We start from the raw sequence: 57,671 nt of genomic DNA, 5'->3' as shown, positions 1-57,671 counted from the left end.
TCGCTTGCGGCAGGCGCTGGCGCCTGCGCGCCCAAGGTCGTGGATGACGGAGTGGTGATCGCGGACGTCACGCTCGTCTCTCCCGAGCGGCAGGCCCCGCTGCTCCATGCCGACGTGGTCGTTCGCCACGGCCGGATTGCGCAGATCGGCACCGGGCTCGTCGTCGGCCCGCACGCCAGGAAGATCGACGGTCGCGGCCGATTCCTCATCCCGGGCCTGATCGACTCGCACGTACACGTCGGCAACCAGGGCCCGATCGACGACGCCGCGATCGGCTCCCACCCGGAGCTGCTCGCGGCCTATTGCGCGCAGCTTCCGCGCGCCTATCTCGCCTTCGGCTTCACGACGCTGGTGGATCTGGACCTGAAGCCCCAGGCCCGCACGTGGTTCGATTCGGCGCCGCTCCACCCCACGCTCTACCATGCCGGGCGCGGCGTGCGCGTCGCCGGCGGATACGGCGCGCAGCAGGTGCCCGGGGACCCGGCGGCGGCGGACCTCGCGAATCTCGTGTACGAACCGGCGCAGGCCGATCGGTGGCCGGCCACGCTCGACCCGCGCAACTACACTCCCGCGCGCGCCGTCGATCGCGTGGTCGAGTCGGGCGGCATCTGCGTGAAGACGTTCGTCGAGCCGGGATTTGGCGGCGCCTTCCATTGGCCGGTTCCCCGCCCCGAGACGCTCGAGGCGCTGCGCGAAGAGACCAGGCGCCGGGGGCTGGTCTTCGTCGTCCACGCGAACGGCGTCGAAGGCTGGCGCGCCGCGATGAACGCGCACGCCGACGTGATCGCGCACGGCCTCTGGCATTGGCCCGGCAACTCGCTCGACCCGACGCCTCCGGCTGAAGCCCGCGCCGCCATCAAGGCAGCCGCCCGCGCCGGGATTCGCGTCCAGCCGACCTTGCAGGCCGTCTACGGCGACCAGTCGGTCTTCGACTGGTCGCTGCTCGACGATCCCCGGCTCGCCGAGGCGCTGCCGCGCGCGCTCGTCGCCTACCTTCACGGCGAGGAGTCGCTGGCGGCGCGGCGTGCGATTGCCGGCGAATACCGGCGCGCGGTTGCGGGTCTTCTCGGCCCCGGGGCGCCCGACGCCGCGACGGCCATGGCGGTCGCGCCGGCTCGCGCCACCGCGACGCTTCGGATGATGCTGGCCGAGCACGTCGCGATTCTGTTCGGCACCGACACGCCGTCGAACGAAGGGATCGGCAACCCGCCTGGCCTCAACGGGCGGCTGGAACTGCAGCGGTGGTTCGAGGCGGGCGTGCCGCTCGCGCGGATCGTGCGCGCCGCGACGATCGACAATGCGGCAGCCTTCGGCCTCTCGGCCAGTCTCGGCTCGATCGAGATTGGCAAGCGCGCCGACCTCCTGCTGCTCGGCGCCGATCCGCTGAAGACCATGGCCGCGTACGACGCGATCGAGACGATCTTCCTGAACGGCGAACCGATCGCGCGCGGATCGCTCCTGCCGGCGAAATGAACGCGTGCGTCACCGTCTCGGGCGGGTGGGGAGAGAGACCCGGTGACTGGAGCTGCCAAAAGATGGAGGAGGACGTGCTGGCTCGGCACGTGGCAGCAACCGGGTCCGCATAGGACAATAGGCCCCTTCCCCGCCGACGTCTTTCAGTTCTTCCTCGCATTCTGCCGCAGATCTCTCTGAATTTTCCCGCAGCGCCCGCTCCCGGGCGCAGCGCCTCGCGTCAGCCAACGCATGGCCCTACCGGCCAATAAACTGGCCGGTCGCCCCCTCAACCCGGCTTCGCACTTTCCGACGCGATTTCCTGTGCAACGGCGTGGCAATTCCTGCCACCCCGTCCCGCGCCCCGCCGCCAACCCCGAGTGGCCAGCCCGTTGGCCGTACCCCCCAGAACCGGGTCTTCCAGACTGCCCCGGTTCACTTGACAGAAGTCGTTACCCTTCAACAACTTGAGCGCATTCAGCCGCAACCAGCCCAACTGGCACGGCCCGTGCCTTTCAGAAGACCGAGGGGGACCCGCGTGGATCAGATGTTCAGCCCGTCCTCGCGTTCCACGTCCGGACCGAATCCCGGCCGCACGGTGCTGCTCGATCAGGCCGTCGACCTGATGGGCGTGTCGAAGCGGACGTTGTATTACTGGATTCGCGACGGCCGGCTGCAGACGATTCGCACGCGGTGCGGGTCGCAGCGTGTGTACCTCTCGTCGATTCGCGAATTTCTCGAGAACCAGTCGCGCGCCAGCGGCGAACCGGTGCCGGCCGAGATCATGGCGCGGTTGCAGTAGTGAACGAAGAGTGGCATGGGCGTCCCGCCCGTGCGGTTTGCGATGTTGAAGAGTGGCATGGGCGTCCCGCCCGTGCGGTTTTGGAGGACAGCATGTTCCGTCGCCTCCCCATCCTGAAGACGCTGGTCCTGGTCGTCGTCGCCCTCGCGCTCGGCGCGACCGGCCTTTATGCCGACGGCCCCGGCCACCGCGCCCGGTTGTCGCGCGACCTCGTCCAGCACCTCGCCGACCGCACCGCGCCGTCGATTGACGTCATTGTCACCGGCAACCGCGAGTCGATCGAGGCGCTCGCGGCCCGTCACGGCGCCGCCGCCACCCGGTGGCTCGAGCAGGGCGGCGTCCTTCGCGTCAGCCCCGACCAGCTCGACGCGCTGGCCGCCGACGCGGAGATCGACCACGTGTCGGGCGACGTCAAGGTCCACACCAACATGGCCGTCACCGCCCAGGCGATTGCCGCCGACCAGGTGTGGGCGGGGCTCGGGGGCCTTCGCGGCTACACCGGCCAGGGCGTGACCATTGCCGTCATCGACTCGGGCATCGCGCGCGTCCCGGCGCTGGCGCAGAAGATTGTCGCGAGCGTGGACTTCACCACCCGCCGCGGCGGGGCCGTTGACGAGTTCGGCCACGGCACGCACGTCGCCGGCATCATCGCCGCGCAGCCGCAGCAGGGCGAGTACAGCGGTGTCGCGCCCGGTGTCAGCCTCTTGAACCTGCGCGTTCTCGACGCCGAGGGGGCCGGCACCGTCAGCGACGTCATCGAAGCCATCGACTGGGCCGTCGCGCACCGCCGGCAGTTCAACATCCGCATCCTCAACCTGTCGCTCGGCCACCCCGTGATGGAATCGTCCGAGGACGACCCGCTCTGCCAGGCCGTCGCGCGCGCCGTCTCGCACGGCCTGGTCGTCGTCGCGGCGGCGGGGAATGTCGGCAAGACCGACGACGGGCGGATGGTGTTCGGGGCGATCGACTCGCCCGGCAACTCGCCGTATGCGATTACCGTGGGGGCGCTCAACACGAAGCAGACGCCCGTCCGGTCCGACGACGTGATGACCACCTACAGTTCGCGCGGGCCGACGATGTTCGACTACGTGATGAAGCCCGACCTGGTGGCGCCGGGCAACCGGATCGTGTCGCTCGAGGCGCCCGGGACGAGCATCATCGGCCAGTATCCCGACCTCGACGCGGGCGTGGTGGGCGACCAGCGTTACATGCAGATGAGCGGCACCAGCATGTCCACCGCCGTGGTGTCCGGGGCGGCGGCGCTTCTTCTCGAGGCGAACCCGCAGCTCGATCCGGTGAAGGTGAAGGTGGCGCTGCAGATGGGGGCGAGTTTCCTGCCGGCCGAGGGGATTGCGAGTTGCGGGGCGGGGAGTTTGAACGTGCTGACGTCCCTCAACATCGCGATCGGCGGTCCGAAGGCGAACGACGACGTGGTGATTGCCGGCGAGACCGTGTCGCCGAGCGGCCTGACGTTCTGGCGCGAGGACGACGTGACGACGGCGTCGCGGACCGTGTGGGGGAACCGCATCGTGTGGGGCAACCGGATTGTGTGGGGGAACCACATCGTCTGGGGGAACCACATCGTGTGGGGCAATCAGATCGTGTGGGGGAACGACGTGTCGCCGGACCGGATCGTGTGGGGGAACCGGATTGTGTGGGGCAACCGGATCGTGGAGGCCGACCGCATTGTGTGGGGGAACCGGATCGTGTGGGGCGATCGGATCGTGTGGGGGAACCACATTGTGTGGGGCAGCCGGATCGTGTGGGGGAACGAGCAGATCTGGGGCGACCGGATCGTGTGGGGCAATCGGATCGTCTGGGGCAACCACATCGTGTGGGGGTCCGACGCGGTGGACGCGAACCGGATCGTGTGGGGCAACCGCATTGTCTGGGGGAACCGAATTGTGTGGGGCAACCGGATCGTCTGGGGGAACACCGACCCGGTGGACGCCGACCGGATCGTGTGGGGCAACGGAGACGTCGTCGCGCCGGACAGGATCGTGTGGGGCAACCGGATCGTCTGGGGTAGCCGGATCGTTTGGGGCAGTTCGGACTCACCGTCCGCCGACAGAATCGTATGGGGCAGCCGCATCGTGTGGGGTAGCGGCCGTGCCACCACGGCCGACCGCATCGTTTGGGGTAGTCGAATCATCTGGGGAGAGTAGTCGCCAGACAGTGATGCAAATCGGATCCCAACCAGCGGCCGTTCGGCTTGAGCGAACGGCCGTTGCTGCTTTCTGGCACATGCAACGACGGCGGTGCCGCCGAGTCAGCAAATCCTCAGGCTTGGCGGCATCGAGTTGTCGGCCAGCCATTTCCCCCCCTCGTCCCGCGTTGAACGCGCAGTTGACAATTTGTCGAGCCGAGCCGCCGTAGCTTCCCGCGGTGAATTGGACGGCGTGCGGGTTAGCCCTCTGCGCGCGGCCGGGTGTCACCCCGACTCTCTGCGATCGTCATCGTCGAGTTGGAGGCTCGGTGAGAACCTCCCGATTTCACGCGGGATCGGACACGCTACCGCCGAGTCACTATGGGCGACTGTCCATCGGTAGGTGCACAAGTCGCGTACGGCTTGAATTGACCGCGATCCCCTCCTAGTACCAGCTCCGTATCCCGGTCGTTCCATTTGCTTCAACCAGTGGCGGCGGCGGAATCACCGTGGCGGAGACACCGCACTCGGGAGGTCATGCACACCCCTCCGGCCGTGGCACTGTCTGGTTGGGCCAACGTCGGATACAATCTCGGCGGCCGGTTCATTCCGAGCGGCACGAGGTGGCCCAGCATGGCTAGAAGGAAGGGACTGCGGCGTGAAGGCGCGGGCACCGAATCCAAGAGAGCCATTACCGTGATGCAACTCGGACCCGATCCTCGCCCACCGTCGGTTGAACGTGTGCGAAGCCGAACGCGCTTCACCGCTTCGCCGGCGTCCAACCCATGCACCGCTCAACCGGACGACGCAGACGCTTTCTCTCCCGGTCGGAACCGTTCCATTGGGAGTACGACTCGACGGCCGTCTGGCGTTGACCTCGTCACGCTGGCTCTGTACGCGCTCGGTGGCGCGGGAGTGAGGATTGACACTGAGGATGTAGCGAAGCGGGTGAGCGAGCTTGCCCCTGGACGGTTCGCGTGGCGGAGGTACCCCGATCAGATCAACCTCGAACTCGTCCGGGTCTCGCTGTCGGACGCAAAGAAGCCGGCGAATGGAGGAAACGTCATCGGGTCAGGCCACACAGGTTGGATGCTTACGCAGCGGGGGAGGGCCCGAGCCGCCCAGCTCGCCTCCGACGACTCGCCACCTAACGCCACCAGTCGGGTAGGCACGCTCGCGACCAAGCGGGAGCGAGGGGAACGTGCTTGGCTCTTCGGGCATCCCGCTCTGGAGATACTGCGGCGGAGCGGACCGAACGTACTCTCGGCCCGAGATCTCGAATCGCTCTTCCGGGTGGACGAGTACATCGTTGGGTGTGTTCGAGAGCGGCGGATCGCCCGCGTTCTGAACGCTGTTGCCGACGATCGTGGGCTCGTGGCGCTGCTCACCGAGGCCGCCGAGCAGGTCCGGGCGCTGAGAGGGAGGTAGAGTCATGGCTGCAGGGGATACGCCGGAGCTGTTTGTCGTCAGCCACGTCGGCCGCGATCTTCTCCAGAGCGCGGCGTTCTTTCGGAGCGAAGCGCTGGTCATCTGGGAGTACGTATCCAACGGCTTGCAGTACGTGGATCCCGGGAAGATCCCCGAGGTGAGGGTGCAACTCGAGGACCGACGAAGGACGATCCGTGTCTTAGATAACGGGCGGGGTATGGATTGGCTGGGTCTTCAGCACTTCTTCGTGATGCACGGTGAGAACCAGGACCGTCGGCAGGGCCGACCAGGCCGCGGAATGTTCGGAACGGGCAAGTCGGCGGCGTTTGGCATTGGCGAGACGCTGAGGGTGAGAACCGTAAGATGCGGCCGACGATCGGAGGTCGTGCTCCGACGCTGCGACGTCGAGACGATGGCCTCCGGGGATCCAATCCCGGTGCAGACGGTCGAAAAGGAAGTGGAGACCGGCGAGCCCAACGGCACGGAAGTAATCGTGGAAGGCCTTCGCCTAAGCCGCCTCGACCAGGCGAAGGTGGTCCGATACGTAGAACAACACCTCGCGCGCTGGCGGGACCGCGGGGCGCGGGTGTTCGTGAACAATCGGGCATGCGAGGTGATCGAGCCGGAGGTAAATTCGGAACACTCTTTCCGTCCCGAGCCCGCGGTTGCAGGACTGCTGGGCGATGTCGAGCTTCGAGTGCGGGTTGCACGGGCCCCGTTGGAGGAGGAATCGCGCGGCGTTGCCGTGTACTCGAACGGGAACTGGCACGAGAACACGCTCGCCGGAGCCGAAGGGAAAGAGTGCGCACAGTACATCTTCGGTGAGATCGACGTTCCGCGACTCGAGTCCGACTCGGCGCTTCCGCCAGCGTTCGACATGAGTCGGTCCATGCATTTGAACCCGGAGAATCGCGTCGTCCGCGCTCTGTACTCCTTCATTGGCCCCTGTATCGAGGGCGTTCGACGGCAGCTCGTGCGAGCGGACAGGGACCGACAAGCTACCGAAGAAGCAAAGAGACTGGCCCGGCAAGCTGACGAGATCGCGGACCTCCTCAATGAAGACTTCCGGGAGTTCCGGCGTCAGGTGGCAGCCGCCCGCGGCCGCTCCTCACCGGCGCCGGGACCGGACGGTGCCGCGCCCGGTGGTGCAGATGAGTTCCTGACACCCGGAGAATTGACATTTGGCACAGAGGTCAGCATCGAGGGCTCTCCCGGCGTTGACCGCGGACGTGGTGGACAGGGCGGATCGCCCCGTACCCTAGGCTCGGTCTTGGAGCGCGACCCTGCCGGAAGCCTCAGGGGGGATCCGGCCGTGCGGACCCGCGGGAGAGGGACGGGCGGAGGAATCAGAGTCAGGTTCGACGCGGTGGGCAAGAGCGAGCGGCGGGCGAAGTACGTCGAGGCGGAGCGGACTATCGTCGTGAACCTGGACCATCCTCAGATCGCTGCGGCCAAAGGCAGCGGGACGGCCGAACAGACTTCCTTTCGGCATCTGGCGATCGAAGTCGCGCTGACGGAATACGCCGTGGCGTTGGCCCAGTTATTAGCGGCGAGTGACGAACTTGTCGAGCCTAGCGAGGCGCTATTCCACGTCAGAGACACAATCGACCGGCTAAGCCGAAGGGCGGTTGTCTCGTTCAGGGACGCGATTCTCCCCGTCATGTAGTGACTGATGTCAATGGCAAGGTACCCCCGGCCCGGGAGGCGGATCGCGCCAGGCTCGCTCGCGGAGTACCTGACCGAGCCTGTTCCGGCGGCAGTGTTAGGCACAGCCGGTCCCTCTCTGCTGCTGAAGGACCTTGACGGATCGGTTTGGGACACGCTCGGTACTGCGGTCTGCCGACGCGCCGCGCGTGAGGTCGTCGCAGCCGTAAACCGTAGGATCGGGGTAGTTGGGAGCCTGCGGATTGTCGAACTTCCAGACTGGCTGGAATGGGACGACCTCGACCTGGGCGTCCGGGCGTACAACGCGCTCACATCACGTCGAAACCTGGCACGGCCAACGTGTCTTTGCGGTTGGCGGCTGACCGAACTAATGGACACGTGGGCCTTCGGGCCGAAGTCCCTCGTCGACCTTCTGACGGCCCTCGAAGACGCCACCGGGCTTGTGAGCGTCGTGGCACGGGAACAACATAACGGGGCTCCGGTGGGCGGAGAGGCACAGACGACCGACACACCTCAAACCAGTGCCGGCCCAGGCACAGAAGACCACCTGCGAACACGCTTGCCGTTGCGTGACGGCCGACTATGGGGAATTCCCGAGCGGCTTCAGTGGGAAGATCTCGACATCAGCGTCCGAATCGACAATGCACTGGTCATGGGTCGTAGGATGTCTCAGCCGGCGGCGCTGAATGGAATGTCCCTCAACGACCTGATGGGAACGAAGAACTTCGGCAGAACGTCGCTGCGCAATCTATTGGCGGCGCTGGAGACGGCGACCGGCCGGTCTTGCCTCGCAGGTGGGAGTGAACCGCTCCACAACTCGACCGAGGAACGACTCCCTCAGGGGCACGTCGGCCTCACTGTCGATGCGGAGGCCGACCGGCGCGCGAAACGGAGGAGCCTCGACGTGGCAGTCGAGTTCATGAGGCTCGAGCAGGTGCTCGGGCCAGAGGTGATCCGCGCGAGAGATCCCCGCTTCGGTTCATACTTGCGCGCGGCCGCACCCGGATGTTCGGACACGTCGATGTTGCTGGCGCTCGATCCCTCAACACTGGTGATGGAGGCTGGATACGAAGGAAGGCTGAAGGCGTTGAGCGGCCTTCGATCGGTAGTTGAAGGCGCCCGAAGGCTGCCTCTGCTCTCCGAGCTCGAGGCCATCGTCATGTCGTTCTCCACAGCGACTCACGGCAAGATCATCCTGCGGTTCTGGGGATGGGACGGGCGTGGCGGGACGACATTGCAGCAGGTCGCCGATGAGTACGGCATCAGTAGAGAGCGAGTCCGTCAGGTTGCCAGCAGAGCGAGAGGGCGCCTCGGAGCGGGAGGGCGGCTCTTTGCACCAGTCGCAGCCCGTGCTCTCGAGACCGCGCAGGGCATGGCGCCGACGACCGCGTCGACGTTGGCCAGCGCCCTAGCGGGCGAAGCGCTGATCCCATTCGATTCCGAGCTTCAGTTCCTCGGAGAACTGGCGGAGGCCCTCGGTCGGTCGGCTGTGATTCGGTTCGACGTTCCGTCAGGATGCTTCGTTTCGACGAAGGCTGGCGAGGGATCCGTACGCGAGGTGTCTCGGGAGGCTTCCCGCCTCGCCCGCAAGTACGGGACCGCCTGTGTGGAGGACGTGTACGACGCCTTGCGATCGCAACTCCCTGAGCCACCGCACCCTGAAGGCGTTTCCCGGTTTCTCCGCACGAGGTCTGATTTGCTCTGGCTGGACAATGATCATCGCTGGTTCTGCAAACGGGAGATCGATGGAAACCCAGTTCTCCGGCGGGTGCACAAGGTCGTAGCCGTGGCGGGACGCGTGCGGTTGTCCGAGCTCCGTGGCGGTGTGGCTAGAGACTACCGCCTCAGGACAGCCGTGCCGCCGAAGGCGATCCTACTCAAGCTGTGCAGCCTTGATCCATGTCTCAAAATCGAGGCAGAGGTTGTGGCGGGGCGGGAAGGGGCCGTGTTGCATCCCCTCCTGTCCCCCACAGAAAGGAATCTGTGGCGCGTGCTTCTCGACAATGGATCGGTAATGGAGCACGCACAACTCGAGCGCGCGTGGATCAGCAACGGTTTCGGCCGCCCGAGTCTGCAGGCGGCGCTGACGTACTCTCCCGTCGTAGTTCGGTACGCCCCGCAGGTTTATGGACTTCGAGGAGTTCCCATTCCACCAGGCGCGGTTGAGTCAGTTCAGCTACGTCGGAACACTCGGAAATCCCGGTACGTGTTGGATTCTGGCTGGACCGCAAATGGCGTACGGCTGGTATATCGCCTCTCTGAAGCCTCCGTGTCGAACGGGATTGTGGGGATCCCCGCGTCCTTCGCGCGATCTCTCGAGCGCGACTTTCGCCTAACTCGCCTCGGGAATCCAGTCGGCACCCTACGCTGCCGTGGCGCCCAAGGATGGGGCCTCGGCCCCCTGTTTCGGAGAGTGGGGGCCGAGGCCGGGGACACGCTCACGCTCGAGTTCGACCTGCAGAAGTCAGAGGCACAGGCATCTCTGGCGACCGAAGGTCCGGACGGGGGAGAAGGGCTCTTGAGTGCCTCGGCTCCGGTCCCTGGCGGAGACACGCTGTAGCCCTTCGAAGACTCGCGTCCCCGAAACCCCTGGCCGGCGGAACTACGCTCTCGCTCGAAAAGCCTGCTGTTGGCGAGGCTCCGGCCGTTGCGCGGGTCAGTAGGCTCGCACGATACCCTACGAGGTCAGTGAAGGTTCACCGTGGCAGGGCCGGAGGATCGCAACGAACACCCCGCAAGAACGCCCATCGACTCGGGTGGCACCGCGCCGACGGCCGGCGTCGTGCGCCCGGAGTCCGCGAACACCTCCTCGCGCACGGTGGCCGCTCTCGCCTTGTCCGGGTCGGTGGACACCTCCGGCGTGGTGGCCGGTGTTGGCGGCGGCCCCGCGCGTGGTCGGCTCCCGCGCTCCTGCACCGCAACGGCGGCCGCCTCCAGATACAGGCTCACCGTCTCGCGTCGAAGCCCCGTGGTTTCCTCAATTCGCCGAAGCGGCCAGTCCAATCGCCCTGGCGCCAGCACTTGGTGTCGTTTCTCGCGGTCCGATACGTTACTCATCGCCACGTAGGGAACACGCGCTCCCCCGCCGCCGTCAACGTCTCGGTCGTCGATGTGTGGTGGCCGGTTTTGAGGTGTCCATCAGTGGCCGGTTCTGGCTGTGTGCCCAGGCTGAAACCTGCAATGAGAGGTAAGGGAAAGGGTACTGGTGGATTGCGTGTACCTGCTGGAAATACTGTGCCTGAGCAGCCGAGGTACACGGGGGAGCGCCTACGGCGCGAGCCCCTCCGTTCAGTACGTGGTGCGCATTGTAGGTGCAGGCCCTAGATTCCGAGCCCTACGATCTTCGTCGCCTGGCGACTGCACGTTGCCTTGTCGCCCGCGGCTACTTCCCTACTGTCGTCTCCTCGCCCATGATGACCGTAACCTGGTGCCCAAGATCGCGGGCAACATTCAGGATTGGTGGATTGTACCTCGCTCGACGGCGTTCCAGATTCTTTCTCCGAGTGTTCCTTCGTCGAGAGCCTCTGCCAGCTCGGCAGGAGTAAGTACGCGAGGCAGTTCCGGGGCGAGCCAGTACCATCGATCCAGGCTGGGAATGAACTCGACGAAGGGCGTAACAGCCATCGGGACGATCCGGTCGAAGCGCGAGATGTCATAGTTCCGGCCGATGGGCCGTTCGCGGAGCCATCTCGCCTTTTCATCCACGGCGCTGAGCGCCGCATCGACTCTCGTCGTTCTGTATCTGATTGCTTTCGGGTCGCCTCGATCCACTGCCAGCGAGCGCCCGAAAGCTCGGCACTCGGCGATTACCAGTGTGCCGCCCACCGCGAAAGCCGCGTCGATCTGACGTTGCTGCCCGTCTACGGCTTTCAAACGCTTGTGCGTCAGTGGTGCGCCCTCTCTCCGGACAGCCTCTTCAAGCGCATCTCCCTTGAAGTTCTCGTTCGTCAGCGTAATGCCGTAGAACATGGTGTAGAACGTCTCGTACAACCAGGCGTAGTCAAGAAAGAACCGATTCTCCGCGACGGGAAGTATCAGGGCCGGCGGACCGCCAAGGAGGAGGTCAATAGGGGTACGATCCGGCGGAAGGGTTAGCAGTCGCAGGGTCCTCTCAACGTCCGTCTTCTCGACTCCGGTAACGTTCAGCCACTTGAGCCCACTCTGCAAGAATGTGCTCGTTTCCTCAACGATGTACTCCCACGTATATGGTCCCTCGTATGCCCTTTGAATATAGCGAATGACACGTTCCTGGCCCTCGCGCCATAGGTACATGACTCGAAGGAGCAGGGCTGCAATGACGGCCAACGCAGCCATGAGCGGAACGCCGTGCGCCTCTTGGAAGCCCTGCGAATATGGGGCGTGCGCACGGGCGAAAGCACGAACATCGAACGGAGTCCACAGAAAGTTGAAAGTCCCCCCGTCAGCCATGCGAAGCGGTCCTGCGAATGCCCGGGCGAGCCGAAAATACTGGTCACTGGGTACCTCGCGGACGTTGTATGAGGGGACGAGCAGAAACCCGCGAGGTTGGTCGTTGGCTATTACTGTCCCAGTCGCCGACGCCTCCATTCCCCCTGCACGACTGTCGTGGGACTCGAGTAGACGATTAAGTTGGTCGTCGCGACCGTCGTGAAACGCGAGAGCATCACCCGTGACAACAAGCCCCGTGCCTTTTCCTATCGCCCGCAGGGTTGCACCGCACCGCCAGATTTCAAACGCTAGTTTCTCTGCCTCCAGGGCTTCTTGGAGTTCGGCTCGTCCGAAGTCTGTGAGGACGAGCTGCCTGCGCCGTAACGCCCTCGCTATCGGTGTAGCGTACCGGGACTGCCGAATACGGCCTCGCAACACCGCTTCGAGTGGTACCTCCGTCGAAACGGCGATCCGACTGCAGGGCGACAGCTGAGCGTACTTTCGAAACGCGGCCTCAAGTGTGCGGCGAACTCACATGACGGTAGCCGGGGACTGGCCGGGCAAGCGCGGAGCGAGTCGTCGGTACACGTGCAGCCAATACGCAAGGCTCTGCGGCGCAACCATGGCCTTCAGCTCTTCCTCAACGCGGACGGCATATCCCTGAACGAGATCCAGTCCTGCGGTGGTGCCGTAGTGGCCGGGCGGAACGACCAACCAGTAGCTGGAGCGGACCGCGGGGGGCGATCCGTACTCGTACCCGCTCAGTTCGAGTTCAGTGAAGAGGCCATGGAAGACGACGGTGTAGTAATCGAGGGCAAGTCGCGGCGCAGCCTGACGCTTCTTCGTCATCTTGGTCTTGGGGCGTGGCCTGCGGCGACTCTTTGGCGACATAGGATCGGGCTTCTCGGCAGAAGGCGACACTAACATTATTTCGGCTGAGGATTCGGGTCAACACACCGTGGTCGCCCACCCAGTCCCGTCGTTGTGGCTGGATTTGTGGCTCTCGGTGTGGAAGAGGACCGGGAAGGGTGCGGAACCGCGTCGGCGGAGCGTGCCGGCTCGTGTCCAGTCCAGCGTGCCAAATGTGGCCGGTTTAGCCACCTCTGCTAACGAATCTGGCGAGTTTGGACAGGGCGCGAGCTACTGTCGCCCGCCATTCAACTGCACGGCGATTCCGCGCGAAATGATCGATAGCCGACTCTTTGGCTACCGTCGCGGAGCCTTCACCGGCGCAGTGTCCGATTTTCCCGGCGTCATCCGCGCGGCCGCTGGCGGCACGCTGTTCCTCGACGAGATCGGCGAACTCGGCCTCGACGTCCAGCCGAAACTCCTCCGCTTCCTCGAGTCGGGCGAGATCCAGCCGATCGGCGATGCCCGACCGCAGCACGTGGATGTTCGCGTGATCGCCTCCACCAACCGCGACCTCTCGCAGCTCGTCGCGTCGGGCGGCTTCAGGGAGGATCTCTTCTACCGCCTCAACGTCATGACCTTCCACATCCCGCCGCTCCGCGAGCGCCGCGAGGAAATCCCCCAGCTCGCCGAGCACTTCCTCCGTCAGGCGGCCGCCGACTTCGGCAAGGGCAGCCTCCGCCTCGCCCAGGAGACGGTCGAGTGCCTCCTCCTCTACTCCTGGCCCGGCAACGTGCGCCAGGTCGCCAACGAGATGCGCCGCCTCGCCGCGCTCGCCGACCCCGACACGCTGCTCCTGCCCGAACACCTCGACCCGGCCATCACCGCCGGCCCGCGCCCGGTCGTCGCCGCCGCGAAACGCGCGCTCACCCCGGCCGAACTCGTCGTCCGCCTCGACCAGCCCCATGCGGCGGTCATCGACCTCGTCGAGCGCGCCCACATCACCCACGCGCTCTCCGCCTCCGGCAACCGGATCGACGATGCCGCGAAGATGCTGGGCCTGTCGCGCAAGGGCCTCTACCTCAAACGCGAGAGGCTGGGCCTGCTGGAAGCCAGTCGAGCCGAACCCGACGCACGCTGATCCGCCTTCGCGGCGATGTGAATTAGCGCCGCTTCGGCGGGACAAGCCCGCCATTCCGCCTTGCCGCATCTCCGCGTTGCAGTTCGACTCGCCCTCCTCGTCCAGGACGGGTCGTCCCCCCTACCTGCCGACCCGCCGCCGGCAACGATCGAAGTACGTCGGCGGCGCGGCTGCCAGAACCACTCCGACTGGGCTCCTCGGTTTCTCACACATGTGGCTGCACCTGAAGGGCCTGCGCCTGGGCCTCGCGTGGCAGGCCTGGGAAGACCGGGCGCACGCCCCTCGTTCCGCCTCTCGTTCCTTGACAGGGGCGTCCGCGCGAAGATAATCAGCTGGACACCTCGAGCCCTCGAACCCCGTTCGCGAGTTTGCGGCGGTGTGCCGCTCTATTCGACTCGCCACAAGACATCCTGCGAACACGGCCCGTTGAGGTCATCGTCCAGTGAACCCGATGCCGGTCCGTCGACGTTCCCCCGAGGGGGGCGTCGAGGCCGCACCCCTCGACCAGGGAGAACTGCACATGCCGGACGCGGCCGCACCGGAAACCCAGACGCCGCATACCGCCATCCTGGTGGTCGGCGATTGGTTCATCGACGAGACCTGGACGCTCAGCCCGCTGAACCTCCACCACAGCTCGCAGCCGGGCGAGCACCACTACGAGGTCCGTCACGACCGGCCCCTGGTGCGCCAGACGTCGCCCTGCGGAGCGTCGATCGTCTACAGAGCGCTCAGAAACGTGCCAGGCCACACATGCTTTGGCGTCGGCGCGTGGAACCCCGCCGACGAGGAGGTATTTCCGTGCGCGCTCTGCCCCGCGGAGCGGTCCTACTCACGACTATCGCACCTGAACCTCCGCGGCCTCGCTCCGGCGCCGGGGCGAGGCCGCGGGCTGTGCTCCCAGCAAGACGCGACGACGGATGACTGCGAGTGGACGTTCGGGGATACGCTCGCCAACCTGGCGTCGAGTGACACCGTCCCGACCAACCGGATCATCCGGTGCGAGTCCGATTCGGATACCGACCCGGGCCGGGTGCTCTATCGAATCGACTGGGAAAGCGATCTGTCGCAGTCGGGCAAATTCGGCTACGGGAGTCTGACGGAGAAGACGAAGGGGAAGACGATCGCGGCCGTCGTGATCGTGGACCACGGCAAGGGCGTCATGCGGAAGGAGACCATTCGCGCGATCCTCGAGCTCGACGGCGCACCGAAGGCGCGCTGGTTCATCCGGAGCAAGATGGAAGACCCAGCCTGGATGAAGGCCTTGCCGCAGGATCTGGACCTGGAACTCGTCGTGATCGATTTCAAGCTGGCCGACCACTTGAAGCCCGGCCGGGAATGGTGGCACGGCCCGAATCTCGGCCGGGCGGGCCTGGAACTCCTGGGTGAGCTCACTCGGACCTTCTGGTACAGGGAGGATTCCCCGGAGGGTCCCGCGGCCAACCCGACAACTGCTGGACCACAGGCATGCCTTCCCGCCCCGAAGCACGCGGTCGTGCTCTGCGACGACAACAAGCTGTTTGCCCTGGAGCTTGTTGGCGACGGAAACCCTTCTGCTCACATGCGGCGCCGACGGGCGCAAGGACGCGCGAAGCACCGCTGTCACCTGGTGGATTTGGACCGGGCGAAGCAGCGAGCCAACACCGGCAGGACGTCGGTCCTGTTTGCCAGCCTCGTGGCGCAGCGGCTCCAGTCGGGTCCCGACGCGTTTGGCCTGCAGTGTCAGCGGGCGCTCGCGGTAGCCTACGAATGGACCGAGGCGTCCAGTGGCAGCGGCCGCAGGCCGCACGGCATGATTCTGTCCAACGTCTCGCTTCCGGGGAACCACCCACTCCCTGCGCCGCCGCCTCCCAAGAATTACGACGACCTGTGGCGGGCCTGGATTGCCTCCTCGTCGGGGATCGGTACCGTCCGCAATAATAAGCTCCAGCTCTGGCGCGCGGAAGGGAGCCTCAAGAAGTACATCTGCGTCGGCAGCCCCAAGCGCACGGCGATCAACAGGCTGGTCTGGTCCGTGGGCACGTTCAAGCGCGACCCGGATCCGGCCCGGCCGTTGAGCTGTCTGGTGACCGGCGCTCCCGGCTGGGGCAAGACGTTCCTCGCCAAGTGCCTGGCCGATCGTTTCGGCATGGAGTTCGTCGAGTTCTCGATGGCCCAGATGGCGAGCAGCGAAGAGGTGATCGACTGCCTGACGGCGATCGCAGCCATCCTGAGCCGAACGGAGAGGCGGACGCTGGTATTCGTCGACGAAATCAACGCGCCCATCCAGGGATTCGACGCCATACCGCTGTTTCTCGGTCCCCTCTGGGACGGCCACTTCATGAAGGACGGGCACTCACATCGCCTCAAGCGCTGCGCCTGGGTCTTTGCCTCCACCAGCAGCCTGAAGGACATGGTGGGCGGGGACAAGCCGACGACGAAGGGCTCCGACTTCGTATCCCGGCTGAACGGCCCGATTCTCGATCTCACGGAGCTCTCCGGCGGGCCTTCGCGTGACGCGATCGCGGAGGAGCTCGGCAAGGCCGATTTCGGCGAGGACCTTGCCGCGTACAGACTGATCGGCAGGCCGGGGATTCTGGAGCGGCTCGAGAAGGCGGACGCGCCGCTCAGGACCGAGCAGGTGTATTCGATGCTCTCCCTGCTCGACCGGCCGGACCGGCCGATCCGCACGATTCAGCGGGCCGTCCTCCAGCTGTTCCACGACATGGTGCCGGTGAACGGGTTCCGCAGCATGGAGATCCTGGCGGCCCGTTTCGAGGAAGTGCGCGGCGATTGCATCCTCGTCTCGAACGTCCCGCGGTTCGAGGAATCTGCGGAGCTCAGGCGCCACGTGCTCGTTCCGCTCGAGTGGCTGGATCCGGAGGAGCGACGGAAGAAGGGCGAGAAGCGCCGTTTCGTCGTCATCGAGCGCACGCCGCACCCTTGAGGATGGCAACGACCGGTCTCTCGCGGAACCTCGCCTTCCGGAGGGCCGCTCTCCACCGCTGGCGGTCGATCCAAGAACGGCCCATCAATTGGGGAAGCTCACGATCGGCTCGGTTGCTGGCGCCGCTCGCAGGCGCCGCCACTCGCTCGTGCGGCAGCCTCCGTTGGATCACGGCAATGGAACAGCCGCTGGCCACCCCGCCCCGCGCAGGTCATCGCACGTGCGCATGAACGCCGGCGTGACCACACCCGAGGGTGCCGGCCCGCCGCTCGGTCGCTGCTTCCTCGCCGCGCTCTGCCGCCTCCGCCGCCGCCAGGAGGACATCACCACCTACCCGGAGCGCACGACGATGGCCGGCGTGGACGACAAGCTCCGACTGCTCGCCGCGTACCTGCGCCTGGCCGCCGCGCTGTACATCGATTTCTCGCGCGCCCACGTCACAAACGCGCTCTCGGTCTCCGGCAACCGGATGGACGAAGCCGCGAAACTCCTGGGCCTGTCGCGCAAGGGCCTCTACCTCAAACGCGAGAGGCTCGGACTCCTGGAGACAAGTCGCTCCCAGCCCGACGCCGGCTGACACGGCGCCGCCACAACGCGCCATCACGCGACCGCCGCGATGGTCACGCGCGGTTCGGTGATGCCCTCGGCCGCGCCCGGGATGTTGTTCGCCCTGCCCGACCCCGCGACAAGGCAGGTGGCGTCCGATGACCCGCCCCTGGCCGTCGACGCGGACATGAGGCCGACCTGACGCCTGGGCCCAATGACCGGGCGGAGCCGGCAACGACAGCGGGCGAACGGTTGATCCCAACATTGCCGAGTTGGGCCGTGATTTGCAGCCAGCGCGGCGCCGGCTGCGTGCCAGCCGGAAGGAGGGACCTGTGACACCACGATTTTGGCTGTCTGTGTGCATGTGCCTGTTCGCCGCCCGCGCCGGAACCGCCGGGCCACTCTTCTACGTCACCAACGCCGCCGGCACCCCACAGTGGGGGACGTGGGCGCTCACGGATTCCTATGTCCAAGACACGGCATGGGGACACAGCCGGGCCGATTCAGTGGTCGACTTGTCCACCGGCGAGATCAAACTGAAAGTGCAGACAATCTCCTGCGAAATTGAATACCAGGCAGCCGCCACAGGCGAGCCCGACACACCCGAGATAGGCGACCACGGTGCCGCCGCACGTCGCCGCCGCGACCACGCAGGGTGCCGCGCAGTTTTACACGGCTCTCCTGATCCTCTTCTTCATGCAACTGCTCCAGCTCTTGGCCAGACCAATACGGCCCTGATCGTCGACATGGTTCTCAACGAAGGTGTCCTTGCCGAATTGGCCGGTCCGGCTGAGGAACCACAACCGAGAGACCTCTCCCAGCCGCCGATGTCGTTGGCGCCCGTCAGCGGAGAGAACTTGCGCGCGAGCACGTCCTGGGTGAGCACGGTGAATCCCGAGTCCTCCTTCTGCAGGCGCGCGATCTCCTGTCGCGCCGTAACCTCCTGCAACGCCACGCGAGGGCTGAGAACCTCGGAGACGACGCCGGGCTGAACGACGCGGGTGCCACCACGCGCTCCGCGTTGTTCGGCAGGATGGCGTCGTCGGTCGGCATGATCACGATCCCGGCAAACACGTGCATGGCCGCCTTGCCGACGTGGATCGTCAGGGCTGGCGCCGCACGGCTCGCGTCGCTCGTCCCCTTCGGCACGAAGACGAAGTGCACCCCGACACCCACGCCGATGGCGTCGTCTTTCTCCTGGAACCGATACCGGAACACCAGGCCCGTCGAGAGCGACGGCCGCCAGTAACATCGCGCGGGATTTCCGCATTCGACACCTCCAGTCTTCACGCTCACCGCGGAATGGCAGAGCGTGGGGGTCGGCGAACGTGCCGAGCCTTCGCCGGATCCGACGGACACGCCTGGCGGTTTCGCACGAGAACCGTGCGACAGGACGCCCGCGGTCATCAGACCGCGGACAACGCGGACAATCTCTCCAGGAGAGAGTTCTGGACTGGGAGAGGTTTCTGGACCGGTCGCACCGGCGCCGGTCGCACGGGAGGGGTTCGGCCGCGCGGGGACGCCCCTCCCCCGCTACTTGACGACGGGACTCACAGACGCGGCCTTGATCGGGTCGAGGATCCCCCTGTCCACCCAATAGATGTTCCCATCGTCTCCGCAGAAGAACAGGTACTGGCCGTCCGGCGACAGCGAGGGAAACCTCGCCTGGATCTCACTGACCCTCCGGGGAGCCGACCACGTGCCGTCACTCCGCTTGAAGCTGACGTGGATGTGCAGAACTTCCTTGTCGCTGACGAGCGGACGGTTCGAGGCGAACAGCAGGAAGGAACCATCCGGCGACACGTAGGGCGTGTAGTCGATGGCCTTCGGAACGTTGATCGCGCCGTCCAACGGCGTGACGTCCGAGTAGCCGCCGGCCGAGTACCGCGCCTCGAAGATTCCGGTGTTCCAGATCTTCGTGTCCATCGCCGCGGAGAAGTAGGCCCGGCCCGACGTGGTGAACGAAGAACTCCCGTTCGCCATGGGGCCGTCATCGCGGGGGGCGCTCCATCCCGCCTCCGTTCTCTCGACGTACCGGGCAACCCAGCCGTCACCGGTATTGCGACGGAAGTACAGCCTCTTCCCGTCGGGCGAGAACACGGCCCCCTGCGTGTCCCCGTCCCTGGCAAAGGGCGGCGGCTGCGGGTCCGACCATCTCCCGTCGACCTTCCTGACCGACAGGATGTGCGTTGAAAACGCCTTCATGTCGACGGTATTCCAGAACATCTCCCGGAGGTCGGGGGAGATTTCCAGGCGGCTGTGGATGTTTCCCCTGGAGATGATCCCCGGGGCGAACACGGCCGGCGTGGTCCCGGGAGGCCGTTGGCCCAGGTAGGGCCCCGCCTCGGGCGTGGTTTGAGATCGGCCGTTCGAAGCCACGGCCAGCAGGATCAGGAAGAGCAGCGCCGACTTCTTCATTCGATGTTCCTCGCGTGCGGGAACGTCCTCGTGCGTCGATTCGCGGTGACGCCCGGACGTCGCGGCAGGTGGCCTGTTCTGCTGGAAGCGTGCCCTTCCCGCCGCCCGGACGCAACTGGGATGGGACGGGGCCGGGACAAAGCGGGACGAAGGCGGGGTTTCGCGGGTCCGGACCGCGCCGCGGAAGCCCACGCGATTCCGGAGGACGTTCGTCCGCCGCTCCGGCGGCAGGGCCTGCCATCGGCGGATCGTCTCGTCGAACCCGCGCATGCGCGCTCAGCTTCGCCAGGTTGCGCGGCGCCCGCGTTGCCAATCAGGACGGCGTTCAACCCGACCTCCAGCAACGGCCGTCCGATCTCGACGAGGAGCGATGTCGCGTCCATGTCCAGGTCAGCATGACGAAGGTCGGTCCCGGGCGGCGGCGCTCGAAGCCCCCAGATGGTAAGATAAGCGCCTTTCTCAGCCAAGACCCACCATGCAGCACATCCCCACACGCCAGGCCGCCGTTCTCCTCGTCCTTCTGCTCCTCGGTGTCTCCGGCCAGTCGCGGGTCGCGGCCGCCGGGGCCGGTGAGTGGACCAGCGTCGGGCCCCAAGGCGGACGCATCTATGCCCTCGCCATCGACCCGGCCACGCCGACCACGCTCTATGCGGGAACGCTTGCCGGCGGCGTGTTCAAGAGCACGAACGGCGGCGCGACCTGGAGCGCGGTCAACACCGGCCTCACCAAGCTCTCGGTAGCCGCCCTGGCGATCGACCCGGCGACGCCGGCCACGATCTATGCCGGCACGCTGGGCGGCGGCGTGTTCAAGAGCACGAACGGCGGCGGGGCCTGGAACGCGGCCAACACCGGCCTCACCAGTACGACCGATGCCAGCATCCTGTTGATTGACCCGGCAACCCCGACCACCGTCTATGCGGCGACAGGCGGCGGTGTCTACAAGAGCACGAACGGCGGGGGGCAGTGGGGCGCGATCAACACCGGCCTGCCAGTGAATCCCTACGCCTACGCGCTGGCGATCGACCCGGCGACGCCGGCTACGCTCTATGCGGCGACGCTTGGCGGCGGCGTGTTCACGAGCACGAACGGTGGGGGAACGTGGAGCGCGGCCGGCACTGGCCTGGTCGCTACCTCTGTCTCGGCGCTGGCCATCGACTCGGCCACGCCGGCCACGGTCTATGCGGGGACGTCTGCCGGACAGGTGTACAAGACCACGAACGCCGGGGGAACCTGGGCCGCGGCCAGCACCGGCCTGACGCCGTTCTACGCCGTTCAGACCCTGGCGATCGATCCGACGACGCCGGCGACGCTCTACGCGGGAACGCGCGACCGCGGCGTGTTCACGAGCACGAACGGCGGCGGAGCATGGACCGCGGTCAACACCGGCCTGACCGACACCGACGTCCTCTCCCTGGCGATCGATCCGACGACGCCAACCACGCTCTATGCGGGGACGGCCCACGACGGCGTGTTCAAGAGCACGAACGGCGGCGGGACGTGGAGCGCCGTCACCGCCGGCCTGACCGCCAGCGTGGTGTCGGGTGTGTCGATCGATCCATCGACGCCGGGCCTCCTGTATGCGGTGAGGACGGACCCGGCGGGGGGGTGGGGCGCCGTGTTCAAGAGCGCGGACGCCGGAGCGAACTGGAGCGCGCTCAACACGGGCCCGGCCAGTCAGTCGGTCAACGCCCTGGCAATTGACCCGGCGACGCCGGCCACCCTCTATGTCGGGACGACCTTCGACAGCGTGCGCAAGAGCACGGACGGCGGGGCCACGTGGAGCGCCGCCAGAACCGGCCTGCCCAATTCCCAGATCAAGTACCTGGCGATCGATCCGGCGACGCCGGCCACCCTCTATGCGGCCCCGTCGAGCGGCGGCGTGTACAAGACCACGAATGGCGGGGCGAACTGGGGCGCTCTCAATACCGGCCCGACCACCCTCTGGGTGTCCGCCCTCGCGATCGATCCGGTCACGCCGGCCACGATCTACGTGGCGACGAGCGGCAACCTGGTCAAGAGCACGGACGGCGGCGCAACGTGGAACGCCGCCAGCACGGGCATGACCAACACCTCAATTTTCACGCTGGCGATCGACCCGGTCACGCCGGCCACCGTCTATGCGGGGACCAATGGCGGCGTGTTCAAGACCACCAACGGCGGCGGGGCCTGGAGCGCGGTCAACTCCGGCCTGACCAATCTCTTCGTTCGAGCCCTCGCGATCGACCCGCTGGGGCCGACCACCCTCATTGCGGCGGCCTTCAACGGCGGGGTGTTCAAGAGCACGAACGGCGGCGGAACCTGGAGCGCGGCGAACGCCGGCCTGACCAATGCCGATGTTCGTGCCCTGGCGATCGCTCCGGCGACGCCGACCACGCTCTATGCGGGAACATCCGGTAGCGGCGCGTTCGCCCTGGTCCTGCCCCCGAGGCCGACGATCGCCTGGGCGCCGCCCTCGGCGATTGTCTACGGGACGGCGCTCTCGGCGACACAACTGAATGCGACCGCGAGCAGCGGCGGATCCGCCGTGGCCGGCACGTTCGTGTACGCGCCGGCGGCGGGAACGGTGCTCACGGTGGGCACGCACACGCTGCTGACGATGTTCACGCCCACCGACACGGCCAGCTACTCGAGCGCCACCAGGGCCGTGACCATCGTCGTCGCGAACTCGCCGGGCGCCCCGACGTTCACCGACGATCCGCTGACGGCGGGATCGACGACGGTGAAGGGCGCGCACATCGCCGAACTGCGCCAGGCCATCGATGCGCTGCGAGCGCGGGCCCCGCTGGGCGCATTCGCCTGGACCGATGCCGCGCTCGTCGCGGGGGGCACGGCGGTCAAGGCGGCGCACGTGACGGAATTGCGGACGGCATTGAACGCCGTGTACTCGGCGGCGAGTCACCCGCCGCCGACCTACACGCACGCCGCCGTGACGGGCGGCGCCACGGTCGTCACCGCGGTGGACATCGCAGAGCTGCGGGCCGCGGTGCTGGCAGTCTGGTAGCCGGGCGGATCGGCCCGGCGCCCCTCTCCCCTACGACCCGACGGTGAACGCCACGGCCGCCGCGGTCTTCTCCCACGACATCGACAGCGTGCCGCCCTGCGGCGTCATGTCGGTGAAGCCGATGGTGAACTGATCGACGCTCTGCGCGCCGGTCGTCGTCTTCATCGGCACGCGGACGACGTCGAACTTGGGATCGTAGTTCTCCGCTCCCCAGGTCTCGGTCTTGTTGGCGGGGTCGTACTTCCGCTGGAATCCCTGCGTCGAGAGGACGAGCGTCCAGGCGCCCGGTTTCAACTCGACGAACAGGCTGTACTCGCCCGCCGCCACGGTCTTGCCGGCAAGGACGATCGGCACCTCGGTCTTGATGCGCGTCGTCTGGTTCGCGCCCGCACGCCAGACCGGCGCGCCGGCATTCACCTTCTTGCCGTAGTCGGCCGCCGTGCCGAAGATGTCCGCGCGGCCGCGCAGGATCGGCCGGCCGTAGTCCACCACGATCCACTTGCCCTCGCGATACCGCGGCTCGGTGCCGGGCTTCTCGACCACCCACTTGCCGCCGACCTGCGTGGCGGCCGTGCCGCGGGGGCTGGCCGGCATGGGCGCCGGCGCGGGCGCGGGTGCGGCGGCTTGCTGGGCGAGAGCAACCGCCCCCGCGAGGGCGAGCGCCGCCGATGTCGCGAACAGGATCCTCTTCATGAGCACTCCTTCTTCCTGAGCGTGGCGCCAAGGCCGGGCCTCGGCAACCGGGTGGCTGACGTGACGACAGGGTCCATCATAGCGGCCCCGGCCGGCGTCGTGCCAGATCCTGGAGGAATCGACCCGGTCGGAGGCGCCTCCCCGCTCGGGCCGGCCGCCCCGTTCTCAGCCCGCGGACGATGGCCGAAGTGGCATAACCTGCTCTCATCATCTCCCGGCCGTGAGCGGTGCGTGTGCCGCGCCGGGCCGAGTCGGAAACGGACCCCCGGCATCCTCAGGAAGGGAACCACGCGTAGATTCGTCCGAATGTCGCTATCGGGCGTGGGCGTGGGCGTCTTCGTCCTGGCCCCGGGCCTCGCGGCGGCACAGCAGAAGGACGATCCGGCCTGCAAGGGCCACCCGCTCTTCAACCGGATGCCGGGCTACTGGATTCACAGTTGCGCCCAGAAGGAGTTCGACGCCTTTGCCTTCACGGTCGGAAAGGGCAAGACCGAGCGGGTGGAAAGGCGCTTCTGGCGGATCAACTACTATCCGCAGGCGAAGCGTGACTCCACGCCGAGAGAGCTGCAGATCCAGCGCAACTTCGAGGCGGCCGTCACCAAGCTGGGCGGCACGGTGGTGCTCAGCGAGAAGGGCAAGTCCACGCTCCGCCTGACGAGGGACGGGAAGGAATTCTGGATCGAGGTCTCGGCCGAGTTCACCGGCAAGCACGGCGTCGCCGCCGCGCGCGTCAAGGCGTACGGGGTGGGCCCGCTCGCGCCGGTCGCGCCGCCGTCACTTCTTCCCGGCGGTGGTGATCTTGAACGGGAGGTACGCCGGGCAGAAGCCCATCGCACTGGTCACGACGAACACCACGGCGATGAGGCCGAGGATCGCCGCCGCGGTGCCGGAGATCGTGCCCGTGACGTAGAGAATGGCGACGACGATCGCCAGCAGCACTCGGATCACGCGGTCCGCGAGTCCCATGTTCCTGACCATCGAATTGCCTCCCAGTTGGTGAATGCGGTGACGATCCGTGCCCATCACCGCGCCCGGCGGCGTCGCGAGCCGGCGCGGGGAGGGCGCCGATATGAGGATGGTCGAGGGCGGCAGCGCCGCGACCGCGACGACGCGGTCGAGGCGCGCATCGCAGGCATTGTAGCACCGGGCCGCCAAGGCTGGCCGAGCGGCTGGTGCCGGACTACCCCGCTCCTCACACTGAAGGCGCCGAGGGTGCGCGTGAAGGAGCGCGGCCGGGTGATGGTCCAGGTACTCGCGCGGGGCTCCCCTGCTCACGCCCCCGCCGCGTGCGCGGCCGCCGGCCTGATGTTCTGGTTCACCCTGAAGAAGTTCGCCGGGTCGTACTTCGCCTTGATCCGCACCAGGCGGTCGTAGTTCTCGCCATACGACGCGCGCACCCGGTCCTGGTCCTCCTCCATCATGAAGTTCACGTACGCGCCCCCGGCGCCGAACGGATGCGTCGCGTCCCAGTACGCCCTCGCCCACGACACGATCCGATCGCGGTTCGCCGGGCTCGGATCCACGCCGACGATCACCTCCGCCCAGTTCGCGTCGCGGTAGGCGAACGGCGTCGCCGTGCGGCTCACGCGGTGCGCCGCCCCGTCAATCGGATACAGGTGCATCGTCGAGTGCATCGTCGGAAGGTTGGCCCCGTGCTCGACGTGCGCGGCAATCGCCTTGTCGCCGAGTGTCGTGACGAAGTCGGCCTTCCAGTACCACTGGAGCCCCGGCGGATACAGGCCGTCGAACATGCTCTGGACCCTCGGGTACGGCATCTGCCCCAGGAACTCGAACGCCGGCCGCGAGAACGCGCGGACGGGACGCAGCGCGTCCTCCACCTTCGCCGCGGGCCCGGAGTGGCACCAGACGATGGCGCACATCTTCTTCATGTGCAGCTCGGCCGGGAAGGGCGGCGCGGGCGGGACGGTCATCAAGGCGAGGAACCCGTTCAGTTCCTCCGGGGCCTTGACGATGAACTCGCGGTAGAACTGCATCACTTCGGCGGCCTGTTCCATCGGCCAGACCATCGGGCCCGCCGTGACGATCGCGACCTCGTGCAGGCGGAACAGGAACGACGTCACGACGCCGAAGTTGCCGCCCCCGCCGCGGATGGCCCAGTAGAGATCGTCGTTCCTGGCGGCGCTCGCCGTGACGATGCGGCCGTCGGCCAGCACCACGTCGGCCTCGAGCAGGTTGTCGATGGTGAGGCCGCACCGCCTGGTGAGGTGGCCGATGCCGCCGCCGAGCGTGAGGCCCGCCACGCCGGTGGTGGAGATGATCCCGGCCGGAGCGGCCATCCCGAAGGCGTGCGTGGCGTGGTCCACGTCACCCCAGGTGCAGCCGCCGTCCACGCGGACCGTGCGGGCCTCGGGATCGACCCGCACGCCGCGCATCCGTGACAGGTCGATGACGATGCCGCCGTCACACGTGCCAAGGCCGCCGCCGTTGTGCCCGCCGCCCCTGACGGCCACGAGCAGGTCGTGCTCGCGGCCGAAGCGGACGGCTTCTCTGACGTCCGCGACATCCGCGCACCGTGCGACGACCGCGGGATAGCGGTCGATCATGGCGTTGTACACGCGGCGCGCCGCGTCGTATCCCGCCTCGCCGCGGGCGATGACCTCGCCCCGGAGGTGCGATCTGAGGTCGTCGACCTGTGCCTGGTCCAGCATTGTGCCTCCCTCGTCCGGCCGCAGCCGGATCGCGAAGTTCCATCCTGCGTGAAGCGACACGCATCCACGGCCCGGCCCGGCACGCGCGTGCGCGCCGGCGCCAGGCAACCTCTCGTCTTGTCGGGAGAACCCGGATCAGGATAGCGCGGCGTCAAGGGGCGGACAACGGCAAACTCCGCATGAGATGGCCCGTGCCACCGACAGGACCGGGGCTGGCCCTCTTGTCGATCCCGGCGTGCGCCGCCAAGTGGTGACGCCGACGTATACCGAGACCCGGACCGTCAACCTCGACGGCGTGAGTGATCGCGTCGGCGACACCGACGAGCCACCGCGGCACGACGAAGCCGGCTCCGATGACATCGATCTTGTGGGCGCCCAGCTGGCCGCCCGACAGCACCGCGGCAGGTGATCATCGATCGGGCATCGGCTTCAGTTCTGCCCCTCGCCCGTCCACTTTCCCCTTGACGCTAGCTCGACACGGGGCTACGTTCACACCGTACTGTGTAAGTCCGATCGATTCTGCCCCCTCGGCCAATCAACTGCGCATCGTGCGGGTGCTCGGATGTCCATGAGCGCTCTCCCGCCCGGTCGTCCGTCCGCGCTTCGGGGTCACCACCCGTTTCGCTTTCGACATCCCTCCGGCACGCTGCGGGCATCCCTCATTTGTTGCACACGCGGCGTCTCATCCCCAGGTCCATCTCGAGTGACGGAGTTCCCAGCCATGATCCTCAATCCCCTTCGCCACCAGTCGATCCGGGTTCTCGCCGCCGCAGCGATGCTCCTCATGGCCGCCGCCGGCCCATTGGCGGCCGGCCCAGGGGCCAGGGACAACGGATCGATCACCGGCCACGTGACGACCGGCGCGCTGGCGCCGATCGCCAATGTGACGGTGCAGATCATGGACGCGACCGGCAGCCAGGTGGCGAGCCCGGTGACGGACGCGGGCGGCGCCTTCCTCGCCGGCAACCTGGCGCCAGGAACGTACTACGCCCGAACAAGCAACGCTCTCGGCTACGTCGATCAGCTGTATGACGCGATCACCGTCCGCCCGTGGGAATGGAGCCGCGGGGCACCGATCACGGTCACCTCGGCCGGCGTCACGGACATCGTGTTCAGGCTGGCTCCAGGCGGGCAGATCGGCGGCCGGTTCACCGGCGCGACGAGCGGAGTGCCGATCGCGAGCGGCGTCGGGCTCGAGATCTTCGACGCCAGCGGGCAGATGGTCAACGGCAGCGGCGGGGTGGATGTGAACGGGTACTACCTCAGCCCCGCCCTGCCGCCGGGAACCTACTACGTCCGCTCGAACAACCAGCTCGGGTACATCAATCAGCTCTACAACAACGCGCCTTCCTGGGCCAACGTCACCACGGGGCAGCCAGTCGTCGTCTCCGCAGGGGCCACGACGCCGAACATCGACTTCGCCCTGGCCGCCGGCGGCCGCATCAGCGGCCGGTTCACCGACTCGGGCTCGGGGCTGCCGCTGACGAGCAACGTCTGGGTGGATATCATCGACACCAACGGGACATTCCTTGGAAGCAGCAACTGGCCTGACGCGTCGGGCAACTACATCTCATCGTTCGGGTTGCCCCCTGGGACCTACTACGCCCGCAGCAACAGCAACGACACCCACATCAACGAGGTCTACAACAACCTGCCGGCCTGGACGCCGATCACCTCGGGGACGCCCATCGTCGTCGCTGGCACCGCAACGACGACGGGGATCGACTTCGCGCTCGACGCCGGTGGCCGCATCGCGGGCCGCATCACGGACGCCGCCAATGGCAACGGCCTGTCGGTCGGTGTCACGGCATACGACCCGAGCGGGCGCTGGATGGCCGGGATTGGGACGGACCCGGCCGGCTACTACACGCTGTCCGGGCTTCCGGCCGGCAACTACCACGTCATCACGAACAATTCGCTCGGCTACATCAACCAGGCCTACAACAACGTCGTCTGCCTCAACTGCGCGGCGACGACGGGCACGACCGTCGCGGTGACGGTGGGCGCGACGACGGGCGGGATCAACTTCGCGCTGAACGCGGGCGGCCGGATCGCCGGGCGCCTGACCGACGCGGGAACCGGCCTTGCGATCTCCGGCAACGACATCTGGGTCAACGTCCACGACGCGACGGGACGTCACCTCGGCGGCGCAAGCCCCGACGCCTCCGGGAACTACAGCACGTCGTTCGGCTTGCCGTCCGGCACGTACTACGCGGGGACGGACAACCGGCGCCGATACATCAACCAGGTCTACAACGGCCTGTCAGGGCCCCGGAACGTGACGAGCGGCACGCCGATCACGGTCGTGGCAGGGGTTGCGACCAACGGGATCGACTTCGCCCTGGCGGCGGGTGGCGCGATCTCCGGCCGCGCGACCGCGGCCTCTTCTGGCACGCCGCTCTCGGGGCTCGGCGTGAGCTTCTTCGATGCGTCGGGCGCGTACGCGGGCGGCATGTCGACGGACGCCAGCGGCAACTACGTCTCGACCGGGCTGTCGGCGGGCACGTACTACGTCCGGACCGACCCGTTCGGCGCCTACATCCAGACGGCGTACCTGAACCAGATCTGCCTCGGGTGCGCGATCACGACGACGACCCCCGTGATCGTGTCGCAGGGGCAGACCACCGGAGGCATCGACTTCGCACTGGTGGTGGGCGGGCAGATCAGCGGCCGGATGACGAACGCGGCTGATGGCACCGGCGCGCCGGGCGTGAGCGTGGAGATCTGCTCCCCCACGGGGAACTGCTTCGGACGCGTGACCCCGCCCGATTCGACGGGCAACTACATCACGTTCGGCCTGCCGGCGGGCACGTACTTCGTCCGCACGAACGGATCGCACTTCTTCGTCAACAAGCTCTACAACGATCTGCCGTTCGGCACCAACGTCACGAGCGGCACGCCGGTCCCGGTCACGCTCGGCGCGGTGACGGGCGGCATCAACTTCTCGCTGTCGGCGGGAGGGCGCGTTTCCGGCCGGGTGACCGACGCGGGAACGGGCCTGCCAGTGTCGAACGGATCGGTGTCGATCTTCAACACCGCGAACCAGTGGCAGGGCAGTTCCGGGCTGAATGCGAACGGCGAGTACACCTCGCCCACGGTCCCAACCGGCACGTACTACCTCCAGACGGACAACGTCGTGCCCTACATCCGGCAGGTCTACAACAACATCCAGTGCCCGAACTGCAACCCGACGCAGGCGGGGACGGGCGTCGCGGTGATGAACGGCCAGGTCACTCCCAACATCGACTTCGCCCTCGTGCGGGGCGGACAGATCGCGGGGCGCATCGCCGACAACCTGGGGGCGGCCATCCCCGGCGCTTGGGTCACGGTCTTCAACAGCAGCGGCAACGGGCTCGGCTGGAGCACGAACGCTGACGCGACGGGCGCCTACACGGCGTACGGGCTGCCGACCGGGTCGTACTACGTCAGGACGAACACGAACGGCTCGTACGTGGACAAGCTGTACAACAACATCACCTGCCTCAGTTGTTCGGTGACGACGGGGACCCCGGTAGCCGCGACGCAGGGCCTGGCGACGAGCGGCATCGACTTCGCCCTCGATCCGGGCGGGACGATCACCGGCACGGTCAGCTACGCCGCCGGCGGCGCGCCGATTGCCTTCACCAACGTGCGCGTCTTCAACACGACCAACGCCAACGTGAAGACGGTCACGACGAACGCGTCCGGGGTCTACACGGCGACGGGCCTGCCGTCGGGCACGTACTACGTGCGATCGTCGAACCCGCTGGGCCTGGTGGACATCCTCTACAACAACATCCCGTGCACGGGCGGCGCGTGCACCGCGACGACCGGCACCGGGGTCGCGGTGAACGCCCCGCAGACCGTGTCGGGCATCAACCTGGCGCTGCCGGCGGGCGGGTCGATCGGCGGCACGGTGACCGCGGCGGTTGGCGGCGCGCCGATCGCCAGCGCGACCGTGCGCATCTACACCACGTCCAACGCGCAGGTGGCCAGCGTCACCACCAACGCGTCGGGCGTGTACACCGCGGGCGGACTCGCGACCGGCACCTACTACGCGCGCACCGCGAACACGCCGGCGTATGTCGGACAGCTCTACAACAACATCTCGTGCCCCACCGAGAATTGCACGGCGAACACGGGCACGGGCATCGCGGTGACGCAGGGCGTGACGACAGGGGGCATCAACTTCTCCCTGGCGGCGGCGGGCAGCGTGACGGGCACGGTGAGCGCCGCCGCCAACGGCGCGAAGCTGGCCAACGCCATCGTCCGTGCCTTCAACTCGTCCAACGCCCAGATCGGGAATGGAACCACCGACGCCTCCGGCGTGTACACGGTCGTCGGCCTGCCGCCGGGGCAGGTCTACGTGCGGACCCAGAACGGCCTCGGCTACATCGACATGCTCTACAACGGCCTGCCGTGCCCGCTCGGGAATTGCACGACCAACACCGGCACGGCGGTCAACGTGACGGCCGGCGCTCCAACGACGGGGATCGACTTCGCCCTCGCGCTCGGCGGCACCGTGTCCGGCACGATCACCGATGCCGGCACGTCGGCGCCGGTGGCCGGCCTCTCCGTGCGCGTGTTCGACGCCAGCAACAACCAACTGGGCAACACCAATACCAGCCCGTCCGGCGCGTACGCGTTCACGGGCGTGGCGGGAGGCACCTACTACGTCAAGACCGGCACGGCCGCGGGGATGGGATACATCGACCAACTCTACAGCGGCCTGACCTGCCCCGGCGGCACCTGCGCCGCCACGCTGGGCACTCCCGTGAGCGTGACGGTGGGCGCGACATCGACGGTCAATTTCGCGCTGTCGCGCGGCGGGACGATCTCGGGCACGGTCACCGGCAACGCCGCCCCGCTCTCGGGCGTGTCCGTGCAGATCCTCGATGCCAACGGCCAGCCGGTCTGGTCCACCAACACCACGCCGTCCGGCACCTACAGCGTGAGCGGCCTGCCGACAGGCAGCTACTACGCGCAGACAACCTCGGGACCGGCGCAGGGATTCGCCAACCAGATCTACAACGGCCTGACCTGTTATGGCTGCCCGGTGGTGTCCGGGACGCCAATCGTCGTCACGGCCGGACAGACGATGGCCGGCATCGACTTCGCGTTGACGCAGGGCGCCACCATCACTGGCGCGGTCACGGCGGGCGGCAACCCGGTGAACGGCATCGAGATCGACTTGTACTCGACCGGCTCTCGCTTCCTGCTCAGCAGGACGACGGACACGGCGGGCGGGTTCGGCTTCAACGGCCTGCCACCAGGCACGTACTTCGTGCAGACGGCTGCCTCGCCGTCAGGCTACCTCGAACAGACGTACAACGGCGTCAACTGTGGCGGCGTCGGATGCGACACGTCGGCTGGCACGTCCGTAACTGTGGCGGCCGGGCAGACGCTCTCGGGCATCAACTTCTCGCTGTCGCGGGGCGGTGCGATCAGCGGAACGGTCACCAACGGTACGGCGCCCGTTGCGGGCGTGACGGTGACGGCAGTCACGAGGAGCGGGTTCGGGACGTATCCCGGCGTCGTCACCGACGCGCAGGGGATGTACACCATCAACGGCCTGCCCGCCGGCCTGTACGTCGTCAGGGCGACGGGCGTGGCGGCCGACGGCTACGTCACCGAACTCTACAACGGCCTCTCGTGCGCCAGCTGCACCTACCTGTCGGGCACGTCGGTACCCGTGACCCAGGGACAGACGACGCCGGGGATCAACTTCATCCTCGCGCACGGCGTCAGCCTCAGCGGACACGTCACCGACGGGATCAACCCGGTGGCAAACGTGACCGTCACGGTCTACGGCGCGTCCGGTTACACCATCGCCGGCAGCACGACGAACGCGTCCGGCGTGTACTCCGTGGCGGGCCTGACGCCGGGCACCTACTACGCCCGCACGACGAACGCGGCTGGCCCCGGCTTCGTCGAGCAACTATACAGCGGCAAGCCGTGCCCGGGCGGCGCGTGTGTCATTCCGTTGGGCAACGGCATCCAGGTGACGGCCCAGGGTGCGAGCAACGTGGACTTCGCGCTGACACCAGGCGGCCGGATCACGGGTCTGGTGACGACCGGCGGCGTCCCGGCCCGCAACGCGACGGTGCGAGTCTTCAACGCGGCCGGCGTGCAGGTGGCCGCGCCGAAAACGAACGGGTCCGGCTATTACTTCATCAACGGCCTACCAGCCGGCACCTACTTCGCGCGCGCCTCGAACTCCGGCTTCGGCGACATCGTCTACAACGGCGTGGCGTGCCCGGGGGCGTCGTGCAAGGTGACCGACGGGACGCCGATCACCGTAACGGCCGGCGGATCGACCGTGGCCAACTTCAACTTCACGCGCGCCGGCGCGACGATCAGCGGAACGGTCACGGGCGGAGGCTCGCCGCTCTCGGAGGTGACGGTGACGCTGTTCGCGTCGAACGGCGCGACGGTCACGACGGCGTGGACCGGCGGGGCCGGCACGTACAGCTTCGCCGGCCTGCCTGGCGGGACCTACTACCTCACGACGTACAACCAGGCCGGATTCGTCGATCAGATCTTCGGCGGCCCGATCTGCATCATGGGCTACTGCGATCCCACGACGGGCACGGCGGTCGTCGTGTCGGAAGGCGGCTCGAGCACGAACGTGGACTTCCCACTCGTGGCCGGCGCGACGATCACGGGAACCATCAGGAACACCTCGGGCGCTCCGGTTCCGGACGTGCTGCCCTTCGTGATCACCACGCACGGTGACTCCACCGCGTACGGCTGGTCGGACATCTCCGGAGCGTATTCGATCCGCGGGCTGGCGGCGGACACCTACTACGTGGTCACGTCGCGCGCGCCCAATGTGGGATACATGAACCAGCGGTACGACGGCGTCTCGCACCTCTACGGGGACGCTACGGCCGGCACGCCGGTTCCCCTCGCGGCCGGGGTAGTCCGCGGCGGCGTCGACTTCACGCTCGCTGCCGGCGGTACCGTGTCGGGCACCGTCACGGACGCGGCCACGTCTGCGCCACTCGGCGAGGTAATCGTGCGCCTGGCGGACTCGACGGGCAGGCGACTGCTCGTGGCAACCACAGGACCCGATGGCCTGTACGTCCTGAGGGGACTGCCAACCGGGAACTACTACGTCTACACGGACAACATGCTCGGCTACCAGAACCAGGCCTCGAGCGGCGTGGTCTGCCCGTTCTGGCCGTGCCTGGCCAGCGCCTCGACAGTGGCGGTCACGGCGGGCGCGACGACCGGGAACGTCAACTTCGCGCTGCAGCCGGGTTCTCGCGTCGAGGGACGCGTCGTCGACGCCACGAGTCAGGCCGGCGTCGGGGGGATCGAGGTGTTCATCCTCGATCCGAGTGGCGGCGTGGTAGGCAATGCCCGCTCGGACGCCACCGGGCGATACGTGTCGAACCAGGCGGTGACGCCCGGCACGTACTACGCGCGGACCAATCCCATCTCGGGATTCGCGATGCAGCAGTACAGCGGCAAGGCCTGCCCGGGTGGCACGTGCCAGGCCACAAGCGGCGACGCGATCACGGTGCCGTCCGGATCCCGCGCGACGGGCGTGGATTTCTCGCTCGCGCGGTGCGGCACGCTGGCGGTTGGGCCGGCCGCGCTCGGCAACCCCACGCTCGGTGTGCCCTACTCGGCCACCATCGCCGCCAGTGGCGGGGCGCAGCCCTACGGCTTCTCCGCCGCCGAGGTGGACGGTTGGGGACCTGGGACCCCCAATCCCGGATCGGTGACCACCAACGGATTCCGCGTCGCGCGTGGCACGATGCCGCCGGGCCTGAGCCTCGACCCGACGACCGGCGCGCTGACGGGAACCGTCACGCAACTGGGATCCTACTGGTTCGTCGTCGGCGCGGTGGACAGCCAGGGTTGCAGCGCCAGCCGGTTCTACGTCGTGGCGGTCGACACGGCGCCGAACACCATCACGTGGCCGAACCCGTCCTCGATCGCGTACGGCACCCCGATCGGGCCGACGCAGTTGAACGCGACGGCCGGCATCCCGGGAACGTTCACCTACACGCCGGCGTCCGGAACCGTCCTGCCGCCGGGGACCTCGTCGCTGTCCGTCGTGTTCACGCCAACCGACACGGTGAACTACCGGGCGGCGGCCAAGTCGGTGCCGATCGTCGTCACGGCGGGCGCCACGCCGACGATCACGGTCACGTGGCCCAACGGCGGCGAGAACCTGCTCCTGACCAGCAGGGTCGCCATCCGGTGGTCGTCGACCGGCTACGTCGCCAACGTGAGGATCGAGGTGTCGACGAACGGCGGGACGAGCTGGTCGAACATCGTGTCCTCGACGCCGAATACCGGGACGTTCGAGACGTACGTCGGCGGCGCGCCAGGCACACAGTACCTGCTGCGGATCAGCGACGTCTCGAATCCGGCGGTCTTCGACGTGTGCGATGCCGCGTTCACGGTCATCGGAGACACCACCGAGCCGAATGACTCCTCCGCGACGGCTGCCGTGCTGCCGATGGGAACCACCGCCACGCTGCTCTTCGAGAGCGAGACGGCCATCGACTGGTACAAGTTCTACGTTCCGCCGGCCTCCGCGGGGCAGGACCTGCGGGTGAACGTGCGGGTGCTCTCCGATTACCCCACGCCACGGCCGGCCGGCTGGCGCAGCGACATCGACTTCGAGGTGCTGGACGGCAGCCTCAGGCCTCTGACCGTCGCAATAAGTGGCTCGGACAACGAGACGCTCTACCTGCACAATGTGGCATCCGGGTGGTACTACATCAACGTCGGCTACTCGACGACCGACTACGCGGACGGCACCGGAATGGCGCACTATGCCGTGACCCTCGAGACGGGCACCGGGTTCGGCCTGGGGTACGTCAGCGGACGGGTGGCGGACGGAAGCGGGCAGGGCATCGGCGGCGTGTCCGTGCGGATGCAGCCCCTCCCACTGGACTGGAACGTCAGCTTCCCGATCGGGTTGACCAACCCCGACGGAACCTTCTCGATCGCCAGGGCTCCCGGCTCGTACAACCTGTTCTTCACCGGCCGGGACCAGTACAACTCGACCACGTGGACGATCAACGTCGTCGATGAGTACTACCATGACAGGACGCTGGCGGCGGACGCGGACGCTGTGAGCCTGCCCGCTGGCGTCACGCTGAACCTCGGCACGATCACGATGGACGTCGGGGCGATCGTGAGCGGTCGTGTCACGAACCTGTCCGGGGGACCGCTGAACGCTGCGACAATCCAGAGCTACGATCTGGGAGGCAATGCATTCAGCTTCGTGCGCACGGACGCTGCCGGCAACTACACGCTGCAAGGCGTTCCGGTCGGCGGAGCGGTGCTGCGGGCCGCCAAGTCGGTATATGCGACCGAGTTCTACCAGGACAAGCCTTCGGTGGGAACCGCTACCACGCTGCCGACGCAATCCGGCGTGACGCTCAGCGGGATCGATTTCCAATTGGGGAGCGGCGGCACCATCTCGGGCAACGTCCGCGACTTGCGGGGCTTCGGGATCAGCGCGAGCGTCAAGCTGTATTCCGTGCTCGACGGCACCTTCCCTCGGTCTTGGATCACGTCGGCCGCGGGCACCGGAGCCTTCTCCATGACGGGGATCCTCCCTGGCGAGTACGCGCTGTACTTCGGCACGCCAAACACGGCGTACCTGCCGGAGTGGTACTCGGCCAGCGCGACGTTCGCGGCGGCGACGCACTTGCTGGTGACAGCCGGCGGGGCGGTTTCTGGGATCGTGGGGCAGTTGGCCGACGCGGTACCCGTGATCACGCTCGCGCAGGCGGGGACACCGCTGGCCAGTGGCGGGACGCACCCCATTGGGTCGAGAACGGTGAACACGGACACCGACGTCGTGTTCATGATCGGCAACACGGGAGTCGGAGGGCTGATCCTCACCGGACTGCCGCTGAGCACCACCGGGGCCAACGCGGATCAGTTCGCCGTCGTGGCGCAGCCCGTGTCGCCGGTGGCGGAAGCGGGGACGACCACGTTCACCGTGCGGTTCCGGCCGACGTCGGTGGGCGCCAAGTCCGCGCAGATCGCGATAGCAAACAGCGACGCGGACAGGACTCCGTACATCCTCAACCTGACGGGGACGGGCGTCGCGGCACCGAGTTCGGTCACCGTGGCGTCCATCGGGCCGAGCAACGGCAGCACGCTGGGCGGCACGGCGGTGGCGATCGCGGGGACTGGCTTCGTGAACGGAGCGACGGTCACGATCGGGGGCGTGGCGGCGACCAGCGTGACGGTCGTCAACGCCGCGTCGATCACGGCAACGACCGGGCCACACGCCGAAGGGCCGGTGGCCGTCGTCGTGACAAATCCGGACAGCCAGAGCGGTACGCTGCCGAACGGTTTCACCTACACGGCGCCCTCGGCGCGCGTCGTGCGCATCGTCTCGATGACGGGCATGGTGGGAACGACGGTGAACCTGCCGGTCGAGCTCGTATCGCAGGGCGACGAGAATGCCGTCGGGTTCACGCTGACGTTCGATCCGGCGGTGCTCGGCTACCCGTCTCCGAACCCGACGCCAGCGGTGACCCTGGGGACGTGCGCGGCGGGTGCCTCGGTGAACGTCAACGCGACACAAGCCGCCAGTGGCAGGCTGGGGATCGTGTTGGCGCTGTCAGCCGGCCAGACGTTCGCGGCGGGGACGTGCCGGATGCTGACCGTGCCGCTCATCGTAGCGGCCGGAGCGGGCTCGACGGCGACAGCGGTCGGCTTTGGTGATGACCCGGTCGCACGAGAGGTGTCTGGTGCGCTCGCCAACGTGCTGGGCGCGTCGTGGGCCCCTGGCACGGTGACGCCGACTCGCGGGTACGAGGGCGACGTCGCGCCGCGGCCGTCGGGCAGCGGCACGCTGACGGTGACCGACTGGGTCCAGGCGGGCCGTTTCGTGGCCGGACTCGACACGGCGGCGGCGGGGAGCGAGTACCAGCGGGCGGACACCGCGCCGAGGGCGACGTCGGGGGACGGGCGCCTGACAGCCACGGACTGGGTGCAGGCGGGCCGGTACGTGGCCGGGCTCGATCCGCAAACGCCGGCCGGGGGGCCGACGGCGGCAGCGGGCCAGGCGGCGTCTGCCAGACCGACGCCGGAGGCCGCACGTCCGCGTGAAGGGGCGGGCCCGACGGTGATCGCGGTGCCCGCGATGGCCGCGGGGTGGGGACGGTCGGCGGTGGTGCCGGTGATGCTCCAGGCGCAGGGCATCGAGAACGCAGTGGGCTTCAGCGTGACGTTCGACCCCACGCGGCTGACGTTCATCTCTGCGGCCCTCGGGAGCAACGTGGCAACGGCGACGTCGAACGTGAATGCGCTGGCTGCCGGAAGCGGACGGGTGGGAATCGCGCTGGCCCTGTCGTCCGGATTGAGCATGCCGGCGGGGGCGTATCCGCTCGTGCTGCTGACCTTCCAGGCGGCGGCGGGTAGCGGAACGGCGACGACCGCCATCGGCTTCGGCGACGACCCGATCGTCCGGGAGGTGTCCGACACGGTGGCCAACGTCGTAGCCACGACCTACCAGGGGGCCTCGATCACGCTGGGCCCGCTGCCGACGTTCACCGACGACCCGTTGCAGCCCAGGGTCACGCCCGTGAAGACGGGGCACGTCACCGAGCTGCGCCAACAGATCGACGTGCTGCGCGCGCGGTTCGGGCTGAGCACGTTCGTGTGGACGGACGCGACGCTGACCGCCGGCACGACACTCGTGAAAGCGGCACACCTCACCGAGCTCAGAGCGGCGCTGGCGGCGGTGTACACGGCGGCGGGCAGGACGCCACCGACATGGAGCGCGACGACGATCACCGCCCGGACGACGGTGATCACGGCGGCCCAGATCGCGGAGGTGCGGACGGCGTTGCTGGCGATCTGGTGAGGAGCAGGTGCTGACGGTGCTGACCTGGTGGCGGCGAGCCCCCGGGCCCGCGGAGGGACTGGCGCTCGGGGGAAGTCACTCCGGGAGGGGAGTCCTTCCAGCGTGATTCTTCCTGCGTGTCCTCGGTCTTTCGATGCACAAGTACGGCGACGTATGTGTGCCCTCTTGACCTTCTCGAGTTCGTCAGCCAGTTTGTGGTGAGCGATCTTTGTATCGTGGGTGACTTGCGCGCGAAGCCAATGACCATTCGACAGGCCGAAGACGCGGCATGGCCGCGAGTCGGGTGGCCAGCTCGAGCTGGAGGAGCCTGCGGCGAGCCACCCGCGCGATCCCCGCAAACCGTGTGGCCAGCCGTCGCCTGGCGAGGGTTTCCGTGGCGGAATCGCAAAACGAGACGATCACGCCAGGATAGCGACGTGACGCGTGATCAACGTCAAGCGCGGCGACCTGTCGCGAGGACCGGCCACAGTCCGGAGACCCGGCTCCGCTCCGTCCAGGACACACGCCGAGAATCAGTCAGCGCCGTAGGCCGTGAAACGCCAGCGCTTCGTCGAAGAGGGTGAGGATGCTCGTCGCGTAGGTGGTTGCCGTGGCCCAGTTTCCGTTGCCCATCTGATTCCAGGTCGGCGCTTTGCCCTTCGGCGCGATCAGGTCGAAGCGAGGATCGGCGCATGGGTTGGCGAGCGGCGGCGCGCTGCACGCCAGCGCCGTCGGGTCGGCATAGGCACGCAGGTGCTGGATCTGCGCGCGGACGCCGGTGCGCGCGTCAGGGAACGTTGCGGGTTCCGGGTTCGTGTCGGCGGCGCCGATCCCGGCGAAGTTGTTCATCCAGGGCTGAACGGTCCCTCCAAAGCGGAACCATCCGGTCTCAACCACGCTCTGCACGAAGGCAACGTCGCCCGTCACCCCTTCCATCGCCCCCTCTTCGACGAAGAACCGGGCCAGGCTCTCGGCCGGCACGGTGGCAGCGTAGACGCCGGACGGCCGCGGCTGACGCCCATTGAACCACGCCACGATCTGCGCGGCGGCGAGACGGGAGGGCCCCATGATCGGCACGGTCGTCGACGTCGGCGGGGACATCGGCGATGGACCGGTGACGGACCCGCCGCAGGCGCCAGCCGCCACGGCCAGGACGAGAACGATGGTGATCGGCGCCGGGTGTCTCGATCTTGGCGTCAGCACGCTGCGGAGATTCTCGTCGTAAGACGCGCCGCGCGCAAGCGGACGAGACACGCTCTCCCCGCGACGGAGCGACCGTCAATTCCCGCTCGCGTGACGAACCGATACAAAATCTGGCCGCAACCGGCCGCCCATCGGTTCCCCGGTGCAGGATACGGCGGTGGAAGGCACGTTGAACAGCACCCTGCGCAGCAGGCGTCCCACGCCAATTGCGCCAGCCAGCCCGAGCACGAGGCCGATGACGACCGGGCCGAGGCCGCGGGCCAGCACCCAACGCAGGACGTCGCCTCGCGACGCGCCGACCACCAGGCGAAGGGCAATCTCCGGCCGCCGGCGGTTCACCCGGTACGTGTGTGGCCAGCGGTCCCCGTGACCGGCGGGTCGCGGTCCAGCCCGAACGATTCCCGTCCCCGCCGGATGACTCTCTCGGGTCGGCTCCGCCATCGGCGCGAGACTCAGGCCGCGCACGGCCCTGTTGCGACCGGATCAGTGCGACGCCATCTTGCTCAGGTACTTCATCCCGGTGTCGCACATCACGGTCACGATAATCGCGTCAGGTCCCAGCCGTTCGGCCAGTCGCAGCGCGGCGATCACATTGGCGCCGGTGGACGTCCCCGCGAACAGGCCTTCCTCGCGCGCCAGCCGCAGGGCCATGGCCGTGGCCTCCTCGGTGGACACGCACTCGATCCAATCGGCGATGCCCGCCTGCCAGAGCGGCACCACATAGCCCGCGCCGATCCCGTCGATCTTGTGGGCGCCGGCCGGGCCGCCCGACAGCACCGGGGATTCGGCGGGCTCCACGGCGACGAGGCGGATCCGCTCGTTGCGGCGGCGCAGCGCCTCCCCGATCCCGCGCAGCGACGCCGCGGTGCCCACGCTCTGGACGAAGCCGTCGATCCGTCCGCCGGTCTGCGTCCAGATCTCCTTCGCCAGCTCGTGATAGGCCGCCATCTGGTCCCGGTTGTTCATCTGATCGGTCCAGTAGGCGCCGGTCGTGGCCGCAATGACGCCGGCGGCTTCGATCATGTCCCGCGTGAGCTTCTCGGTCATGTGCCCGCTCTCACTGCGCACGATGTGAAGCCTGGCCCCGAGGATCCGCATGTGATCGAGCTTCTCTCGGGAGAAGGCGTCCGAGGTCACGATGTCCAGGGGGTGCCCTTTCACCGCGCACACGAGAGACAGCGATACGCCGGTGCTGCCGCCGGTGTATTCGACGACCGGACCGCCCGGCGCCAGACGCCTGTCGGCCTCGGGCGCTTCAATCATCGCCAGCGCCATCCGGTCCTTCATGCTGCCGGTGGGGTTCTCGCTCTCCAGCTTCAGCAGGATGCGGGCGCCATTGCCGGGCACGATGTGTCGCAGGGCCAGCAGCGAGGTGTTGCCGACGCAATCCAGGATATCCCGCCTCAATTCGTTCATGATGCCTGCCCCCTCTACCTCTTCGCTGCCGAGGGCCCAGAACCGAGCGCCCTCCAGTTGAGAATCGCGTTCCACAGGAGCCGATAGTCCGAGCGGTTCATGTCGCGGTGGATCGGCGTGAAGTTGTAGGCGACCACGCGCCCGCGCCCGAGCGGCAGGTCGAACACCGCCGGATGCCCGTTCAGCGTCTTCTCGCCGCGCATGCCCCCGCTCACGACCATCGCACCGCTGCCTCCCCACCTCGCCACGACGCCTCGGCGATCGACGGGGCCGTCCAGGCACGAGGTGCAGTAGGCCATGTCCAGCCAGCGGCGCGGTGCGTCGTACACGGGCAGGTTGCCGCGGAAGACGGAGGACTCGCTTCGGTAGCCGTAGGCAATCGGGTGATTCGGCTGTTCGAACGTCACCCGGAGTTCGCTGCCCGGCGTGAAGACGTCGGGAGCCGACGCACGGCGCACGCCGGACACGAGACCGCCCTCGAGTGGGAGCATCGAGCCGCTGCCGAGCGTCAGGAGCACACCACCATCAACCACGAAGCGGCGGATGGCCTCGAGACCCACATAGCCGGGCCCGCCGGTGATGTCGTCCGACTCGACGGGCGCGCCGAGGCTCGGCGTCTCGGCGCTGCGCCTGAACGCCATCGGGCCGCTCGTCGCGGGAATGCCGTGAATCTGCGCCGCGAGGTCCAGCTTCACGAACGGGCCGTAGACGACGACGTCCACGCGTTCGCGGAGGCGCCCTGCACGCACGTCCTCGTCGCGCAGGTACGTGTAGGGCACCTTCTCGCGATCGAGCGTGTAGCGGATCCAGCCCATCGCGTCGGTGTCGGCCCAGGGCACCCACAGGCCGATCCTCGGCAGGGCGGCCGCGTGGCGCGGCACGTCCGGCGCCGCCGCCACGGCGACGAAATCGAGCGCCAACTCCCCTGCGACCTCCGCCAGCGCGACGCGAAGCCCGGTCTGCTGCGGCACGATCCATGAGCCCGCCGGGTAGTCCGTGCTGGCGGCGAGGAAGCTCTTCTCCGCGATCTCCACGTCGAACCGCGCGAGGCGGAACCGCGCGGCCAGGAGGGCCTCCTGCCCGGTGTCGCGGAGCAGGAACGCGGCCCCGTCGCCGGCGACCGACCCGCGCGGCGCCACGACGGTCGCCACCGGTTCGGACGGCGCCGACCTGACGCGCTCGTCATCGACGCGCACGGCGGTCACGCCGAAGCCCACCGGAAACGACCACGACACGTCGTCGTAGGGCAGGTTCTCGGCCTCGGCCGGAAAGTGCTGACGCTCGAGCACGTCCACCGCGTAGTTGCGGTAGGGCTGATCCAGCTTCACCACGTAACTGCCGCGAGCGAACCGACCTTCGCTCGTCGTGAGGTCGGCCGTCAGCCGTCCCACCTCGATGTGCTGATCGACCAGCCGATCGACCATGGCGGCCACGGCCAGCCGGTCGTTCTGCTCGGCGGGGATGACATAGGCGCGAGGCAGGTCGGTCGCGCCCTTCTGCCACGAGTTGAAGCCGGTGCGGTAGAAGTTGCGGAGCAGATCGGCGGCGTGGCGGGCGGTCCAGTCGAGAATCGACAGGGCGCCGGTCTCCTGGTAGTTGACGTTGTCACGCATCGACCAGCGGACGGCCGGCGACGCGGGCATCGGCCGGTACCATTCGCGGCTCAATGGACTGTCGCCGATCCAGGCGTCGTCGCCGACCGCGCGGTCCACGGTTTCGGGTGTCGCGTTGCCGAACGTCTCGTACCCTCGTCCGACGGCGTTGTGGTTCATCGCCACCGAGTCGAGGTAGTGCAGGCCGAAGCTCTCGCCGAACTTCCAGGTCCACACGCCCGGCATGCCCATCGCCGTCAGCGACGTCACCTCGTGGAGGCTCATCTCGAGGAACTCGCTGGTGACGATGGGATCGAGGTTCGGGTTGTATGGACCGGTGCCGTTCCAGGTCTGGAGCAGCGCGATTGACTCGTGAAGGTCGTGCACCACGGTCGGGTGGTAGTCGAAGAACATCGTGTGCACGGCGCGCGTCGCCGCGAACGCTTTCTGATGGGCGTCCCGATTGATGTCCACGAAGACGTAGCGATTCCAGTAGGGCGGGGACTGGCGCGGCAGCGTGGCGAACTCGCGCCTGCCTTTCAGGTACGTGTCGAACCACTCGGTCATCTTGTCGTGGCCATCCGGCTCGGCCACCGGGTTGACGAGGACCAGCACCGCCTTCCGGATGTTCTGGATCATCGGATCCTCGGAGACGGCGAGCCGGTAGGCCAGTTCCATCGACATCTCGGCGCTGCCGGTCTCGTCGGCGTGGAGCGCGCAGTTGAAGTAGTAGACCGGCCGCGCACCGGCGATGATCGTCTCCGCTTCGTCCGGGCTCGTGCGCCGGGGATCGGCCAGCCTGGCCGTCGCCTCCTTCAGGCGCGTCAGGCCGCGGATCCCGGCCTCGTCGGCAATGGCCACGAGGAGGATCTCCCGGCCCTCTTCGGTGCGGCCGATCGTCTCGACGCGAACGCGGGGCGACGCCGCGGCGAGCGCGCGCATGTAGGCGTAGATCTTCGCCGTGGGCGTCAGTTCGCCGGCGGCTCCGGCCACGTGCCCGAGAAACCTCGTCGGCGACGGCACGGTGTCGGACGCCGGAACCGAGGCCACCCAGGGCGACAGGAACCTCGTCTCGGTGGTGAACCGGGCGATCGCTTCCGACGCGCCCGCCTCGGGCCGGTCCGCGGTCTTCGGTGCCTGGGCCACGCACACGGCGACGACCGAGGCGGTGATGGCGAACGAAAGGCCCGGAATCCTGGCCACACGCATGGGACGCTCCTCTTCTGACGCGGTCGGTGGTGCGCGCCCATCGTAGCGCAGGTGCACACCTTGGCAGCGCTCGACGTCGCGCAGGCCCCGCAAGGCTCGCTCCACCCGGCGCTGCACCGGCTCGAGAACCGCGGCCTCCTCACCGCGGACTGGAAGCAGTCCGAGACCGGCCGCGAGGCCAGGTTCTATCGCCTGACGGAGGTGGCGCGGAATGACCTGGTGGCAGCGCCTGTGGGGCCGAGCGAGGCTCGAGGCGGAACTCGAGAAGGAGCGGCGCTTCCATCTCGACCAGCAGACGGCCGATCTCGTCGAGGAGGGCCTCTCGCCGGTGCGGCGGGGCAAGCCAGCCTTGCCGCCTCCCCGCCTTGCCGCCTTCTTCTACCTGACCGGGTTCCCCTCGATGTCCAGCACCACGATCGGCGCGATCCTGGTGGCGGCGAGCGGCGCCGCGATCGTCGCGCGATCGCCGACGATCACGATCGACAGGTGATCGAGGTCGATGTACTGCTTCGCGACCCGCACCACGTCGGCCTTCGTCACCGCGCCAATCGCCTTCCCGTACTGCTGGTAGTAGGTGTCGGGCAGGCCCTCGATCCAGATCGTCCTGATCGCCCCGCCGATGCTGCCGACCGACGCGAACATCCCGGGGAGGCTCTGCACGAGCGAACTCTTGGACGTCGCCAACTCCTCGTCGGTCACTGGCCGGCTGCCGCCGATGCCCCGAAGCTCCTTCATGAACTCGGTCAGCGCCACGTCGCTCTTGGCCGAGATGATGTCGCCGCCCGCGCGGAACGGGCCTGGGCCCTTTCCGTACATGAAGAACGAGCTGACACCGTAGCTGAGGCCCTTCTCCTCGCGGATGTTCGCGTTGAGCCGCGACTGGAACATGCCGCCGAGCATCGTGTTCATCACCTCGAGCGCGTAGTAGTCTGGCGTGCTCCGGGGCGGACCCGGGTTGCCGATTGCGAAGGTGGACTGCGCGGCCCCCGGCTTGTCCACGAGGTAGATCGTCGCCGGGTGCTTCTCCGGCAGCGGCGGATAGGTGGGCACGGGCTTGCTGCCGCCGGCCGGCCACGCGGCAAAGGCCTTCTCCACCGTGGCCTTCGCCGAGGCGGGCGTGACGTCACCGACGACGATCACCGCTGCGCGGCCCGGCTGGAAGTAGGCCTTGTGGAACCTGACGATGTCGTCGCGCGTGATGGCCGTGTACGACTGCTCGGTCGTGAGCTGGCCGTATGGGTGCGCGGAGCCGTAGAGCACCTTCGGGAACACGCGCCTCGCGATGGCGCCTGGCTGCGCCCTGGCCGCGTTCAGCGTGACGAGACGCTGGGCGCGGATCCGGTCCAGGGCCGGCGCCGGGAACGTCGAGTTCACGAGCATGTCGGCCATGATGTCGAGCGTGCCGGCGAGGTTCCCGGACGTGGACACGAAGCCCATCGAGCCCGAGTCATTGCCGATGCCGACGGTGACCGACGTGCCGAGAAGCTGCAGCGCATTCGACAGTGCCTCGCCGTCGCGCGTCTTGGTGCCCTCGCTCAGCATCGACGCCGCGATGCCCGCCAGGCCGCGCCGGTCGGCCGGCTCGAACCGATCGGATCCGCCGGCCAGGGTCAGCGTGAACGAGACGAGCGGCAGGTCGTGCTTCTCCGAGACGATCAACTCCGCGCCGTTGGCCAGCGTCGTCTTCGTCCAGGTGGGGACCCGCAGTTCCGGTGTCTTGCCGGGCGGCGGGACTTTCGTGCGATCGAGCGCCTGCTGCGCCGCGAGCGGCAGCGACAGGAGGGCCACGGCCAGGACGATGCCGGACAGCCGTCGGGTCTGGGGCTTCATCGCTTCACCTCCGGTCGGGGCGTATCTTCGGCACCGGTCACCTTCCTGCTTTCGGCGGGCTTCGACGCCTCCCCGGCCTTCCCCGCCGGCACGACGCTCAGCACGATGCGCCCTTTCGTCAAGTACTGGTTGGCGACGCGCTTCACGTCGGCAGCGGTCACCGCCATCGATTTCTGGAAGTCGATCTTGTAGTGGTTCGGGTCGTCGTGGAAGCCGGCGCCGTCGCAGAGCCCCATCGCCTTGCCGAGGTTGAACTCGAGGCCCTCGATGAACTCGAGTTCGAGGCCGGCCGTGGCCCGCTGGATCTCCTCCGCCGTCGGGCCGTCCGCCTTCAGCTTCTCGATGACGGCGTCGGCCGCCGCCTCGAGATCCGTGAGCGTGTGCCCCGGGCGCGGCGTGATCGTCAGGGCGAATTCGCCGACGTCCTCGCGCGATCGCTGGCCCGCCGACACCGACGCGGCCGCCTCCTGGTCGTACACGAGCGCCTTGGTGATACGGGCCGTGCGCGGGCCGGACAGGATGCTGCCGAGCACCTCGAGCGCGTAGTGATCGTCGTGCCGTTCACCGACCGTCGGCCACTGGACGTAGAGGCGTGCCACCTGCACGCGGTCCTCGTACGCGAACCGGCGTTCGGCGGGGACCGTCACGGCGGGGACGTTCGGCCGCACGACCGGCTTGCCGCGTGGGATGTCGCTGAAGTACTTCGCCACCCACGCCTTGGTCTGGGCCGTGTCGACGTCGCCGACGATCGCGAGAAACGCGTTGTTCGGCGCGTAGTAGAGACGGAAGAAGTTCTTGACGTCCTCGGCCGACGCCGCGCCGAGGTCTTCCATGCTGCCGATCACGTCCCACGAATAGGGATTGTCCGCCGGGTACATGGCGCGGGAGACGATCTCGCGCACCTTGCCGTACGGCTGGTTGTCCACGCCCTGTCGCCGCTCGTTCTTCACGATGTCGCGCTGGGCGTCGAGCTTCGCGAGGTCGAGCGTGTCCAGGAGGTACCCCATCCGATCGGCCTCGATCCAGAGCGCCGACTCGAGGTAGTTCGACGGCACCGTCTCGAAGTATGTCGTCCGGTCGTTCGACGTCGTGCCGTTGTTCTCGCCGCCCACGCCCTCGGTGAGCTTGTCGTGCAGGCCGTAGGGCACGTGGCCGGATCCGGTGAACATGATGTGCTCGAACAGGTGCGCGAATCCGGTCCGTCCCGGCACCTCGTTCTTCGACCCGACGTGGTACCACACGTTCACCGTGACGGTGGGCGTGGTGTGATCCGGGGACAGGATCACCGTCAGGCCGTTCGGGAGCGTGTAGCGCTCGAAGGGGATCCGGATGGTGTCGGGTCCGGGCGGAGCGGCCGAGGGCGGCCGGTGGGCGGCGGCCAGCGAGGCCAGCGCGACGAGCGCGATCCAGGCGAGCGTGCGGCTGGGAATGTGCACGGCTTGGTCTTCTCCTTGTAGGGCGAGGTTGCAGCCTTGCCGATGGGCCATCTTACTCCACCCGGCGCGCGCGGGATGCCGGCGCGCATGCCAGTCAACTGCGAGGTGCTTGAAGATCTGGTTATCGGTCGCCTGTGCCACCGACTGCCTGGCACGGATTCAGTCGGGGAGACTTGTCGGTCGCGCGGAACGTGTCGAAACGGAGCGCGGCGAGCGGGTCAGCGACGAGCGGCGCGATTCGCCGGCTCCACGGTGACGGCGGGCTTCAGCCTTGCGAGGTCCACGGTTGACGGTGATCACCGAAGTGGATGTGAAGGAGTTGCGGGCGGCGGTGCTGCCGCTCTGGAGAGAGAGACGGCGGACCCGTTCGACACGGGCCCGCCGTCCGGCGCCGCGAGACTTCTCGTCGGTCTAGAAGCGGATTCCGAACGAGAAGCTGAAGGAGCGCGGCTCCTGGTAATCGCTCGGAGCAGACGGCTGGCCGAATTCCGGGCCATACCGGTAGTTCACGTTCTCGACCGGCGCGGTCGTGAACGGGTTGAAGACCGGCAGGCTTGCCTTCGTGTAGGTGCCCGGCGACGCGTTCGACGACACGGTGGTGTCCAGGCTCATCACGCCCTGCCTGTTGAAGATGTTATAGGCGAGGCCGCGGAAGAACACCTCGAGCGAGCCGTGGAGCTTCTTGGACCAGATGAGCGACAGGTCCGTGCTGGAGATGCCGTCGGTGCGGAGCGGGCCGCGACCCGAGATGTAGTAGGTGACGCTCGTCGGCGCGGTGAGGTAGCCGGGATTCGCGACGTAGGTCGAGGGATCCACCGAGAACGCGATGTCGTACGGCGTGCCCGAGTTCACGCGCTGAATGACGCCAACGGTGAACTGGCCGAGCGCCGGGCTCACGGGCAGCAGCATCGTCGCGTAGACACGCACCTTGTGGCGCTGGTCGTTCCCCATGTAGCCAGTCGGCCAGTTCCACGACTCCTGGCGGTACTCGGGGAAGTCGTTGATGCCGGCCATGACCGGCCCGCTGCCCACGTTCTCGCCGTCGTTGTTGCCCTTCGAGTACGCCAGCGTGTAGTTCCCACCCAGGCCGACCCTGCTCAACCGGTAGTTCGCGGCGACGGTCACCGCGTGATACCAGCGGCGCGCATCGGGAGTGTTCCTGATGCTCTCGGCGTCGTACGTCCGTCCGGTCGGGTCGGTGACCCGGCCCGTCGTCGTGTCGATGAAGCTGCCGTACATGTCCTTGTAGTTGCGGTAGACGTAGTCGATACGGACCGTGCCGCCCCTGCCGACCTCGTGCGCGACGCCGGCCGTGAGTTCGTTGGAGCTCGGCGCAGTCGTGCCGCCGCTGACCTTCGTGGTCACGCCGGGAACCGACGGCGCGTTCCGGTACTTCGTGTTGTTGATGCCGCCATTGCCATCGAACCAGGAAAACACCTGGGGCAGGACGGCCGCGATCTGCTGGCAGTTGGGCGGCGTGCAGGTGGTGTTGATCTTCGGCCCGGCGTACACCCACGAATAGGACGCCGTGCGGCCGCCGGCCGACCCCGAGTCCACGACCGCGCCGTTCACGCCCATGACGTAGCGGGCGTAGCCGGTGTTCACGATCCACTTGCCGTCGCCCTTGAGATCCCAGCTGAGGCCCAGGCGCGGACTCCACTGCGAGTCCTTCAGCACGGGTACGCCGCCCTGGTCCTTCGAGCTGTTGCGGTCGAAGCGGAACCCGATGTTGAACGACAGCCTGTTGTTCAGCCGCCACTGGTCGTTCGCAAACAGCGAATAGGTACGGATGTCGCTGCCGACGCTCGGCGCCACGAGCGGGGTGTACTGGACGTAGCTGCTGCCGTCGATCACCGGGTAGATGGTCTTGTCGGGCGTGGTCGCGATGTACGTCTTGGTGGCGTACACCCGGTACCCGCTGCCGGACTGGTAGTTGTCCACCTGGCGCGATTCCTTGAAGTTGTCGAAGCCCACCACAACCGAGTGCGACCCGGCCTTGTCGGTCGAGAGGAAGTACCCGAGCTTGACGAAGAAGTCCCAGTTATTGCGTTCCTCGTGCCAGCCCTTGCCGCAGACCGCGCAGAAGGTCGGCGAGTTGAAGCGCGCGCTGCCGCGCGACCGGTCGAACATCAGCGTGCCCTTCACGAGGTCGGTGAACTGCGAACCGGTGTTGTCGGTCGCCATCGTCTTTCTCGAGAACTGGCTCTCGAGGAACAGCTTCGAGGAGAGAACGCTCGTGTAGTTCAAGGCGGTCAGCGTGTCGGTCTGGCCGTTGCTGTACAGGCTGTCGAGGTCCATCGGGCTGTTGGACGTGTTGTTCGTCGTCCAGGTCTTCATGTTCGTGTAGGACGCCTTCACCGTGTTCTGGGAGGTCAGCGCGTACGTGCCCTTTCCCTCGTAGCGCTTGTCGCTCTTGGCATACGGGTAGGTCAGATTCGTGTAGGAGAGCGTCCTCTGCTGCTGGGAGTTCGTGTAGCGCCCGTCGGTGAAGAACCAGAGCTTGTCCTTCTTGACGGGGCCGCCGAAGGTGCCCTCGTAGGTCGGGACGATCTTGTCCAGCTTCTCGTCGCCGAGGGGCCGGCGCGACCGCCACGCGTCGTTGCTGAGCGAATCGCGGAACGACCCGCTGAACATGTTGCCGCCCGACTTGGTGACCATGTTGACGACGCCGCCGTTGAAGCGGCCGTACTCGGCTGAGATGTTCCCGCTCGAGACCTTCGTCTCCTGGATCGCGTCTTCGACGAAGAGCGTCCGTGCCTGGCCGCGCAGGTTCTCGTTCACGTTCACGCCGTTGATCAGATACAGCGTCTCGTAGGACAGCGCGCCGGCGATGACGATGGCGTTGCTCGGCCCGTTGTTGTTCACGCCGGGCGCGAGCAGAACGGCGTCGTTCAGGGTCCGGCCGGCCGGCAGCGACTCGATCTTCGTGGCGGTATACGTCTCCGCGATGGTCCCGGTCTTGAGGACCTCGGTGGACGACGTACCGGTGACGGTGACGGTCTCGGTGACCGCCGCGATCGCGAGCTTGATCTGCATCGGCTGCGTTTCCGCCATCGCCACGCCGATCGTGCGCTTCTGCGGCGCGAAGCCCTGGAGTTCGACGGTCACCGTGTACTCGCCCGGCGGCAGGAACGGGATGATGAAGTCACCGTTGCCCGAAGTCACCACGGTGCGCGCGCCCTGCAGGGCAGGGGAAGCGACGGTGACCGTGACGCCGGGCAGCGCCAGGCCGTCCGGGTCGGTCACGGCGCCTCTGATGGCGCCGGTGGGATTGCCCTGAGCCCAGGCGCCGGCGGCCACGGCCAGCGCCAGAAGTAGAACGATGAGTGTTTTGAAGTTCATAAGACCGGTCTCCAGCACGATAGCCGCATTACCAACAGCGGGGGCTCACCTCGCGAGGCTGACAGCGCGCGTTCGATCACCGCGAACCAACTCCCGCACGATGCCAAGGCCGATCTCCGCGCCCTGGACCAGGCAGCGGATGGGCATCGATTCCTGCATGGAGTGCGCATTGTGGGTCCCGATGCCCAGGTTGACGGTCGGGATCCCACGGACGTTGAGGACGTTGGCGTCGCTTCCCCCCGGATACCGGATCGGTTCCGGCTCGCAGCCCGCGGCCCTGATCCCCCGAACCGCCGCGAGCACAACCGGCTCGGTGGGTTTCAGCTCGAATTCCCCGTACTTGCAGGTCCACGCAATCTCAACCTGGCCGCCGCCCTCGAGCGCAGCCTGCTCAAATGCCTCTCGCACGAGGGCCATCTGGGCGTCCAGGGCGGCCGGGTCCGCACTCCGGGTCTCGCCCAGGATCTCCACCTCGTCCGGTACGACGTTGATGGCCGTTCCGCCGCGGATGGTGCCGACATTCAGCATCCCGGTCTCGCCGTGCCGGCCGAGAGGCAGGCGGGCGATCGCGCGGGAAGCAATCTGGATGGCGTGGATGCCCTTTTCGGGCGACACCGCCGCGTGGGCGGCCCGGCCTCGCACCAGGATCCGGAACGCCATCGCGGACGGCGCGCCGACGACGAACCGGCCGCACGCGGCCGAACTGTCGAAGACGAAGCCCATGGAGGCCTCGAACGCGCCCGAGTCCACCGTCTTGGCGCCGTGCATGCCGCATTCCTCGGCGACGGTGAAGAGCACCTCGATGGGGCCGTGATCCAACCTCTCGTCGACGAGCACCTGGAGGATCTCCAGGATGATCGCGGCGCCCGCGCGGTCGTCGGCCCCCAGGATCGTCGTTCCGTCCGACGACACCCGCTCGGCGTCCAGGACGACGTTCAACCCCTGCGTGGGGAGAACGGTGTCCATGTGGGCGCACAAGAGGATCGTCGGCAGGTCCACGCGTCCGGGCAGCCGCCCGACGAGGTTGCCGCAGTTCCCGCCGAACGTCTCGCCGGCGCGATCCAGGCTGCAGGTCAGACCGATGGACTCGAGGCGGGCCTGGATGTGGGCCGCGACGGCGCGCTCCCGGCCGGAGACGCCGTCGATGCGCGCCAGGCTGAGGAAGGCGTCCAGGAGTCGCGTCTGGTGGACCATGGAATTTTCTGACTCAGACCGTCTTTTGCTGGAACATATATTCCGGCGGGCACCAGTCTACACCAATGCCTCAACGTGCAGGGCGCAAAATTTCGGTCCGGGAATTCGGTTCGCCCGCCGCCGCGGCTGAGCCGGGAGCGCGGCGGCGGGCTGCGGATTGATCCGTTGTGGCCGGAAACAACCTGGCCGAAGCGAGTTCGGCGGTTCGAGGCGAAGCGTCGCTAGTTCTTCCTGTCGAGAGGGTACAGGCCTTTCGGAATGTTCTTGTACGGCACGATGCTCAGATCGGCCGGCCCGAGTCCGGGCGCATCCACCTCGAAGACCGCGCCAGCCAGGCCGTCCTCGACGAACCCTCGCCGGAAGTGGACGCGCGACTTGAGGACGATGATGTCCAGCTTCGACAGGTCGATGTGCAGCGCCGGGAAGATCCCCGGATCGGTGACCTGGTCCAGCACGGGCGTCAGGATCACGCGGTTGTTCGATCCGAAGCGGATCACGGCCACGGTGCCGAGGTCCTCGTACTTGTCGAGGTACTCGACCACGCCTTCGAGTGGAACCGGCTTGCCGGCGAACTCGTCGGCGTACCCGCCGACGTTCACCTTCACCGACTCGCCCACCTTCGCCCTGGCCTGGATGTCCTTGATCGCCCTCTCGTCGGCGATCGTGGTGAGGCAGAAGTTCTTGCCGCCCTGCTTGATGAGTTCGGCGAGGATGTGCGTCGAATTGCCCGTGCGGTCCCCCTGATCTGCGACCACCACGGGGCGCTTGCCGGCGCGAACCGCCTCCATCGCCAGCCGCACGCCCTCCTCGGTCTTCGGAATCTTCTTGCCGGCGAACTGCACGCGCTGCTTCCAGATGAAGTCCGACATGTCCTGTGCGATGCGGTCCGCCAGCGCCTGGTTGTTGTTGGCGATCACCATGACCGTGGCGCCGACATCCGGCACGTCCGCGTACGCGAAGCCGAAGGCGACAGACACGTACACGTCGCGCGTTCGCTCCTCCCAGATGCGCGCCCGCTCCATGATCTCCATCGCCGGCGACGTCCCCGTCCCCTGGAACACGCTGGGCGTGATGACGCCCGGCTTGCGCGTGGCCATCGTCGGCTTGTAGGTCCCTCGGACCATCCGAAGCAGCAGCCGCAGCGCGCGATCGCCCTGCAGGGCCGCGTCGTAGTGCGGGTAGCGCTTGATGATCAGCACGCCGTTGGCGACATCGGACAGCTCGTGGTCTTCGTTGGCGTGGAGATCGAGTGTCACCACGATCGGAATCGCACCGACGACCTTGCGCACGCGGCGCACCAGCTCCGCCTCGGGCTTCGGCACGCCGGTCACCGCCATGGCGCCGTGCAGCGAGAGGTAGACCGCGTCGAAGGGGCCCGACTGCTTCAAGTCGCTGGCGATGCCGTTCGAGTACTTGTCGAACGCCTCGGTCGTGAGCCAGCTGCCGGACGAGCCGCCCTTCGAATCACGAGGAGAGTAGATGCCGACCAGGTCGACGTTGTCGTGGTCGCGGGCGGCGTCGACGAAGCCGCGGATGTAGGGCCCCGACTTCAGCACCTCCGGCCCCCGCTGCGGTGGTCCGTAGTACTCCCACTCGGCGATGCCGGTGGGCTCCGGGCAGAACGTGCAGGTCTCGTGCGAGAAGGTGGCGACGCCGATGCGGATGCGTTTGGCCGCCGCGGCCTGGGCGGCCGTCGCCTGCTGGCAGGCGACCAGCGACAGCGCGGACACGAGGATGGCGGACACGGTACGGTCGAGCAGGTTCACATCGTTCTCCATGCCGGGCCGCATCGTCACGCACGCACGGCCGGCCGACGGCTGACATCTGAAATCTGGAAGGGGGGCGACGCAGACGGTACCGCACTCCGGCCACAGGACGCAACCATCCGGGTCACCTGGTGCCTCGTTGGATTCGCCAGGCGGGGTGTGGGATGATGAGTGCCCGTCCCGCCTCCCGCGACACGCGTCGCGCACCCTCACCCAAGGAGTCACAGCATGTTTCGCACGACACGCACACCGCGAAGAATCGGACGCTGGTTGACGCTCAGCGTCCTGCTGCTCACCGCAGCGTGGACGACGGCCGGCCGAGCGCAGGACCAGCCCACGTACCCGGGCGCCACCTGGGAACGCCTAGCGTCTCCGCAGGCGCTCGGGTGGTCTCCCGAGAAGCTGAAGCTGGCGAAGGAGTACGCGGCCACCATCAATACCGAGGCCGTCATGGTCGTCGTCCAGGGCAAGGTCCTGGACGAATGGGGCAGGACCGACGCGAAGTACAACATTCACTCGATTCGCAAGAGCTTCCTGAGCGCGATGTACGGGATCCACGTCCGCCAGAACCGGATCGACCTCGCCAAGACCCTGGAGCAGCTCGGGATCGACGACAACGAGCCGTCGTTGAACGCGGCCGAGAAGACCGCCACCGTGCACGACCTGTTGAAGGCCCGCTCGGGCGTGTACCATCCCGCGCTGTACGAGACGCCGGCCATGAAGGCCGCGCGCCCGGCGCGCAACAGCCACGCTCCTGGCACGTTCTGGTACTACAACAACTGGGACTTCAACGCGCTCGGCATGATCTTCGAGCGGGCGGTGAAGAACAGCATCTACCGGGAATTCCAGACGCGGATCGCCGGCCCGATCGGCATGCAGGACTACATTCTCGACGACGGGCAGTACTTCACCGGGGCGGACTCGGTGTACGCCGCCTACCCGTTCCGCATGACCGCGCGCGACATGGCGCGCTTCGGCCTGCTGTTCCTGCGGCAGGGCTCGTGGCGGGGCACCGAGGTCGTGCCGAAGGACTGGGTGGCAGAGAGCACCGCGTCGTATTCGGACGCGGGCCAGTCGGGCGGCTACGGCTACCTGTGGTGGGTCGCGGTCGAGGGCCGGCACTTCCCTGGCGTCGTGATGCCGAAAGGGTCGTATTCGGCCCGCGGGGCGGGCGGCCACTTCATTCTCGTCGTGCCGGAATACGACATGGTGATCGTGCACCGTGTGAACACCGACATCCGCGGCCGGCAGGTCAGCGGGGAGCAGTTCGGCAAGCTGGTGCAGTTGATCTTCGACGCGAGGACCGCGAGGTAGGTCGGCAGGACGGGGAAGCGGGGCCATTCAGGGGCCGGCCGGACGAGCCGACCCCTGAACGGCATCGAACACTGACTAGAAGCGAACTCCCACCGAGAAGGTGAACAAGCGCGCCCTCTGGTAGTCATCCTTCGACTGGGGCCGCCCGAAGATCGAGCTGTAGTCCCAGTTCGTGCCCTGCACCGGCGCGGACGTGAACGGGTTGAACACGGCGTACGCCTTGTTGTTGTAGTTCGTGTTCACCGTCGTATCACCGCCGGTGACGGCGGCATTGTTGAACAGGTTGGTGATGACGCCGCGGAAGAACACCTCGGTGTGGATGCCCGGAATCTTCTTCCCCCACATCACGGACAGGTCCGTCGTCCAGACCGGATCGAACCGGTAGTCACCGCGGCCGATGAAGTAGTACGTCACGCCGCTGGTCGGGTTGAGGTAGCCCGGATTGTTCACGTACGATCGGCTGTCCACCGTGCCGGCGATGTCCTGCGCCACGGGCGAGTCGTAGCGCTGCACCATCCCGATGTCGAGCGAACCGACGCTCTGCGGGACGGGTACGCGGTACGTCACCATGCCGCGGAACTTGTGGCGCTGGTCGCCGGGGTTGTAGCCCAGCGGGTAGTTCCAGCCTTCCTGCTTGTACTCCGGGTACCAGTTCAGGTCGGCGCGAATCGGCCCGCTGCCGGTATTCTCGCCGTTCACGTTGCCCCACATCTTCGACAGCGTGTAGTTGGCGCTGACGATCACCGACTTGAACCGATAGTTGAAATTGGTCACCACCGACTGGTAGGTGCGCTTGGCCAGCGGCGTGTTGCCCGTCAGCGTGAGGTTGAACTGGCGCCCCGTCGGATCGGCCACGAGGCCGGTCGACATGTCGAGGTAGTCGCCATACATGTCGCCCGACTTCCGGTAGACGTAGTCGACGCGCCACACACCCTTGTCCCCGAGCTGGTTCGCGATGCCGAACGAGAACTCGTTCGAGCTGGGCGACACCACACCGTCCTTGACCCTCGTGCTGACACCCGGGATGCTCGGCGCCGTCCGGGTCTTCATGTTGACGCCGCCGTTGTCGTTGAACCACTTCCACAGGATCGGCAGCGCCTGGTCGGCGGTGAGATAGGGACCCGCGGCGGCCGTGTTGATGTTCGGGCCCTTGTAGTACCAGCTGTAGCTCGCCGTCCGTCCGCCGGCCGATCCGGCGTCCACCAGCGCGGTGCTGATGCCCATGACGTACCGCGAGAAGGCCGCGTTGGCGATCCACTTGGCGTCGCCCTTGATGTCCCAGCTGAATCCGACGCGCGGACTCCACTGCGAGTCCTTCACGACCTCGGCGCCGCTCTGGTCCTTCGACCGATTCATGTCGTAGCGGGCGCCGATGTTGAACGAGAGCTTGTTGCTCAGGCGCCACGCATCGTTGATGTATCCGGAGTACGTCCTGATGTCGTTGCCGACCGTCTCCTTCACCAGCGGCATCCAGTTGATGTAGGTGGTGTTGTCGTTCTTGAGCACCGGGAAGATGCTGGTCCCGTTGATGATCGCGGAGGTGCCGTTGACGGCGAAGCTGCTCCCCGACTGCCAGTTGTTGTTCTTGCGCCACTCCTTGTAGTTGTCGAAGCCGAACACCAGGTTGTGCGACCCGGTCTTCTTCGTCGACACGAAGTAGCTCATCTTGACGAACCAGTCCCAGTTGTCGCGGTGCTCAAGCCACCCGGTGCCGGTGCTGTCGTAGCACACCGCGCAGAAGGTCGGCGCGTTGTAGCGGTAGCTGTTGCGCGAGCGGTCGGTGATGTAGGTGCCCTTGATCGGGTCCGAGAACCGCGACCCGGTGTCCATCGTCGCCGAGATCTTCCGCGAGTACTGACCCTCGAGGAAGATGTTGCTGGTGAGCACGTTCGTGTAGTTGACCGTGGTGAGAGTCTGCTCGGTCGAGTTGTCGTACAAGCTGGCCAGGTCCATGACCGAGCCGAACCAGTTGTTCTTGCTCGCGGTCGTCCGCTTCGTGTAGGACGCCTTGATGTTGTTCTTCTGGTTCAGGGCGTAGGTGACCTTCGCCTCGTACCGGGTGTCCTTGGTGTCGTAGGTGAAGTTGACCCCGGTGTAGTCGAGGGTCTTGTTGCGCTTGGGATCCGTGAGCCGGTACGCGCCGAAGAACCAGACCTTGTCCTTGCGGATCGGGCCGCCGGCCGTCAGCTCGTAGGTCGGTGTGACGGTGTCGACCTTCTGGTCGTTGGGATCGGGCGTCAGCGAGCGCCAGGCATCGTTGTCGAACGTCGTGCGGAACGACCCGCTGAAGTTGTTGCCGCCCGACTTGGTGATCATGTTGACCACGCCGCCCTGGAACCGTCCGTACTCCGCCGAGATGCTGCCGGTCGAGACCTTCGTCTCCTGGATCGCGTCCTCGATGAAGAGGTTCAGCGCCTGGCCGCGCAGGTTCTCGTTGACGACCACGCCGTTGACCAGGAACAGGTTCTCGAACGAGAGCGCGCCCGACATCATGATGTTGCCGCTCGGGCCGTTGGGCGCGACGCCGGGCGCCAGCAGGGTGGCGTCGTTGAGCGTCCGGCCGATCGGCAGGCGCTCCAGCGTGTCCTTCTTGTAGGTCTCGGCGACCGTGGACGTCGTCAGCACCTCGGTGTTCGTCGTGCCGGTGACGTTCACCGTTTCAGTGAGGGAGGCCAGAGACATCTTGATCATCAGTGGCTGCGTCTCCGCCATCGCCACGCCGATCGTCTGTTTCTGCGCCTGGAAGCCCTGCAGCTCGACCGTGACCGTGTACTCGCCGGCCGGCAGGAACGGAATGATGAAGTCGCCGTTGGCGGACGTCACCGCCGTGCGTGCGCCCTGGAGTGCCGGCGACGTCACCGTGACCGTGACACCCGGCAGGGCCAACTTGTCCGGATCGACCACCTGACCTCTGATGGTCCCTGTGGGGTTTCCCTGGGCCGCGGCGCCTGCAGCGACAGCCAGCGCCAGACAAAATGCGATCAGTGTCTTCATGTTCATAGGGTCTGTCTCCAACACGATAACCACATGACGATACGATTGGCGGGGGCCTGCTTCGCGAGGCTGACAGCTTGCTTATGACCGCCGCGGACCCTCTCCTGCACGACCCTGGGCCGATCTCCGCACCCCGAGATCGGGGGAGCGGATGGGGATCCAAGTTCCTGCGCGGGGGACTCGAGAGCTCCCGGCTCGACACGCCGTCGAGGCGCGCCACGCGGAGGGAGGCATCTCGCAGCGGTATTGGCCAGACCAGGGAATTTTGTGACTTAGGACATTTCTCGTTGGAATTAAAATTCCAACGCGCATAACCTAGTCCGATCGAGGTGCCGTTGTCAACGACCACTCAATGGAGGACCGGGTGCCCCAGCGCGAAGATACTGCTCTCCGCCAACTCCACGCCGCCATCCACGCGCAACG

The 57,671-nt window shown here is 67.3% G+C and carries 32 protein-coding genes and 1 pseudogene (1 of these 33 running past the window's edge); 16 read left to right on the top strand and 17 right to left on the bottom strand.

What is annotated here, in order from left to right; all coding sequences use genetic code 11:
• The 6 genes from VGK32_15110 to VGK32_15085 all read left to right on the top strand — a co-directional run.
• A protein-coding gene (locus tag VGK32_15110; GenBank protein ID HEY3383098.1) for an amidohydrolase family protein crosses the window boundary here: on the top strand, positions 1 to 1,473 show its 3' portion. 150 nt of this gene lie to the left of the window's left edge; 1,473 of the gene's 1,623 nt are visible here — the last part of the coding sequence; its start codon lies beyond the left edge, outside the window; its stop codon occupies positions 1,471 to 1,473.
• Between the two features lie 526 nt (positions 1,474 to 1,999).
• A complete protein-coding gene (locus VGK32_15105) occupies positions 2,000 to 2,254 on the top strand; it encodes a helix-turn-helix domain-containing protein (GenBank protein ID HEY3383097.1) in 255 nt (84 codons plus the stop codon).
• Positions 2,255 to 2,346: 92 nt separating this feature from the next.
• Positions 2,347 to 4,419 carry a S8 family peptidase gene (locus VGK32_15100; GenBank protein HEY3383096.1) on the top strand — a complete coding sequence of 691 codons (2,073 nt, stop codon included), beginning with the start codon at positions 2,347 to 2,349 and terminating at the stop codon, positions 4,417 to 4,419.
• 929 nt (positions 4,420 to 5,348) lie between these two features.
• Positions 5,349 to 5,828 carry a hypothetical protein gene (locus tag VGK32_15095; protein HEY3383095.1) on the top strand — a complete coding sequence of 160 codons (480 nt, stop codon included), beginning with the start codon at positions 5,349 to 5,351 and terminating at the stop codon, positions 5,826 to 5,828.
• Positions 5,829 to 5,832: 4 nt separating this feature from the next.
• Positions 5,833 to 7,494, top strand: coding sequence for an ATP-binding protein (locus VGK32_15090; protein ID HEY3383094.1), 1,662 nt, complete (start codon positions 5,833 to 5,835; stop codon positions 7,492 to 7,494).
• 12 nt (positions 7,495 to 7,506) lie between these two features.
• Positions 7,507 to 10,053, top strand: a complete 2,547-nt coding sequence (locus tag VGK32_15085) for a sigma factor-like helix-turn-helix DNA-binding protein (GenBank protein HEY3383093.1) — start codon at positions 7,507 to 7,509, stop codon at positions 10,051 to 10,053.
• Between the two features lie 278 nt (positions 10,054 to 10,331).
• Here VGK32_15085 and VGK32_15080 read toward each other — a convergent pair.
• The 3 genes and pseudogenes from VGK32_15080 to VGK32_15070 all read right to left on the bottom strand — a co-directional run bounded on the left by VGK32_15080 (position 10,332) and on the right by VGK32_15070 (position 12,749).
• Positions 10,332 to 10,550: pseudogene (locus VGK32_15080) on the bottom strand (IS21 family transposase).
• Between the two features lie 393 nt (positions 10,551 to 10,943).
• On the bottom strand, positions 10,944 to 11,807 hold the full coding sequence (locus tag VGK32_15075) for a hypothetical protein (GenBank protein HEY3383092.1): 864 nt from the start codon (positions 11,805 to 11,807) through the stop codon (positions 10,944 to 10,946).
• A 624-nt stretch (positions 11,808 to 12,431) separates the two neighbouring features.
• Positions 12,432 to 12,749: a hypothetical protein gene (locus VGK32_15070; protein HEY3383091.1), complete on the bottom strand. Its 318-nt coding sequence runs from the start codon at positions 12,747 to 12,749 to the stop codon at positions 12,432 to 12,434.
• Positions 12,750 to 12,858: 109 nt separating this feature from the next.
• Between VGK32_15070 and VGK32_15065 the strand changes: the two genes are divergently transcribed.
• The 3 genes from VGK32_15065 to VGK32_15055 all read left to right on the top strand — a co-directional run bounded on the left by VGK32_15065 (position 12,859) and on the right by VGK32_15055 (position 17,390).
• Positions 12,859 to 13,890, top strand: a complete 1,032-nt coding sequence (locus VGK32_15065; protein ID HEY3383090.1) for a sigma 54-interacting transcriptional regulator — start codon at positions 12,859 to 12,861, stop codon at positions 13,888 to 13,890.
• 451 nt (positions 13,891 to 14,341) lie between these two features.
• Positions 14,342 to 16,813: an AAA family ATPase gene (locus VGK32_15060; GenBank protein HEY3383089.1), complete on the top strand. Its 2,472-nt coding sequence runs from the start codon at positions 14,342 to 14,344 to the stop codon at positions 16,811 to 16,813.
• Positions 16,814 to 17,039: 226 nt separating this feature from the next.
• Positions 17,040 to 17,390 (top strand): helix-turn-helix domain-containing protein, encoded by a 351-nt coding sequence (locus VGK32_15055; GenBank protein ID HEY3383088.1) that lies wholly within the window; start codon positions 17,040 to 17,042, stop codon positions 17,388 to 17,390.
• A gap of 23 nt (positions 17,391 to 17,413) precedes the next feature.
• Here the strand turns inward: VGK32_15055 and VGK32_15050 are convergent, their stop codons facing one another.
• The gene (locus VGK32_15050) at positions 17,414 to 17,548 is read right to left on the bottom strand and encodes a hypothetical protein (GenBank protein ID HEY3383087.1); all 135 of its coding nucleotides are present in this window, start codon (positions 17,546 to 17,548) and stop codon (positions 17,414 to 17,416) included.
• 143 nt (positions 17,549 to 17,691) lie between these two features.
• Here VGK32_15050 and VGK32_15045 point away from each other — a divergent pair, with 143 nt between their 5' ends.
• Both VGK32_15045 and VGK32_15040 read left to right on the top strand, forming a co-directional pair.
• A complete protein-coding gene (locus tag VGK32_15045) occupies positions 17,692 to 18,351 on the top strand; it encodes a hypothetical protein (GenBank protein ID HEY3383086.1) in 660 nt (219 codons plus the stop codon).
• Positions 18,352 to 18,410: 59 nt separating this feature from the next.
• Positions 18,411 to 18,608, top strand: coding sequence for a hypothetical protein (locus VGK32_15040; GenBank protein HEY3383085.1), 198 nt, complete (start codon positions 18,411 to 18,413; stop codon positions 18,606 to 18,608).
• A gap of 284 nt (positions 18,609 to 18,892) precedes the next feature.
• On the opposite strand, the gene VGK32_15035 is transcribed toward VGK32_15040, so the two are convergent.
• Positions 18,893 to 19,777 carry a hypothetical protein gene (locus VGK32_15035; GenBank protein HEY3383084.1) on the bottom strand — a complete coding sequence of 295 codons (885 nt, stop codon included), beginning with the start codon at positions 19,775 to 19,777 and terminating at the stop codon, positions 18,893 to 18,895.
• Positions 19,778 to 20,252: 475 nt separating this feature from the next.
• Here VGK32_15035 and VGK32_15030 point away from each other — a divergent pair, with 475 nt between their 5' ends.
• Entirely contained in the window at positions 20,253 to 22,778 is a 2,526-nt protein-coding gene (locus VGK32_15030) for a hypothetical protein (protein HEY3383083.1), read from the top strand.
• A 30-nt stretch (positions 22,779 to 22,808) separates the two neighbouring features.
• Here the strand turns inward: VGK32_15030 and VGK32_15025 are convergent, their stop codons facing one another.
• Complete coding sequence (locus VGK32_15025; GenBank protein ID HEY3383082.1) at positions 22,809 to 23,471, bottom strand: DUF2911 domain-containing protein; 663 nt, start codon at positions 23,469 to 23,471, stop codon at positions 22,809 to 22,811.
• 306 nt (positions 23,472 to 23,777) lie between these two features.
• On the opposite strand from VGK32_15025, the gene VGK32_15020 reads away from it, so the two are divergent.
• Positions 23,778 to 24,845 carry a hypothetical protein gene (locus tag VGK32_15020; GenBank protein HEY3383081.1) on the top strand — a complete coding sequence of 356 codons (1,068 nt, stop codon included), beginning with the start codon at positions 23,778 to 23,780 and terminating at the stop codon, positions 24,843 to 24,845.
• Here the strand turns inward: VGK32_15020 and VGK32_15015 are convergent.
• The gene (locus VGK32_15015) at positions 24,743 to 26,140 is read right to left on the bottom strand and encodes an FAD-binding oxidoreductase (GenBank protein HEY3383080.1); all 1,398 of its coding nucleotides are present in this window, start codon (positions 26,138 to 26,140) and stop codon (positions 24,743 to 24,745) included. The two genes, VGK32_15020 and VGK32_15015, sit on opposite strands and share 103 nt — an antisense overlap.
• A 235-nt stretch (positions 26,141 to 26,375) precedes the next feature.
• On the opposite strand from VGK32_15015, the gene VGK32_15010 reads away from it, so the two are divergent.
• A complete protein-coding gene (locus VGK32_15010) occupies positions 26,376 to 26,549 on the top strand; it encodes a hypothetical protein (protein HEY3383079.1) in 174 nt (57 codons plus the stop codon).
• A 312-nt stretch (positions 26,550 to 26,861) separates the two neighbouring features.
• Positions 26,862 to 37,973: a carboxypeptidase regulatory-like domain-containing protein gene (locus VGK32_15005; protein ID HEY3383078.1), complete on the top strand. Its 11,112-nt coding sequence runs from the start codon at positions 26,862 to 26,864 to the stop codon at positions 37,971 to 37,973.
• A gap of 516 nt (positions 37,974 to 38,489) precedes the next feature.
• Here the strand turns inward: VGK32_15005 and VGK32_15000 are convergent.
• The 9 genes from VGK32_15000 to VGK32_14960 all read right to left on the bottom strand — a co-directional run bounded on the left by VGK32_15000 (position 38,490) and on the right by VGK32_14960 (position 52,952).
• Positions 38,490 to 39,206, bottom strand: coding sequence for a glucosaminidase domain-containing protein (locus tag VGK32_15000; GenBank protein ID HEY3383077.1), 717 nt, complete (start codon positions 39,204 to 39,206; stop codon positions 38,490 to 38,492).
• Between the two features lie 24 nt (positions 39,207 to 39,230).
• On the bottom strand, positions 39,231 to 39,494 hold the full coding sequence (locus VGK32_14995; protein ID HEY3383076.1) for an FtsX-like permease family protein: 264 nt from the start codon (positions 39,492 to 39,494) through the stop codon (positions 39,231 to 39,233).
• A 144-nt stretch (positions 39,495 to 39,638) separates the two neighbouring features.
• Positions 39,639 to 40,571 carry a cysteine synthase family protein gene (locus VGK32_14990; protein ID HEY3383075.1) on the bottom strand — a complete coding sequence of 311 codons (933 nt, stop codon included), beginning with the start codon at positions 40,569 to 40,571 and terminating at the stop codon, positions 39,639 to 39,641.
• Positions 40,572 to 40,585: 14 nt separating this feature from the next.
• A complete protein-coding gene (locus tag VGK32_14985; protein ID HEY3383074.1) occupies positions 40,586 to 43,372 on the bottom strand; it encodes a M14 family zinc carboxypeptidase in 2,787 nt (928 codons plus the stop codon).
• Between the two features lie 378 nt (positions 43,373 to 43,750).
• Entirely contained in the window at positions 43,751 to 45,202 is a 1,452-nt protein-coding gene (locus VGK32_14980) for a pitrilysin family protein (GenBank protein HEY3383073.1), read from the bottom strand.
• A complete protein-coding gene (locus VGK32_14975) occupies positions 45,199 to 46,638 on the bottom strand; it encodes a pitrilysin family protein (GenBank protein HEY3383072.1) in 1,440 nt (479 codons plus the stop codon). Before VGK32_14975 ends, VGK32_14980 begins: the two co-directional genes overlap by 4 nt.
• A gap of 411 nt (positions 46,639 to 47,049) precedes the next feature.
• Entirely contained in the window at positions 47,050 to 49,980 is a 2,931-nt protein-coding gene (locus VGK32_14970; protein HEY3383071.1) for a TonB-dependent receptor, read from the bottom strand.
• A 45-nt stretch (positions 49,981 to 50,025) separates the two neighbouring features.
• Positions 50,026 to 51,174, bottom strand: a complete 1,149-nt coding sequence (locus tag VGK32_14965; GenBank protein HEY3383070.1) for a M20/M25/M40 family metallo-hydrolase — start codon at positions 51,172 to 51,174, stop codon at positions 50,026 to 50,028.
• Positions 51,175 to 51,395: 221 nt separating this feature from the next.
• Positions 51,396 to 52,952: a M81 family metallopeptidase gene (locus VGK32_14960; GenBank protein ID HEY3383069.1), complete on the bottom strand. Its 1,557-nt coding sequence runs from the start codon at positions 52,950 to 52,952 to the stop codon at positions 51,396 to 51,398.
• A 216-nt stretch (positions 52,953 to 53,168) separates the two neighbouring features.
• Here VGK32_14960 and VGK32_14955 point away from each other — a divergent pair, with 216 nt between their 5' ends.
• A complete protein-coding gene (locus tag VGK32_14955; GenBank protein ID HEY3383068.1) occupies positions 53,169 to 54,254 on the top strand; it encodes a serine hydrolase in 1,086 nt (361 codons plus the stop codon).
• A gap of 75 nt (positions 54,255 to 54,329) precedes the next feature.
• Here VGK32_14955 and VGK32_14950 read toward each other — a convergent pair whose 3' ends face one another.
• Complete coding sequence (locus VGK32_14950) at positions 54,330 to 57,254, bottom strand: TonB-dependent receptor (GenBank protein ID HEY3383067.1); 2,925 nt, start codon at positions 57,252 to 57,254, stop codon at positions 54,330 to 54,332.
• Positions 57,255 to 57,671 lie beyond the last annotated feature (417 nt).

It is taken from the genome of Vicinamibacterales bacterium, assembly GCA_036504215.1.
GTDB lineage: Bacteria > Acidobacteriota > Vicinamibacteria > Vicinamibacterales > Fen-181 > FEN-299.
The sequence above is the reverse complement of the archived record's forward strand: the minus strand, read 5'-3'. Positions and strand labels throughout refer to the sequence as shown.

Bases quoted from the DNA above. Each gene is read 5' to 3' on its own strand.
- VGK32_15015 (HEY3383080.1), bottom strand. From the start codon at position 26,140: ATGCTGGACCAGGCACAGGTCGACGACCTCAGATCGCACCTCCGGGGC.
- VGK32_15025 (HEY3383082.1), bottom strand. From the start codon at position 23,471: ATGAAGAGGATCCTGTTCGCGACATCGGCGGCGCTCGCCCTCGCGGGG.
- VGK32_15105 (HEY3383097.1), top strand. From the start codon at position 2,000: ATGTTCAGCCCGTCCTCGCGTTCCACGTCCGGACCGAATCCCGGCCGC.
- VGK32_15070 (HEY3383091.1), bottom strand. From the start codon at position 12,749: ATGACGAAGAAGCGTCAGGCTGCGCCGCGACTTGCCCTCGATTACTAC.
- VGK32_14980 (HEY3383073.1), bottom strand. From the start codon at position 45,202: ATGAAGCCCCAGACCCGACGGCTGTCCGGCATCGTCCTGGCCGTGGCC.
- VGK32_14965 (HEY3383070.1), bottom strand. From the start codon at position 51,174: ATGGTCCACCAGACGCGACTCCTGGACGCCTTCCTCAGCCTGGCGCGC.
- VGK32_15040 (HEY3383085.1), top strand. From the start codon at position 18,411: ATGATCACGATCCCGGCAAACACGTGCATGGCCGCCTTGCCGACGTGG.
- VGK32_14960 (HEY3383069.1), bottom strand. From the start codon at position 52,952: ATGGAGAACGATGTGAACCTGCTCGACCGTACCGTGTCCGCCATCCTC.
- VGK32_15030 (HEY3383083.1), top strand. From the start codon at position 20,253: ATGCAGCACATCCCCACACGCCAGGCCGCCGTTCTCCTCGTCCTTCTG.
- VGK32_15090 (HEY3383094.1), top strand. From the start codon at position 5,833: ATGGCTGCAGGGGATACGCCGGAGCTGTTTGTCGTCAGCCACGTCGGC.
- VGK32_15075 (HEY3383092.1), bottom strand. From the start codon at position 11,807: ATGGCTGCGTTGGCCGTCATTGCAGCCCTGCTCCTTCGAGTCATGTAC.
- VGK32_15100 (HEY3383096.1), top strand. From the start codon at position 2,347: ATGTTCCGTCGCCTCCCCATCCTGAAGACGCTGGTCCTGGTCGTCGTC.
- VGK32_15035 (HEY3383084.1), bottom strand. From the start codon at position 19,777: ATGAAGAAGTCGGCGCTGCTCTTCCTGATCCTGCTGGCCGTGGCTTCG.
- VGK32_15085 (HEY3383093.1), top strand. From the start codon at position 7,507: ATGGCAAGGTACCCCCGGCCCGGGAGGCGGATCGCGCCAGGCTCGCTC.
- VGK32_14950 (HEY3383067.1), bottom strand. From the start codon at position 57,254: ATGAACATGAAGACACTGATCGCATTTTGTCTGGCGCTGGCTGTCGCT.
- VGK32_15050 (HEY3383087.1), bottom strand. From the start codon at position 17,548: ATGTCCGCGTCGACGGCCAGGGGCGGGTCATCGGACGCCACCTGCCTT.
- VGK32_14955 (HEY3383068.1), top strand. From the start codon at position 53,169: ATGTTTCGCACGACACGCACACCGCGAAGAATCGGACGCTGGTTGACG.
- VGK32_15060 (HEY3383089.1), top strand. From the start codon at position 14,342: ATGCCGGTCCGTCGACGTTCCCCCGAGGGGGGCGTCGAGGCCGCACCC.
- VGK32_14990 (HEY3383075.1), bottom strand. From the start codon at position 40,571: ATGAACGAATTGAGGCGGGATATCCTGGATTGCGTCGGCAACACCTCG.
- VGK32_15005 (HEY3383078.1), top strand. From the start codon at position 26,862: ATGATCCTCAATCCCCTTCGCCACCAGTCGATCCGGGTTCTCGCCGCC.
- VGK32_15020 (HEY3383081.1), top strand. From the start codon at position 23,778: ATGTCGCTATCGGGCGTGGGCGTGGGCGTCTTCGTCCTGGCCCCGGGC.
- VGK32_14970 (HEY3383071.1), bottom strand. From the start codon at position 49,980: ATGAACTTCAAAACACTCATCGTTCTACTTCTGGCGCTGGCCGTGGCC.
- VGK32_14985 (HEY3383074.1), bottom strand. From the start codon at position 43,372: ATGCGTGTGGCCAGGATTCCGGGCCTTTCGTTCGCCATCACCGCCTCG.
- VGK32_15055 (HEY3383088.1), top strand. From the start codon at position 17,040: ATGAACGCCGGCGTGACCACACCCGAGGGTGCCGGCCCGCCGCTCGGT.